The sequence below is a fragment of the Chitinophaga pinensis genome, from assembly GCF_007896845.1.
Classification (GTDB): domain Bacteria; phylum Bacteroidota; class Bacteroidia; order Chitinophagales; family Chitinophagaceae; genus Chitinophaga; species Chitinophaga pinensis_C.
In genome coordinates this window covers 1-55,498 of the sequence record NZ_VOHS01000024.1, presented here as the reverse complement: position 1 = coordinate 55,498, position 55,498 = coordinate 1, and the positions used below count along the sequence as shown (strand labels likewise).

General features: G+C 45.7%; 67 protein-coding genes and 2 pseudogenes (1 of these 69 cut by a window edge). 37 read left to right on the top strand and 32 right to left on the bottom strand.

What is annotated here, in order from left to right; genetic code table 11:
* The 4 genes from FEF09_RS20300 to FEF09_RS20285 all read left to right on the top strand — a co-directional run.
* Nucleotides 1-8: the end of an alpha-ketoglutarate-dependent dioxygenase AlkB gene (locus tag FEF09_RS20300; RefSeq protein ID WP_146306797.1), read on the top strand. It extends 505 nt beyond the left edge of the window; only the last 8 of its 513 coding nucleotides appear in the window; its start codon lies beyond the left edge, outside the window; its stop codon occupies nt 6-8.
* 27 nt (nt 9-35) lie between these two features.
* On the top strand, nt 36-689 hold the full coding sequence (locus FEF09_RS20295) for a GDSL-type esterase/lipase family protein (RefSeq protein ID WP_146306796.1): 654 nt from the start codon (nt 36-38) through the stop codon (nt 687-689).
* 1,245 nt (nt 690-1,934) lie between these two features.
* On the top strand, nt 1,935-2,366 hold the full coding sequence (locus FEF09_RS20290; RefSeq protein WP_146306795.1) for a hypothetical protein: 432 nt from the start codon (nt 1,935-1,937) through the stop codon (nt 2,364-2,366).
* A 109-nt stretch (nt 2,367-2,475) separates the two neighbouring features.
* Nucleotides 2,476-3,744 carry a PQQ-dependent sugar dehydrogenase gene (locus tag FEF09_RS20285; protein WP_146306794.1) on the top strand — a complete coding sequence of 423 codons (1,269 nt, stop codon included), beginning with the start codon at nt 2,476-2,478 and terminating at the stop codon, nt 3,742-3,744.
* A gap of 290 nt (nt 3,745-4,034) precedes the next feature.
* On the opposite strand, the gene FEF09_RS20280 is transcribed toward FEF09_RS20285, so the two are convergent.
* Both FEF09_RS20280 and FEF09_RS20275 read right to left on the bottom strand, forming a co-directional pair.
* Nucleotides 4,035-4,328, bottom strand: a complete 294-nt coding sequence (locus tag FEF09_RS20280; protein WP_146306793.1) for a chaperone modulator CbpM — start codon at nt 4,326-4,328, stop codon at nt 4,035-4,037.
* Nucleotides 4,329-4,338: 10 nt separating this feature from the next.
* Nucleotides 4,339-5,250 (bottom strand): DnaJ C-terminal domain-containing protein, encoded by a 912-nt coding sequence (locus FEF09_RS20275; RefSeq protein ID WP_146306792.1) that lies wholly within the window; start codon nt 5,248-5,250, stop codon nt 4,339-4,341.
* Between the two features lie 90 nt (nt 5,251-5,340).
* Here FEF09_RS20275 and FEF09_RS20270 point away from each other — a divergent pair, with 90 nt between their 5' ends.
* The 5 genes and pseudogenes from FEF09_RS20270 to FEF09_RS20255 all read left to right on the top strand — a co-directional run bounded on the left by FEF09_RS20270 (nt 5,341) and on the right by FEF09_RS20255 (nt 9,834).
* A complete protein-coding gene (locus FEF09_RS20270; protein WP_146306791.1) occupies nt 5,341-5,811 on the top strand; it encodes a hypothetical protein in 471 nt (156 codons plus the stop codon).
* 5 nt (nt 5,812-5,816) lie between these two features.
* Nucleotides 5,817-7,661, top strand: a complete 1,845-nt coding sequence (locus FEF09_RS20265; RefSeq protein WP_146306790.1) for an ATP-binding protein — start codon at nt 5,817-5,819, stop codon at nt 7,659-7,661.
* A pseudogene (locus tag FEF09_RS33345) lies at nt 7,627-7,920 on the top strand (response regulator); the annotation flags it as partial. The gene FEF09_RS20265 and the pseudogene FEF09_RS33345, both read left to right, overlap by 35 nt.
* 197 nt (nt 7,921-8,117) lie before the next feature.
* Complete coding sequence (locus tag FEF09_RS33340; RefSeq protein WP_315898174.1) at nt 8,118-8,369, top strand: LytTR family DNA-binding domain-containing protein; 252 nt, start codon at nt 8,118-8,120, stop codon at nt 8,367-8,369.
* A gap of 313 nt (nt 8,370-8,682) precedes the next feature.
* Nucleotides 8,683-9,834, top strand: a complete 1,152-nt coding sequence (locus FEF09_RS20255) for a putative sensor domain DACNV-containing protein (RefSeq protein WP_186774428.1) — start codon at nt 8,683-8,685, stop codon at nt 9,832-9,834.
* Between the two features lie 447 nt (nt 9,835-10,281).
* Here the strand turns inward: FEF09_RS20255 and FEF09_RS20250 are convergent, their stop codons facing one another.
* The gene (locus tag FEF09_RS20250) at nt 10,282-11,040 is read right to left on the bottom strand and encodes a 4'-phosphopantetheinyl transferase family protein (RefSeq protein WP_146306788.1); all 759 of its coding nucleotides are present in this window, start codon (nt 11,038-11,040) and stop codon (nt 10,282-10,284) included.
* A gap of 428 nt (nt 11,041-11,468) precedes the next feature.
* Here FEF09_RS20250 and FEF09_RS20245 point away from each other — a divergent pair, with 428 nt between their 5' ends.
* On the top strand, nt 11,469-11,810 hold the full coding sequence (locus tag FEF09_RS20245) for a response regulator (RefSeq protein WP_186774427.1): 342 nt from the start codon (nt 11,469-11,471) through the stop codon (nt 11,808-11,810).
* Nucleotides 11,811-11,874: 64 nt separating this feature from the next.
* Here the strand turns inward: FEF09_RS20245 and FEF09_RS20240 are convergent, their stop codons facing one another.
* A complete protein-coding gene (locus FEF09_RS20240; RefSeq protein ID WP_146306786.1) occupies nt 11,875-13,263 on the bottom strand; it encodes an MFS transporter in 1,389 nt (462 codons plus the stop codon).
* A 391-nt stretch (nt 13,264-13,654) separates the two neighbouring features.
* On the opposite strand from FEF09_RS20240, the gene FEF09_RS20235 reads away from it, so the two are divergent.
* The gene (locus FEF09_RS20235) at nt 13,655-14,191 is read left to right on the top strand and encodes a hypothetical protein (protein WP_146306785.1); all 537 of its coding nucleotides are present in this window, start codon (nt 13,655-13,657) and stop codon (nt 14,189-14,191) included.
* Between the two features lie 67 nt (nt 14,192-14,258).
* Here the strand turns inward: FEF09_RS20235 and FEF09_RS20230 are convergent, their stop codons facing one another.
* The 5 genes from FEF09_RS20230 to FEF09_RS20215 all read right to left on the bottom strand — a co-directional run bounded on the left by FEF09_RS20230 (nt 14,259) and on the right by FEF09_RS20215 (nt 17,975).
* Nucleotides 14,259-14,483, bottom strand: a complete 225-nt coding sequence (locus FEF09_RS20230; RefSeq protein WP_146306784.1) for a hypothetical protein — start codon at nt 14,481-14,483, stop codon at nt 14,259-14,261.
* 47 nt (nt 14,484-14,530) lie between these two features.
* A complete protein-coding gene (locus FEF09_RS20225) occupies nt 14,531-15,037 on the bottom strand; it encodes a CinA family protein (RefSeq protein ID WP_146306783.1) in 507 nt (168 codons plus the stop codon).
* Nucleotides 15,034-16,575 (bottom strand): FAD-dependent oxidoreductase, encoded by a 1,542-nt coding sequence (locus FEF09_RS20220; protein WP_146306782.1) that lies wholly within the window; start codon nt 16,573-16,575, stop codon nt 15,034-15,036. Before FEF09_RS20220 ends, FEF09_RS20225 begins: the two co-directional genes overlap by 4 nt.
* Before the next feature lie 243 nt (nt 16,576-16,818).
* A complete protein-coding gene (locus FEF09_RS33335; protein WP_261387628.1) occupies nt 16,819-17,148 on the bottom strand; it encodes a hypothetical protein in 330 nt (109 codons plus the stop codon).
* Nucleotides 17,149-17,153: 5 nt separating this feature from the next.
* Nucleotides 17,154-17,975: an alcohol dehydrogenase catalytic domain-containing protein gene (locus FEF09_RS20215; RefSeq protein ID WP_261387627.1), complete on the bottom strand. Its 822-nt coding sequence runs from the start codon at nt 17,973-17,975 to the stop codon at nt 17,154-17,156.
* Between the two features lie 449 nt (nt 17,976-18,424).
* On the opposite strand from FEF09_RS20215, the gene FEF09_RS20210 reads away from it, so the two are divergent.
* Genes FEF09_RS20210 through FEF09_RS20185 form a run of 7 tightly spaced genes read left to right on the top strand, consistent with a single transcriptional unit; the run spans nt 18,425 to nt 23,924 of the window.
* Nucleotides 18,425-19,468 carry a glycosyltransferase gene (locus FEF09_RS20210; protein WP_146306781.1) on the top strand — a complete coding sequence of 348 codons (1,044 nt, stop codon included), beginning with the start codon at nt 18,425-18,427 and terminating at the stop codon, nt 19,466-19,468.
* A gap of 17 nt (nt 19,469-19,485) precedes the next feature.
* Complete coding sequence (locus FEF09_RS33330; protein ID WP_261387626.1) at nt 19,486-20,223, top strand: glycosyltransferase; 738 nt, start codon at nt 19,486-19,488, stop codon at nt 20,221-20,223.
* Between the two features lie 32 nt (nt 20,224-20,255).
* Nucleotides 20,256-20,753 (top strand): glycosyltransferase, encoded by a 498-nt coding sequence (locus FEF09_RS33325; protein ID WP_261387625.1) that lies wholly within the window; start codon nt 20,256-20,258, stop codon nt 20,751-20,753.
* Nucleotides 20,750-21,346 carry a D-glycero-alpha-D-manno-heptose-1,7-bisphosphate 7-phosphatase gene (locus FEF09_RS20200; RefSeq protein WP_146306780.1) on the top strand — a complete coding sequence of 199 codons (597 nt, stop codon included), beginning with the start codon at nt 20,750-20,752 and terminating at the stop codon, nt 21,344-21,346. Before FEF09_RS33325 ends, FEF09_RS20200 begins: the two co-directional genes overlap by 4 nt.
* Nucleotides 21,322-22,806: a PfkB family carbohydrate kinase gene (locus tag FEF09_RS20195; RefSeq protein WP_186774426.1), complete on the top strand. Its 1,485-nt coding sequence runs from the start codon at nt 21,322-21,324 to the stop codon at nt 22,804-22,806. The genes FEF09_RS20200 and FEF09_RS20195 overlap by 25 nt, the downstream gene beginning before the upstream one ends.
* Complete coding sequence (locus tag FEF09_RS20190) at nt 22,807-23,595, top strand: glycosyltransferase family 9 protein (RefSeq protein WP_146306778.1); 789 nt, start codon at nt 22,807-22,809, stop codon at nt 23,593-23,595.
* Complete coding sequence (locus FEF09_RS20185) at nt 23,592-23,924, top strand: glycosyltransferase family 9 protein (RefSeq protein ID WP_186774425.1); 333 nt, start codon at nt 23,592-23,594, stop codon at nt 23,922-23,924. Before FEF09_RS20190 ends, FEF09_RS20185 begins: the two co-directional genes overlap by 4 nt.
* Here FEF09_RS20185 and FEF09_RS20180 read toward each other — a convergent pair.
* The 4 genes from FEF09_RS20180 to FEF09_RS20165 form a co-directional block, all read right to left on the bottom strand.
* Nucleotides 23,889-24,869: a glycosyltransferase family 9 protein gene (locus FEF09_RS20180; protein ID WP_146306776.1), complete on the bottom strand. Its 981-nt coding sequence runs from the start codon at nt 24,867-24,869 to the stop codon at nt 23,889-23,891. The two genes, FEF09_RS20185 and FEF09_RS20180, sit on opposite strands and share 36 nt — an antisense overlap.
* 2 nt (nt 24,870-24,871) lie before the next feature.
* Nucleotides 24,872-25,843: a glycosyltransferase family 2 protein gene (locus FEF09_RS20175; RefSeq protein ID WP_146306775.1), complete on the bottom strand. Its 972-nt coding sequence runs from the start codon at nt 25,841-25,843 to the stop codon at nt 24,872-24,874.
* A 10-nt stretch (nt 25,844-25,853) separates the two neighbouring features.
* Nucleotides 25,854-27,572 carry a carbamoyltransferase gene (locus FEF09_RS20170; protein WP_146306774.1) on the bottom strand — a complete coding sequence of 573 codons (1,719 nt, stop codon included), beginning with the start codon at nt 27,570-27,572 and terminating at the stop codon, nt 25,854-25,856.
* A gap of 105 nt (nt 27,573-27,677) precedes the next feature.
* A complete protein-coding gene (locus FEF09_RS20165; protein WP_146306773.1) occupies nt 27,678-27,953 on the bottom strand; it encodes a hypothetical protein in 276 nt (91 codons plus the stop codon).
* 247 nt (nt 27,954-28,200) lie between these two features.
* Here FEF09_RS20165 and FEF09_RS33320 point away from each other — a divergent pair, with 247 nt between their 5' ends.
* Both FEF09_RS33320 and FEF09_RS20160 read left to right on the top strand, forming a co-directional pair.
* Nucleotides 28,201-28,380, top strand: a complete 180-nt coding sequence (locus FEF09_RS33320) for a manganese catalase family protein (RefSeq protein WP_261387624.1) — start codon at nt 28,201-28,203, stop codon at nt 28,378-28,380.
* Nucleotides 28,380-29,132 (top strand): manganese catalase family protein, encoded by a 753-nt coding sequence (locus tag FEF09_RS20160; RefSeq protein WP_261387623.1) that lies wholly within the window; start codon nt 28,380-28,382, stop codon nt 29,130-29,132. The genes FEF09_RS33320 and FEF09_RS20160 overlap by 1 nt, the downstream gene beginning before the upstream one ends.
* Nucleotides 29,133-29,200: 68 nt before the next feature.
* Here the strand turns inward: FEF09_RS20160 and FEF09_RS20155 are convergent.
* Nucleotides 29,201-30,070: pseudogene (locus FEF09_RS20155) on the bottom strand (bestrophin family protein).
* Nucleotides 30,071-30,250: 180 nt separating this feature from the next.
* Between FEF09_RS20155 and FEF09_RS20150 the strand changes: the two are divergent.
* The 11 genes from FEF09_RS20150 to FEF09_RS20100 all read left to right on the top strand — a co-directional run bounded on the left by FEF09_RS20150 (nt 30,251) and on the right by FEF09_RS20100 (nt 38,146).
* A complete protein-coding gene (locus tag FEF09_RS20150) occupies nt 30,251-31,375 on the top strand; it encodes an NAD(P)/FAD-dependent oxidoreductase (RefSeq protein WP_146306772.1) in 1,125 nt (374 codons plus the stop codon).
* A gap of 6 nt (nt 31,376-31,381) precedes the next feature.
* On the top strand, nt 31,382-32,095 hold the full coding sequence (locus FEF09_RS20145; protein WP_146306771.1) for a methyltransferase domain-containing protein: 714 nt from the start codon (nt 31,382-31,384) through the stop codon (nt 32,093-32,095).
* A 163-nt stretch (nt 32,096-32,258) separates the two neighbouring features.
* Nucleotides 32,259-33,143 (top strand): type III polyketide synthase, encoded by an 885-nt coding sequence (locus tag FEF09_RS20140; protein ID WP_261387622.1) that lies wholly within the window; start codon nt 32,259-32,261, stop codon nt 33,141-33,143.
* On the top strand, nt 33,137-33,934 hold the full coding sequence (locus tag FEF09_RS20135) for an SDR family oxidoreductase (protein ID WP_146306770.1): 798 nt from the start codon (nt 33,137-33,139) through the stop codon (nt 33,932-33,934). The genes FEF09_RS20140 and FEF09_RS20135 overlap by 7 nt, the downstream gene beginning before the upstream one ends.
* 3 nt (nt 33,935-33,937) lie before the next feature.
* Entirely contained in the window at nt 33,938-34,384 is a 447-nt protein-coding gene (locus FEF09_RS20130; RefSeq protein WP_146306769.1) for a 3-hydroxyacyl-ACP dehydratase FabZ family protein, read from the top strand.
* On the top strand, nt 34,377-35,648 hold the full coding sequence (locus FEF09_RS20125) for a beta-ketoacyl-[acyl-carrier-protein] synthase family protein (protein ID WP_146306768.1): 1,272 nt from the start codon (nt 34,377-34,379) through the stop codon (nt 35,646-35,648). Before FEF09_RS20130 ends, FEF09_RS20125 begins: the two co-directional genes overlap by 8 nt.
* Nucleotides 35,645-35,908, top strand: coding sequence for an acyl carrier protein (locus tag FEF09_RS20120; RefSeq protein ID WP_222597046.1), 264 nt, complete (start codon nt 35,645-35,647; stop codon nt 35,906-35,908). Before FEF09_RS20125 ends, FEF09_RS20120 begins: the two co-directional genes overlap by 4 nt.
* Nucleotides 35,905-36,444, top strand: coding sequence for a 4'-phosphopantetheinyl transferase superfamily protein (locus tag FEF09_RS20115; protein WP_146306767.1), 540 nt, complete (start codon nt 35,905-35,907; stop codon nt 36,442-36,444). The genes FEF09_RS20120 and FEF09_RS20115 overlap by 4 nt, the downstream gene beginning before the upstream one ends.
* Before the next feature lie 41 nt (nt 36,445-36,485).
* A complete protein-coding gene (locus FEF09_RS20110; RefSeq protein ID WP_146306766.1) occupies nt 36,486-36,737 on the top strand; it encodes a hypothetical protein in 252 nt (83 codons plus the stop codon).
* Nucleotides 36,738-36,779: 42 nt separating this feature from the next.
* Nucleotides 36,780-37,760: a TIGR03885 family FMN-dependent LLM class oxidoreductase gene (locus tag FEF09_RS20105; protein ID WP_146306765.1), complete on the top strand. Its 981-nt coding sequence runs from the start codon at nt 36,780-36,782 to the stop codon at nt 37,758-37,760.
* The gene (locus FEF09_RS20100) at nt 37,757-38,146 is read left to right on the top strand and encodes a DUF6766 family protein (RefSeq protein WP_222597045.1); all 390 of its coding nucleotides are present in this window, start codon (nt 37,757-37,759) and stop codon (nt 38,144-38,146) included. The genes FEF09_RS20105 and FEF09_RS20100 overlap by 4 nt, the downstream gene beginning before the upstream one ends.
* Before the next feature lies 1 nt (nt 38,147).
* On the opposite strand, the gene FEF09_RS20095 is transcribed toward FEF09_RS20100, so the two are convergent.
* On the bottom strand, nt 38,148-38,540 hold the full coding sequence (locus FEF09_RS20095) for an SPW repeat protein (protein ID WP_146306764.1): 393 nt from the start codon (nt 38,538-38,540) through the stop codon (nt 38,148-38,150).
* Nucleotides 38,541-38,550: 10 nt separating this feature from the next.
* Nucleotides 38,551-39,159 carry a DUF4142 domain-containing protein gene (locus tag FEF09_RS20090; RefSeq protein ID WP_186774424.1) on the bottom strand — a complete coding sequence of 203 codons (609 nt, stop codon included), beginning with the start codon at nt 39,157-39,159 and terminating at the stop codon, nt 38,551-38,553.
* Between the two features lie 107 nt (nt 39,160-39,266).
* On the opposite strand from FEF09_RS20090, the gene FEF09_RS20085 reads away from it, so the two are divergent.
* On the top strand, nt 39,267-39,506 hold the full coding sequence (locus FEF09_RS20085) for a hypothetical protein (protein ID WP_146306762.1): 240 nt from the start codon (nt 39,267-39,269) through the stop codon (nt 39,504-39,506).
* Between the two features lie 97 nt (nt 39,507-39,603).
* Here FEF09_RS20085 and FEF09_RS20080 read toward each other — a convergent pair whose 3' ends face one another.
* From FEF09_RS20080 to FEF09_RS20050, 7 genes are all read right to left on the bottom strand, one after another.
* Nucleotides 39,604-40,284 (bottom strand): DUF421 domain-containing protein, encoded by a 681-nt coding sequence (locus FEF09_RS20080; protein WP_146306761.1) that lies wholly within the window; start codon nt 40,282-40,284, stop codon nt 39,604-39,606.
* A 3-nt stretch (nt 40,285-40,287) separates the two neighbouring features.
* Nucleotides 40,288-40,983 carry a YetF domain-containing protein gene (locus FEF09_RS20075; RefSeq protein ID WP_146306760.1) on the bottom strand — a complete coding sequence of 232 codons (696 nt, stop codon included), beginning with the start codon at nt 40,981-40,983 and terminating at the stop codon, nt 40,288-40,290.
* Between the two features lie 83 nt (nt 40,984-41,066).
* Complete coding sequence (locus FEF09_RS20070) at nt 41,067-41,354, bottom strand: hypothetical protein (RefSeq protein WP_146306759.1); 288 nt, start codon at nt 41,352-41,354, stop codon at nt 41,067-41,069.
* Nucleotides 41,355-41,451: 97 nt separating this feature from the next.
* Entirely contained in the window at nt 41,452-41,811 is a 360-nt protein-coding gene (locus tag FEF09_RS20065) for a four-helix bundle copper-binding protein (RefSeq protein ID WP_146306758.1), read from the bottom strand.
* Nucleotides 41,812-41,893: 82 nt separating this feature from the next.
* Nucleotides 41,894-42,565 carry an HAD-IA family hydrolase gene (locus FEF09_RS20060; RefSeq protein WP_146306757.1) on the bottom strand — a complete coding sequence of 224 codons (672 nt, stop codon included), beginning with the start codon at nt 42,563-42,565 and terminating at the stop codon, nt 41,894-41,896.
* Nucleotides 42,566-42,567: 2 nt separating this feature from the next.
* On the bottom strand, nt 42,568-43,740 hold the full coding sequence (locus FEF09_RS20055; RefSeq protein ID WP_146306756.1) for an MFS transporter: 1,173 nt from the start codon (nt 43,738-43,740) through the stop codon (nt 42,568-42,570).
* 129 nt (nt 43,741-43,869) lie between these two features.
* The gene (locus FEF09_RS20050; protein WP_146306755.1) at nt 43,870-46,317 is read right to left on the bottom strand and encodes an MG2 domain-containing protein; all 2,448 of its coding nucleotides are present in this window, start codon (nt 46,315-46,317) and stop codon (nt 43,870-43,872) included.
* A 118-nt stretch (nt 46,318-46,435) separates the two neighbouring features.
* Between FEF09_RS20050 and FEF09_RS20045 the strand changes: the two genes are divergently transcribed.
* Nucleotides 46,436-47,020 carry a Crp/Fnr family transcriptional regulator gene (locus FEF09_RS20045; protein WP_146306754.1) on the top strand — a complete coding sequence of 195 codons (585 nt, stop codon included), beginning with the start codon at nt 46,436-46,438 and terminating at the stop codon, nt 47,018-47,020.
* Between the two features lie 205 nt (nt 47,021-47,225).
* Here FEF09_RS20045 and FEF09_RS20040 read toward each other — a convergent pair whose 3' ends face one another.
* From FEF09_RS20040 to FEF09_RS20010, 7 genes are all read right to left on the bottom strand, one after another.
* Nucleotides 47,226-47,843 (bottom strand): alpha/beta hydrolase, encoded by a 618-nt coding sequence (locus tag FEF09_RS20040; RefSeq protein ID WP_146306753.1) that lies wholly within the window; start codon nt 47,841-47,843, stop codon nt 47,226-47,228.
* Between the two features lie 17 nt (nt 47,844-47,860).
* Nucleotides 47,861-48,163 carry a GNAT family N-acetyltransferase gene (locus tag FEF09_RS20035; RefSeq protein ID WP_146306752.1) on the bottom strand — a complete coding sequence of 101 codons (303 nt, stop codon included), beginning with the start codon at nt 48,161-48,163 and terminating at the stop codon, nt 47,861-47,863.
* A 10-nt stretch (nt 48,164-48,173) separates the two neighbouring features.
* Nucleotides 48,174-49,106 (bottom strand): ring-cleaving dioxygenase, encoded by a 933-nt coding sequence (locus FEF09_RS20030; protein ID WP_146306751.1) that lies wholly within the window; start codon nt 49,104-49,106, stop codon nt 48,174-48,176.
* Between the two features lie 18 nt (nt 49,107-49,124).
* Nucleotides 49,125-49,985 (bottom strand): pirin family protein, encoded by an 861-nt coding sequence (locus tag FEF09_RS20025; RefSeq protein WP_146306750.1) that lies wholly within the window; start codon nt 49,983-49,985, stop codon nt 49,125-49,127.
* A 23-nt stretch (nt 49,986-50,008) separates the two neighbouring features.
* The gene (locus FEF09_RS20020) at nt 50,009-50,320 is read right to left on the bottom strand and encodes a hypothetical protein (protein ID WP_146306749.1); all 312 of its coding nucleotides are present in this window, start codon (nt 50,318-50,320) and stop codon (nt 50,009-50,011) included.
* Between the two features lie 11 nt (nt 50,321-50,331).
* Entirely contained in the window at nt 50,332-50,907 is a 576-nt protein-coding gene (locus tag FEF09_RS20015; protein WP_146306748.1) for a nitroreductase family protein, read from the bottom strand.
* An 82-nt stretch (nt 50,908-50,989) separates the two neighbouring features.
* A complete protein-coding gene (locus FEF09_RS20010; RefSeq protein ID WP_146306747.1) occupies nt 50,990-51,709 on the bottom strand; it encodes a pirin family protein in 720 nt (239 codons plus the stop codon).
* 330 nt (nt 51,710-52,039) lie between these two features.
* Here FEF09_RS20010 and FEF09_RS20005 point away from each other — a divergent pair, with 330 nt between their 5' ends.
* The 4 genes from FEF09_RS20005 to FEF09_RS19995 all read left to right on the top strand — a co-directional run bounded on the left by FEF09_RS20005 (nt 52,040) and on the right by FEF09_RS19995 (nt 53,710).
* Nucleotides 52,040-52,432, top strand: coding sequence for a hypothetical protein (locus tag FEF09_RS20005; RefSeq protein WP_146306746.1), 393 nt, complete (start codon nt 52,040-52,042; stop codon nt 52,430-52,432).
* A 157-nt stretch (nt 52,433-52,589) separates the two neighbouring features.
* Entirely contained in the window at nt 52,590-52,796 is a 207-nt protein-coding gene (locus FEF09_RS20000) for a hypothetical protein (RefSeq protein ID WP_146306745.1), read from the top strand.
* A gap of 18 nt (nt 52,797-52,814) precedes the next feature.
* A complete protein-coding gene (locus tag FEF09_RS31665; protein WP_222597044.1) occupies nt 52,815-53,168 on the top strand; it encodes an SDR family NAD(P)-dependent oxidoreductase in 354 nt (117 codons plus the stop codon).
* Nucleotides 53,114-53,710: an SDR family NAD(P)-dependent oxidoreductase gene (locus tag FEF09_RS19995; protein WP_222597043.1), complete on the top strand. Its 597-nt coding sequence runs from the start codon at nt 53,114-53,116 to the stop codon at nt 53,708-53,710. Before FEF09_RS31665 ends, FEF09_RS19995 begins: the two co-directional genes overlap by 55 nt.
* Nucleotides 53,711-53,733: 23 nt before the next feature.
* Here FEF09_RS19995 and FEF09_RS19990 read toward each other — a convergent pair whose 3' ends face one another.
* Nucleotides 53,734-54,384 carry a class I SAM-dependent methyltransferase gene (locus FEF09_RS19990; protein WP_146306744.1) on the bottom strand — a complete coding sequence of 217 codons (651 nt, stop codon included), beginning with the start codon at nt 54,382-54,384 and terminating at the stop codon, nt 53,734-53,736.
* Nucleotides 54,385-54,488: 104 nt separating this feature from the next.
* Nucleotides 54,489-55,498 (bottom strand): MFS transporter (locus tag FEF09_RS19985; RefSeq protein ID WP_186774423.1); only part of this gene is annotated, 1,010 nt, incomplete at its 5' end.

Sequence of the window (55,498 nt, the reverse complement as noted above, 5' to 3'; positions counted from 1 at the left end):
TTAAATAATTATTACCTTTCAATATAACCATGTTTATGAAGAAATTAATCGGCCTTTTAGCACTGTCACTGACTGTTTGTACCACACTACATGCACAGAAATATCAGGAAGACGTCAATACTATTCTGAAGTACGATAAAATGTACGCTCCTCCGGCAGATCCCATTCTTTTTATTGGTAGTTCCTCCATCCGTAAATGGGATGATCTGGAAAGGACTTTTGCCGGATATGTTGCCATGAACAGGGGAGTGGGTGGCGCTGTTACCAACGATATTATCTATTACGCCAATGATATTATATTTCCTTATCATCCACGTGAGATCGTAATATATGTAGGAGAGAATGATCTTGTAGAAAAAGGTATTACTGCTGACAGTGTCTTTAACAGATTTAAAAATCTTTATACTACAATCAGGACTAAACTGCCGGAAGTACCTATCGTTTATATTTCTATAAAGCCAAGTCCCAGCAGAGAGCAGTTCCTGCCTATCGCGAAGGCAGCAAATGCATTGATAAAAGACTACATTTCCAAACAATCCCATATCAGCTATGTGAATGTATTTTCACTGATGCTGGATAAAGAGGGAAAGCCGCGTAAAGAGCTGTTTGTAGGAGATATGTTGCATATGAATCCACAGGGGTATGCGATATGGCGGAAGGCGGTGGAGCCGTATCTGAAGAAGAAATAATTGCTTTGGAGCGGTAATGGATGCTTGCTTCGTATGAAGTTTGGGCTTAGACAGTTGACTGTAGGTTGACGATTGGTTGCGCTTATACTATTGTCGGCGTTTGGAGGCCTGGCTGCGCTTATACGGTTGGCTGCGCTTAGATGGCTGGCTGCGCTTAGACGGTTGGCTACGGGTTGAGATGGGACGCCGGGCTGACGCCCTTTTTCGAGGCGTGCTATGGGGCGGTGGTGGGTCGTGTTGGGCGTTGGGATGGTTGATGAAACCCCTATCAAGCGGGGCAGGCTCTCAAAGGGCTAAGGCCCTTTGTCTCCATCTCAACCGCTCCGCTGATAGTGGCTGTCATCGAAAGAATAGCGCCTAGATATTATTGATCTGTAACGATCGGTTGTTTATATGGTATCAATATCAATATCCGTATCCGTGTCATTATCGGTTATCGTCAGTTATCGTCAGTTATCATCGGTTGTCGTCAGTTATCATCGGTTGTCGTCAGTTATCATCAGTTATCATCGGTTGTCATCAGTTATCATCAGTTATTGTTTATGAGTATCCGTTATTGCCTGTAATTGTAATCATCCATTATCAATCACCCATCATCGCCTGTAATTGTAATCATAATCATCCGTTATCATCTGTTATCATCTGTAATTATTGGTTACCATCCACCATCCACCATCCACCATTCATCATCGATTATCGTTCATCATCATCCATTGATACATGTTAATCTTGTTACAGAATCATAAAAAATCTGTACACAATCTACAAAAGTCATTAGCCGCAGAAACTTTATTAAATATTAGACAATCCGGTCACAGCGAAGGTTTCAGATGGAGACCCTGGCCTTAGGTCTTTGAAGTAAGCCCGGCCGCCTCACAAAGTTCAATCAACCATCCCAACGCCCGACCCAACAACCCAACGCCCAATATAGAACCTTCAAAGACCGTCAGCCAGTGGTCCCATCTGAAACCGCAGCATCAGACCAGTAACCAAATACGAATCCCCAATATGAAATGTCATTTATTGCCTTGATCAGCCACTAGTCCCATCTGAAACCGCAGCATCAGACCCGGAACCAAATAAAAATCCCACAAGAACCATTTTATGTAAAATGTCATTTATTGCCTTGATGAAAGTAACTACCTTCCCATTATCAAACAGATCCATCGAATCCCTGTAATATAAAGTGTCCCGATAAAAATGACGGATCTGTAAAGTTGTTATCCCTTACCTAAATATAAAACCATGAAAAGAATCCTGCAAAACACGTTTTTGGCGGTCGGCATTATTACGATCATCCCCTTTGTTGTTACTTTAGGATCCACAGCGTCAATAGGAGCTGCTATCTGGATTTCGTTATTTTTTATTTTTTGCGCAGCATTCCCCACTTATCTGGCAGTTTTAATTTACTACTTTGTAAAAAGAAAAATAGAGAACAAAGTCTACGCAATGATATGTGGAGCATTATTGCCGCTCTCTATCTATCACTTATGCATGTTATTATTAATAGTCATCGGCTTTGACAAACCCTGGTCTACCTTTGTACAAACAGTGGCACATGAATATACCGATGAGTATGGACTGCCGAATATATTGGCCATTTTGCTGACGATTGCTATTCCTATAGCAGACTTATTAATTGATAAGATAGCGCGCGACTTAAAGGACTACAAATAATATTACGCAGCTAAGCAATCGGACTATTATCAGGCGGAAGCACCTGATCATTTAATGCTTAATTGCCGGAGGCACACCTTTTGCATCCTCTACGCATAAAGCTCTGCTTATGCGAATAATCTTCCTGTTGCTCTTTGCTACCTCCGCCTTTGCGCAACATAAAGGCCCCGAATTGCCGCCACCACATGCGACAAAGTCTTACATGAAATATAGTAATGTAAAAGGATGGGAGAATAATGAAAAGCCACTGGCACCGGAGGGGTTTATGGTCAATCTGTATGCAGAAGGATTGCAGAACCCAAGATGGCTATATGAATTACCCAATGGAGATCTGCTGGTAGCTGAATCCAATTCTCATTATAAGTTCTTCAAGAAGATAGGTGCGGCTATAGTGGGTGCTACAAGGTCTAATAGTATGAAGAAAAGTGCGGACAGGATCACCTTGTTGAGAGATGCAGATCATGATGGTATACCCGAAACAAAGACTGTTTTTCTGAAAGATCTGCATCAGCCTTTTGGTATGTTGCTGGTGGGAGATCAGTTTTATGTCGCTAATACGGATGGACTGCTGCGTTTTCCATATACGAAGGATGCTACCAGTATTACGACGGCGGGAGAGAAGGTCGCGACTTTTCCCGCAGGGAAGGTCAATCAGCACTGGACACGTAACATTATTGCCAATAAAGATAAAACGAAATTTTATGTAGCCGTGGGCTGTGGCACCGATCATGGAGAGAAGGGAATGGACAAGGAAGCATTACGGGCGAATATCCTTGAAATGAATCCGGATGGCAGTGGTATGCGGGTGTATGCATCCGGATTGAGAAATCCCGTTGGGATGGATTGGGCGCCCGGCACCAATACGCTTTGGGTGGCTGTTAATGAAAGAGATAAGCTGGGGAATGACCTTGTACCTGATTACCTCACAGGTGTAAAAGAAGGGGCTTTTTATGGATGGCCATATAGTTATTTTGGCCAGCATCCTGATCCCCGTGTGCCCAATGCGCCGGCCGGACTGATTGAAAGTGCAGTTGTGCCCGATTTTCCGTTAAATGCGCATACCGCCTCCTTAGGCCTCGCCTTTTATACCGGTAATGATTTCCCGGAAAAATATAAAAATGGGGCGTTTGTTACACAGCATGGTTCGTGGAACCGCAAACCGGTATCAGGGTATAAAGTACTCTTTATACCGTTTAAGCATGGAAAACCTGCCGGACCACAGGAAGATTTTTTGACGGGTTTTGTAAAAGACAGTGTAAAAGGAGTGGTAAGAGGCAGACCGGTAGGGATTACGGTTTCTCAGACAGGGGCGATGTTTATTACGGATGATCGTACAAATAGAATCTGGCGTATCAGCTATGCTGCTCCTAAGCCTTAACAGTCATATTATTTTATAACAGGGAAGGGCGCTTCGATATTGAAGCGCCCTTCCCTGTTATAAAAAGATGTATTATCCGGTACAATCAGCTACGGTTCTCTCCACTGCATTTCAATGCTTTACTAATTACAATGCCCCAGTGCCAGATAAATAATAATAAATACGACAATGGACCCCAGACAGCCCCCTCCTAATTTCTTTGCGCCCCAAAAGGCGATAATAGCTCTGAAGAATTTGTTCATACCTGATAGTTGTTTCAAAGTATAAAACAATAATCAGGCCTGTACGGTTTACTGTCCTTCGTACAATTGCAGGCGTTGCCGCAAACTATTTATCTCCAGCTGCATGTGCCGCACCCTGTCCAGCAGATGCCTGATCACATCAATACCGGCTGTATTTACTCCCATCTCGCTATACCAGCGCGTATATAGCTCCAGGTCCTGTAATTGTTCTTCTGAAACAAAACTGTTGCCTTCTACAATTGTGATGGCGATCAGTCCTTCATCAGCCAGTGAGTCGATGAAATTGGATTCAATCTCATGAACGCTGCAATATTGCTGGATGGCTATCAATGCTGCTTGCATAACGGGAATTTTAGTGTGATGATTGGGCCAGTTTTCTGAATAATTCTTTCTGTTCTTCCGTCAGGTTGGTCGGCAATAAAACGGAATACGTGATGATCAGATCTCCGAAAGCGCCATCCTGTTTGTAGACAGGAAAGCCTTTGCCTTTCAGCCTTACTTTGGTACCATTCTGCGTTTCCGGTTTTACTTTCAGTCTGACCTTCCCGCTCAGGGTATCTACCGTCAGGTCTCCGCCTAACATGGCAGTGTAAAGGTCTGTTTCGACATTCACATACAGGTCATTATCGACCCTTTTGAACGCCGGATCTTCCGCAATGACAAATGTAATATACAGGTCTCCGTTCGGCCCTCCGTTGCCACCTGGGGCACCGTGTCCTTTCAGTTTGATGACCTGTCCGTTGGCAATACCGGCAGGGACGGTGATCCTTACCTGTTTACCGTTTACGTTCAGGGTATGCTGATGAGTGGTATAAGCCTCCCGCAGGCCCACATGCAGTTCTGCATTGTAGTCCTGACCACGGAATTTGCGCTGTCTGCCACCGCCTCCACCACCACGGTTACCAAAAAGTGATTCAAAGAAGTCGGAGAACTGTCCCTCAGAGAAATTCCCTTCAAACCCTTGTCCGCCAAAACCTTCGAAGCCCTGACCCGCATAGGGGTTACCACCCTGTTGTCTGGATTGTTCAAATTGATCGGCGTGCTGCCAGTGTTCTCCGTAAGCATCATATTTCTTACGCTTTTCCGGATCACTCAGTACTTCATTCGCCTCATTTATCTGCTGAAATTTAATATTTGCCTCCTTATCATTGGGATTCATGTCAGGGTGATGTTTCCTGGCAAGTTTCCTGTATGCTTTTTTAATGTCGTCTGCGGAAGCTTTTTTATCTACTCCAAGTATCTGGTAATAATCTATAAAAGCCATATGTATCGTGTATATACAGGTGCAGCACAAAATCTTTGCCATCTCTCATTATAATTATTTATTTATATTTGGTACTTAAACCCTTATCCCTTGGACACACAACGCTCTTCAGCCGGCAAAGCACCCGGTATCATTGAAATTACGCCACCTTCGGCCGCCACTATTAAAACCCAGAGCATCAGATTAATCGCTACTGGTATTATGGGACAATTTGCAACTATGTCACCGCTGGTGTCATTACGTAAGTCGGCTGACTTTTACGACTGCTATGATGTCAGGATGCACATCTATCTTCCTGACCAGTCCAGAAATCTGCAACTGGATGAAAACATCTCTCAGGCAGGTACAATCGATATCGAAAATGGTCCTATCGAAGTGAGAGAAATCAACGTTATTTACGACAATCCGGAGATCAAACCTGAGATCTATGCGTACTCTCTGTGGGATATCAGCTTCCGCTACTGCGTAGAAGGACGTGAGCTGCCGGCTATCCGTGTACGTTATGTGATTGATGATCCTGAAACCACGCACGGTACCGTTACCAGTGTTGAGAAGACCTGATTTGCATGTTTAAACACCTGTATTGTCAACTTGTCATTTTATTGTTCTGCTGCGCTGGCCTGCTGAATAATGCTGCCGCGCAGAAAATTAATTTGCCGCCTGCCATCCGTCAGTTGATTACACAACAATGTAGTACGTGTAGTCGGCTGCCGGCAGGGCAGGATAGCGTCGTGTCCCGTTATTTCCATCAGTGTCATGCTGCGGTGGACAGCGGGAATCTGGATGATGGTTTTAAGTATGCGGCTACTATAGGGGCTATTACCGATAGTACTGCCATCAGTCCCCGTTTGCTGACCGTGCGCTTTCTTAAAGCCAAGATCTTGTATTTTAAGGATTTCTATAAAGAAGCCCTTTCGGAATACCTGAAGCTGGCGGCTGTTCCTTCACTGGACAGTAATATACAGGCCAACATTTATCCTAATATTGCCGAAATCTATCTGGAGCAGGGCCAGTTCAATAAATCCCTTGAATACCTTAACCTCGTTAAAAAATATTACTTCCACTTCTACGAGCCACCGGTGGCCAGAAAGATCCTGAACAATACAGGCGTTTGTCTGCTGCATCTGGAACGTCTCGATGAAGCGGGAGATGCTTTTGAAAGAAGTATTGCGATAGCGGCGTCTTTAAAGGATACCACTGCACTTGTAAACTCCTATCTGAACATTGCATTGCTGTACGATCAGCAGTTCCGATATCCACAGGAATGGAGTTACCTGCAAAGGGCGCTGGCTCTGGTAAAGAATGCCAGTGACCTGAAGATCCGCAGTAAAGTATACCTGAATCTGGCCATTGTGGAAGAGCGCAGGGGTAATCTCAAAGAAGCGCTGTTATACAGAAAAGAATACGAACAGCTGGAAACGCAGATCGCCAATAGAGATAAGATCTGGGAGTTGGCAGAACAGGAGAAGAAAATCGCTATCCAGCAACAGGAATATAAACTGCAGTTACTGCGTCAGGAGAATAAGTTACGCGCCGCAGAATCCAAAAGAAGAATGTGGCAACGCAATACATTTTTTATCTTGTCCCTGTTTTTCCTGTCCTGTGCAGGTCTGATCTACTTTGCTTACAGACATACCAACAGACAGCGACGTATTATTGCCGAGCAGAAAGATAAACTGGAACTCCTGAACGAAACGAAAGACCAGCTCTTTTCAATTGTGGCACATGACCTGCGTTCGCCGGTACATCACCTGAAGATCAACCTTTCTTATCTGAAGGATACGCTGGCTCGTAATAAGATCAGGGAAGCAACCGCCCTGTCAGAAAATATTGAAAAGATCTCAGATAATACCTATGCTTTGCTGAATAACCTGTTATATTGGTCCTTAGGACAAACAGGGCAGTTAAGTTTGCAGGCAGAGCAGCACGACGCGCACATGATCATTGCACAGGTGGCATACGATTTTAACGCAGGCGCTGCTTTAAAAAGGATCACGATCAGTAATGAGGTGCCCAAAGGCATGTTCTTTTATGTGGACATGAACACCGCCAAGATCATTTTCCGTAATCTGATAGATAACGCGATCAAATACACGCATGCGAACGGATCAATCACCATTAGTGGTCGCATTGTTAACAATACCTGCGAGGTAACCGTACAGGATACGGGTATCGGTATGGATGAAAAGATCATTCAGGCCATTTATAAGCGGGATACAAAACGTATACAACAGGATACGGCAGGCAGTAAAAGTACGGGCCTGGGTCTGTGGCTGGTAAAAGCCATGACCGAAAAGAATGGAGGTGCCCTGCGCATCACCGGAAGCGTTGGCGCCGGTACGAGTATCGTAGTTTGCCTGCCGGTAAACGAACATTATGATTCATTTGAAAGTGCTGATTCTGGAAGATAGCCCTGACGAAGCAGATTACCTGGAGAACTTTTTACGTAAACAGGGATGCTCGGACATCCGGATCACGACAAACCTCAAAGACGCAGTTACTGCCTATGATGCAGAACTGCCGGACATTTGCCTGATTGACATTTACCTGGCCAACAAACCAGACGGGATTCTATTTGCCGAAACTATCAATGAGCACAGGGAACAAAGACGCCCTTTTATCTTTTTGACCAGTGCAGGTGATAGTACGACCTTCCGTCTTGCCAAATTCACGTCTCCGTACAATTATCTGCTGAAACCTTACAATCCGCTGGAACTGGAATATGCCATCGAACTGGCCCTTTCCAAATTCAAACAGGAAGCGGCTGCACCGCCTGCTCAGGCAGTAGCGCCGGTCTCAGATACACTGTTTATCAAAAAGGGAACCTGCTCCAAAGGATTGCCTTTGACGATATCAAGTACATTGAGGTGGACGGGAAATACAGTAAGGTGGTTTGTCCTGCCGAGAAATTCGTTATCCAGCAGTCTCTCAAGGACCTGCAGGCGCAACTGCCTCCCGTACAGTTCTGCCGGGTACATCGCAATTATATCGTCAATGTCAAAGAGGTGACCAAGATCAATACCTATAATAACGAGATATTCTTCAGGGACGGGGAGTCCCTGTTCTTCAGCCGGCGGTATATTGATGAATTCCTGCAGGCTTTTAAGATCTTCAAATAAAAGAAAAAGGAATGCCTGGGGTTGGGGCATTCCTTCTCATGACCATATCCATATCCTATACTTAAAGAGGAATTCGAATATCCTGATTATATCCCTGCTCCGGGAGAAAAAAGGCATAAGATGCATACATCAGGCATAAGCGGTATTTTTTAGGGCATAAAATGAATAGCTTTGCGCTCGTTTTATAAAAGGATGGGTATACCCCGATCCCCTGTAATTCATAACACCGTTATGGAAGTTCCGTATTACTGCGTGGCTACCGACGGAATAAAAGGTTAATTTTGAATCGACATTTGGCGCTAATTGATAAGGTATGGATTTGACTCTTGACTCGACTTACCAGGCTGCCACGAAGGTAGCCGACCAGATAGAAAACCATTTTTCCAAACATCTGGCTATTGCTGCTGTGAGTGGTGAGGAAGACCTTGCTACGGTTCCTCATGCGAAATTTATTGAGAAAATGCTGGACGTGGCCTTTTGGGCCAGTTTACGCCGGGAGGAAGGAATTCCTACCCGTATTTCCCTTGCTTTCCTCAATCCTTGTCAGGCGGGAAAACCCCTGAAATTTGCCCAGAAACTGCCTTTTGATGTCAGAGTGCTCACTAAACTGGCCCCGGGGGTCGAAAGAGCAGGTGTACATGTAGGGATCTGGTATGAAGGCGATAACCTGTATATATGGGGCACCACCCTTAAACTGCCTAACTTCTGTTTTGTACTCGATGTATCCGAACCGGGATTGCTGGTGGTAAAACACCGCCGCAGCGTCGGACTGGGTAAATTCGCCAACGTTGCCGTACTGAAAGGAGATCAGGTGAAGATTGTGGACGAATCCTGCGGGTTGCTGCCGGATAGTCCTGAGATCGTGACCTCCCTGCTGGGCCTGACCTCTTCCGCGGTCTGGAATGACCCGGTGAACGTCCTGATCCAGATTGCCGTTTCTATGCGGGCACACAAAAGAGGAGGCATCCTCCTCGTAGTACCTGCCGGTAGTACGAAATGGAAAGAATCAATCGTACATCCGCTTACTTACCCGCTTTCTCCTGCTTTCTCCGGAGTCTCTGACCTCGTTCGTCAGGACGGCGGAAAGGTAACAGAGATCTACTGGCAGAATGCATTGCGTCGTGAGGTGGACAATGTTACCGGGCTGACCGCCGTAGATGGTGCATCTGTCATTAACGACCGGCATGAACTTATTACTTTCGGAGCCAAGATCACCCGTGCTCCATGGTCCAAACATGGCGTTGACAAAGTAGTGATGATCGAACCTGTCATCGGTGGCACACCCGAATTGATGCACCCTTCTGCTATTGGTGGCACCCGTCACCTTTCCGCTGCACAGTTCGTTAGTGACCAGCCTGAAGCGATCGCACTGGTTGCTTCTCAGGATGGTTATTTTACCGTTTTCTCCTGGTCTGAACAGGTGCAATTGGTACAGGCTCATCGTATTGATACCTTGCTGCTGTAATTAAGCAGTCACTTTTTTAAAATAACGAAGCCAGTCTATGAACGCAAAAGCGATCGTTGACTGGCTTTGTCGTGTCCGGAAAAGGGAGGTAATTTATAGATAACCCGTATATAAGCCGTAGATAAGCCGTATATAAGCCATTCTTATAGATACGGGTTATCTACGGCTTATCTACGGCTTATCTATGGGAAGCCTATGAATAATGTTCCTGACACAGTAAAATCCAGATCGAAGCAGGTATAATCCTGATATAGGTTTACAGCCAGGGGCAAGTCCTGATATAGGTTTACAGTTTTAGAAGATGTAAAACAATGACTGTTGATCCGGTAACTGATCAGATTGCTTTAATTGTGCAGGGAGGTCTTTACATACTGCGTATGAAGATGGAATTTACTGCAATCATATTAGCTATAAGCGGTGCTTTAAAGTATGTGGCTATGTGCGGTATTAACGTATGTTTGTTATCGTTGCAGCAGTGGCATGACGGAAGGCCTGCCAGAACTCGTCCAATGTAACGGTTGTTTTACGCGGAATCACAAGCGAGCAGACATAAGGTCCTGATAAGCAGGAGATTGCCTTGTATTGAATGAGGTGTTTAAATTGACTGGTATAGAGGTCCGGACCCTCTTTTACGAGTGATTGTATTTCAAGGACTTTCATATCCATGGTCAGTCCGGTGCGGAGTATTTTAGATAGTCCTTCCTTCATTGTCCATATCATCGTACAGGAAGCATCTTCTGATAAGGAGATGGCTTTGGTAAGGGAGTGTTCATCAGTGGTTAATTGCCCCTTAATAACCTCTACATTCGCTTTATTCGTCTTTTCTATATCGAGGCCTAAAGGATGTACTTCCGGATAAGCAAGGGCAATACCAAGGTTATCGCAATGCGTAATACAAACCTGCAGATTGCGGGTAATGCTATATTGCACCACGGGAAACTGAAAGATACCTGAGGTAATAGCGATCTTTTCCAGATCCTCATAAACTGCCAAAGCACCTATTGCTTTTTTGGCGGAAAGACGACCTAACAGATAACTCTGTTTTCTTCTGTCAAAAGTAAGATGATCGTAATACGATCTCTCTTCGGAATGCAATAAGTTGAGTTTGGAAATTAATTCCTGCAGGTCTGCCTGCAGCACACAAAATCCTGCCTGATGGACACTTTCTTCCCGGTTTAACGCTATTTTTCCTCTTTGGATCAACATCTTATATCTATCTGATTTTCAGTTTATAATAACTGATGTCTGCATTTCAGTATCAATATCACCAATGTATTGCTGACATATGCTGAAGTGCTACATCAATGATACGACATTTTACAGGAATCATGCCGCGGTTATACGCGCAACCTGATATGAAATAAGACGCAATATACTACTGCATCAATGTCACGCTAAGTCTGCATATACCACGTCATTCGAGTATCTTATTTGGTGTTTCGGCAAAATAGCGGTAGATTGAATATAGATAATCAGTTGATACAGACCATTAATCGTTCGACTTTTTTTTACAGGTTCTCTCTGATGTAAACACATCCATTTCCTTTCATTCAACAAGGACTGTTTATCCCCGAAGTATACGAGAATGAATGGGTGCATCCCTATTTTATTTTACCTCTTTAAATTTAATTGTAATGAAGTCTATCTTATTAATTGATGACGATGCAGATGAAATTAGTATCCTGAATGAAGCCGTGGAAATGACAGGCACTGATAGTGTCTGCGATTGGGCGCAAGGTGTCGACGTTGCTTACAGATTATTAAAGGGAAACCAACCCGACCTGATCCTGCTGGATTACAATATGCCGGGGCGTAATGGTTTGTTATGTCTTGAAGAACTGAAAGGGAATCAGCAGCTGCGCCATATTCCCATCGTGATGTACTCTACTTATATTGATTACGGTTTGCGACAGGAAGCGATGAAAAAGGCGCTTTTCGTTGTATCCAGAAGACAACGTCTGTATATGATCTGGTAAGGGAATTACAGAAGCTGCTGATACAGGTCTGATACCTTTCGGGATCTCAGACCTGCACAGATTTTTACTTCTTATTTCTTCTGGATAGTACTGCTGGTACACTGATCAACCGTGCTTTGAAAGATAGCAGCATTTCTTCCAGTACAATTCCTTTTCTTTCTTCTCCTGATTCCGCTACTTTTTTAAGCAGGCGGGTAGATAATGCTGCCAGCACTGCACTCATGATAAAGAAGAAATTCCATTGACTCTTCCATATGGCTGCCCATACCTGTTGATGATGTGCGAAAAAATCGGCCAGTATACCACCCAACAAGGGAGCAGCAGCCGAACATAATGCGATCATCATATTTTTAGCAGACAGATATACCATCGCGTGACCGGAAGGTGCCAGCTTAATCCCAAGATTATTCAACGAAAGATTAATACCTGAGTTAGCTATTCCCGTCAATATGTTGATCAGCGTCAATAATGCAATCGTAAAATGAACAGAAGCAGAGACTGCTGTAAATGCCCATGCCAGCATAGCTGCGACATACAAAGAAGCACAGATCAGGATCACTGTTTTGTTGCTGTATTTGTCTGAATAACGTCCCCAGATTCGTACGAACATAATACCACTTAACTGACCCACGATGGCCATCACTGTCACCATGAATACAGAAAGCCCCATTGTCTTCAACATATAAACTGTGAGAAAAGGAGTTGCCAGATTTACTGCAAAGATCCAGCTGCCATTGAAGAACAACAGGCGTTTGAAATTTTGGTCTTTCAGTGGTAATACATATTGCTGAATAAGATTATCAGGCTGTACTGTTGCCAGTGGTTCCGGCGTGCGGATCAGTAGCCACAAACTGGATAAACCAGCCACACTGCCTGCAAGAAACAAGGCGGTTAATGCCGCAGTTTCATACTCAGGAAAGCGCGTTTTTACAAAGTCGATCAATAGGGATACTGTCAGACTCAGCGTTACATTCAATATTTGCGTCAGCCGTGTTCGCTGTGCATAAAAACTCCCCAGTTTTTCTCCCGGTAAGAGGTCTTTCATCCACGAATTCCATGTAGCTCCGGCCAGAGAGCCAAACAAGTAGTGAAAGAAAAGCAGCGAGATTAATGTATGTATCGTTGTCCCTGTTGTGAATACAAATGGCATCAGGCCAATCACGATCAGCGGGAACCTGGCAAAGGCGGTACAGGCAACCGTAATCACACGCCGGTTGTTATAACGTTGCGCCAGCCATATGGCAAATAGCTGAAAGATATTGGTAAACGTTGGTAATGCTGCCAGCAATCCTATCTGAAAATTGGAAGCGCCGAGTTTTAAGGCGAGTGCAGTAAGGAATGTACCTCCGGTCAGTACGACCATTGTTTCTACTGCCAATCCATCTTTGGTGACCAGATTCATGCCTGTGTTCACCTGTTCTTCTGTTAACTGTGTAGTGGGTGTAAGTTTCATTGATACTCCTTCCCGTCATTGCTGACGAGCCAAAATGTTGCGGTGTTTTTCTAAAATCTGGTTCGGGATAAAATAGTCGTCTTTTGTCGCTAAAACCTTTGCTGTAGGCAGATCCGGGTTGTCGTTTTTTCTAAGACGACGCAAAATTAATTATCACAGTTGATATTTTACATCTGCGCTCATACCCAAAAAGTAGTAGGTTCCTCTATTCATGGGATAATCGTATTTCCGGCATGGCAAATTATTTGTAATACTATTTGTATAAATGATCGTTATGCTGGTACCATTAATAGCACTTGCTGTCGTAATTGTAGGCGTCGTAATATACCTGGTACTTCAGGCTGGTAAGAAGACCAGAGATCAGGGAAACAGAAACTAAAAAAAAATTTATATGGAAAAAGCATTCTCACGCGTAAAAAGCAGCGACGAATATCAGGACCTGCAGGATAGTCCGCAGGATGAAAAGAAAATGCAAGGGGAGGACATAGAAATGGAATTGCCTGATGTGTCTGATATCCCCGGACAAGAGCATATTCATGTACCTCCATTGGGAGAATTGGCAGACACAACGATTTCTTCTGATGATGAGGAAGGTAAGGGGATTCTGGATGATGAAGAAGAGGATGAGCTCGATAATGATGTGGATGTAACGGAAGAAGAGCGCCGCGACCTCGACACCAGTGCTAATGTAACGCCGGGTGAAGAAGATGCAGAAAACCTGAGAAGGGCGGCGCTGGATGATATGGATGAAGACGGTGAGCCATTGAATGAAGGTAGCTTTGGAGAGGAAACATCGGGTAAGGATCTGGATATTCCTGGCGCAGAATTGGATGATACTAATGAGGACATTGGTGCCGAAGATGAGGAGAATAATGCCTATAGCAGGGGAGGTGTGAACAATGATAATATGACAGAAGGTACACCCTGAGAGAAATCTCAATAATTAGTGAATAAAATGTGGTCATCCCGTTTATACGGGATGGCCTTTTTAATGGTTATTTACGCTTCTTTTCCTGATAAGACTTATCCCACTCAATCATGGCTTCCTCTGCAGATTTGCCGCTGCCAAATATCCCGGTGTCTTTATCTGTACCGAGTATACAATGATACATTTCGCCGTCCCTGTAAATAGAAGGACGAAAGTTCTTTACAGATTCAGGAATACCTTCACCGGTATAATCTGTATGTACGATTTCTTTATCAATAGATGTCTGCTTCATAATACATGTTTATGAATAATGCGACAAAGATTATTCCATGCCATGATTCAGATGTGGATCTGTTTGCAGGCCTCATGAAATTTTTGCAATACGGTATTAGTGAAATGTGTTCTTACACTCATTACGCTGCCGGGAGGAGCTGTGATGCGTCCGCATTTAATGCAGTTTTGAAGGTGATAGATCGCATAATGGGCAAACAGCTCATAGATATTCTCTTCAGGCACAGGAGAAGCATAACCGGTGATGGAGATACCCCAGTCAGCAGAGAACAATTGCAACACTGCTGCCGCCATCTGATCTGCTACTTTTTGAGATACGCAATTTGTATTACCGGCATGCACCGGATCAATCTTCAGGTGCCGCGCTTTTTGCCCTATATTATAGACAGTAATACCGCCTTGTAATATCTGCGTAGCGCCATCCGCAAGAGAGAAGGCCACCTGCAGCTGACCGGCTGTTACGCTCTCTGCCACTGCCAGTGTCTCCTCTCTTTGCTGAAGAATAGCGGATATATTATTGATGATGTCTATATCGTAACCTCCTGAATCGATCATACTACTTTTGCATTTTCTGAAGATAAAACAAGGGCTTCCAGATCTGCATCCGCAGGACCGGTGATGACTTTGCCATCGTAATTATATCGTGCACCATGACAGGGGCAATCCCATGATCTTTCTGTCTGGTTCCATTTTACATCGCAACCCATATGCGTGCAGGTAGGATTGAGCGCATAGAATTTGCCGGCGTCGTCTCTATATAAAGCCACTTTTTTATCATGATAGCTGACCAGCCTTCCTTCACCTGGCGCCAGATCGCCCAGCTGTTTGAGTTCATCTGCAGAAAACAGTTTACCGAACATTTCTTTGACGACTTCTGTATTGTGCGTAACGAAATTAGTAAAGCCTGCTACTGGTTTGATCCTGTTAGGGTCGAACAGCTTTTCTAATGTCGCATTTTCTTTCAGGATAATGCATTTCAGTAATTGTGCCGCCACCGTACCGAATGTCATACCATTACCACCATATCCTGACGCGACATATACATGGTCTTCATGCCCCGGCAGATAACCGATGTAGGGCAGACCGTCTGCAGGTTCAAAATATTGTGAGGACCATTTATAAGCAACTTCTTTCACTTTAAAATGTTTCCTGACATGGGCCTCCAGTGCGCGGAAACATTTCTCAGTATTTTCTTCAGTTCCTGTTTTGTGGTCCTCTCCGCCAACGATCAGATAAGGTTGCCCTTTCACCACCTGTGTGCGATAATAGTGATAGGGATCGTACATGTCATAACTAAGGTCTTCCGGATAATTATCGTCTTCCAGTGTAACTGCCATTGCGTAACTTCTGTAAGGTGAACAGCGCAGGTGTAATAAATTGATACCGGGTGGAATGTGTGTCGCATATACAACATCTACCGCGTTGAACACACCGGCAGTAGTAGCGACCTTCATTGTATCATCTTCCGTTACATTGATGACACGGCATTGCTGCAATATTGTACCGCCCGCGGCTTCAAATGCCTTTGCAAGGCCGTGTATATATTCCAGAGGATTAAATTTTGCCTGTCCCATAGCGCGTAGGGCTTTGGTGAAAGGAACATTCACCGGAATAGCCGGTTTATAGTCAATTTGCAGTCCCGCATCGGCAGAGGTCTGTCTTATCTTTTCCAGCTCTTTTTCCTGATCAGCATCCTGTGCAAAAAGATAAGCATCGGCTTCGCTGAATCCGCAATCTATGTTGAACCTGTTCACATTATTCCTTATCAGATTGAGGGCCTCTGCAGTAGCGTGGGCAACATGTCTTGCATTGTCCTCCCCAAAATTCTTTGCAATTACATAGTATGGAGTATCCAGCAGAGTGTTCAGGTGGGCTGTAGTACCCCCTGTGGTGCCGAACCCCAGATCATTTGCTTCAGCAATGAGGCATTGTTTTCCTGCTTCCTGTAATAGCAGGCCTGTTGTCAGGCCGGTAATACCGCCACCTACGATTACCACGTCGTATACGGTTTTCCTTTCGGCTCTGCTGGTCGTAATGTAAGGAGCTACATTACCCTGCCATAAACTGGTTTGTGCGCCGTCTCTTTGTATCATGTCTTTTGGAGTTTTGTTCAACAGGAAAAGATCAATTAATATGCCCGACGGGTAATGACAGCATGGTATAGAACTTGTTTACCGACAGGAACAGACATTATGGACGGGAAATTTCAGACGGCTATGCGAGGACGGATGTGCTACTGCACTAACTACATTACCGGAATATAAGAGGAAAAGTGATGCTGATGCAGCTTGTATTATACAAAGGCGTCGCGCCAATGGCGGACGCCTTTGCTCTGATTACGGGTTTAATACAACCTTCACACAACCATCTTCTTTCTTTTTGAAAATATCATAAGCATTACTTGCAGCCGATAGTGGCAGTTTATGTGTGATAATATCATTCAGCGTCACGCGTCCTGAAGATACCAGTTCCATCAGATGATCAATGTACTTTTGCACAGGCGCCTGGCCAGTTTTAATCGTGATCCCCTTATCAAAAATGCGATGCACAGGGAAGTTATCGTATGGACTGCCATAGACACCCACTACGGTTACTGTGCCACCCCGCCGTACTGCCTTGAAACAGTTCTCAAGCACTTTAGGAGTGCCTTTTTCAACATTGATCACTGCTTTTACTTTTCAAGGAAGCTTCTGTCTGCTTCCATCCCTACCGCATCCACACACACATCGGCACCCCGTCCTTGTGTGAGATCGTATATCGCCTGAATAGGATCTGATTCAGAAGAGTTAATGATTTCAACGCCATTGGTATTTTTGGCCATGTCCAGTCTGTACTGTACGGGGTCAATCGCAATCACACGACCGGCTCCCTGTATCCAGGCGGCTTTCTGTGCCATCAATCCAACGGGACCTGCACCAAAAATAGCGACGGTTTCGCCTCCTTTTAACTGCGCCCAGTCAATGGCTGACCAACCAGTAGGGAAGATGTCTGTAAGGAAAAGTGCCTGTTCGTCTGTGAGATTGTCCGGAACTACCCGCGGACCAAAATTCGCAAACGGCACACGTGCATATTCTGCCTGTCCACCGGCATACGCACCGTAAAGGTCTGTATAACCAAACAGTCCGCCACCTTTGCCGGAGGTCATGTCACCTTGTGGACCATAATGCTCTTTGTTACTATTCTCGCAATGGACAGGTAACTGATGATCACAGAAATAGCAATGACCACAGGCGATGGGGAATGGAACAACCACACGATCACCTCTTTTCAGTTTGCTGACACCTGAGCCGGCATCTTCTATAATTCCCATGAATTCATGTCCCATCACCTGGTCTTTCAGCTGAGGAAAGAACCCGTCATAAATATGCAGGTCCGAGCCACAGATGGCAGTTGAGGTCACTTTCACAATGATGTCTTCCGGGTGTTCAATACGTGGATCTTCCACAGTGTCTACACTTATGTCTCCGATTTTGTGGAACACAGCTGCCTTCATAAGATAAATTTTTATGTGATGAGATAATAATGGGAGAGGGAGTAGATAGGACAGTTAAGTGTGTTGTAAAATCATGCCATGGCTATGTGTATGGAGTTTGTATACAGCTTGATGCTTTGATGTGAATAGCATACATCAAGTGTAGAACTCTTGGGGCAATCTGCAATTATAGCTGTAACACCACCATGCAGCAGAAATATTATTAAGCAGCGGCAGCGTCCGCCGGGGAAGCGCTTCAATGCAGTGCTTTACAACGACTAAGAATTGTCGAAAGTAAAATCTTATAAATCAATTATTTCAGAATCGTCACATTTGGTTTGTTTATTGATCTTCCTTTATCCGAGCCCATTTTAGATATGTAAGAACAATTGTCTGGTGAATAAGAGACACATCGGGAAGGTCGAAAGCACATTTTTGTTACCAACTGTCAATCCTATTTAAATATATATATGGCGACTACACAGCAGAGACCCAGGCTGAAGATTTTTACTTGGCACATTCACGGAAGTTATCTGTATTACCTGTCACAGGGCAATTTCGATATCTATATTCCTGTCAACGAGCAGCGCACACCTGGGTACTACGGAAGGGGGAAAACATTTCCATTCGGGGACAACGTTCATGAGATTCCGGTTAAAATGGTGAAGGACTTCGATTTCGATGTCATCCTGTATCAATCTACTAAAGATTATCTGGTAGATCAGTATGATATCCTGTCTCCTTCACAACGCAGGTTGCCCAGAGTGTATCTGGAGCATAACACACCTGCTAAAAATCCTGTAACAACAAGGCACGTCGTAAATGACCGTCGTATCTGTCTTGTGCATGTAACCCATTACAACCGGCTTATGTGGGATAATAACCGTACGCCGGCCACGGTCATTGAGCATGGCGTTAATACACCGGATGTACCTTATACAGGAGAACTGGCTAAAGGTCTCGTGACAATCAATCACCTCCCTCAGCGCGGAAGGGGACTTGGCTGGGATATCTTCCAGCAGGTAAGAAACATACTGCCGGTTGATCTGGTAGGTATGGGTAATGGAGAGGATGGTCTCGGAGAGATCTTGCATCCGCAATTACCATTATTCAGGAGCAGATACCGTTTCTATTTTCATCCTGTAAGACATACCAGTCTTGCACTGGCAGTCTGTGAAGCGATGATGCAGGGTTTACCTGTTGTCGGACTGGCGACTACTGAGCTGGTCACTGTGATAGAAAATGGGAAAAACGGTTTTATTCATACTGATATCAATTACCTCATCAAAAAAATGAAGTTGTTGCTGAATGAACCTGAACTAGCCGCGCAAATGGGGGCAGAAGCCAAAGCGACCGCCATGAAGCGTTTTAATATCGACCGCTTTATTGCGGACTGGGAAAGGTTATTTCATAACGTGTGTAATGGGAATATGAATGAGTTGATCTACACTGACCAGCTTTTCGGTAAACAGACAGCGGATGCTGACCGGAATACCATTGCCAGCGACATCTGATAAAATCATCAAAACTTATGGGACGGAGAATTGCATTTATCAGCGAGCATGCCTCGCCACTGGCTGCTTTGGGCGGTGCTGATGCGGGAGGACAGAATGTGTACGTGGGAGAGGTAGCCAGGCAACTGGCCCATAAAGGATATCAGATCGATATCTTTACACGGCGGGACGATCAGGAGCTACCCAGAGTCGCCAATTTTAGTGACACGATACGGGTTGTACATATAGACGCTGGTCCTGCCAAAGATATTCCCAAAGAAACACTTCTGCAGTATATGCCCGCTTTTACCAGTGATATGTTGCAGTTTATGCAGGAAGAACAGCTGTCTTATGAACTGGTACACGCGAATTTCTTTATGTCAGCGCTTGTGGCGATGGACATTAAGGCAGCACTCGATATACCATTTGTTGTAACGTTTCACGCATTAGGGCATATTCGCCGTATTCATCAGGGTAATAATGATACTTTTCCTGAAGAACGTATCGCTATCGAAGAGCGGGCGGTAAGAGAGGCAAGCCTGATTATCGCCGAGTGCCCGCAGGACAGGGATGACCTGATTAACTATTATCAGGCAGCTGTAGACAAGATTACGATCATACCCTGTGGTGTGAATACGGAGGAATTCTACCCGATGAATAAATCAGTTGCGCGCTCCCTGCTGAAACTTTCTCAGGAAGAACGTATCCTGTTGCAGCTGGGCCGGATGGTACCCAGGAAAGGGGTAGATAACGTGATTGCTGCTTTATCAAACTAAAATTCAGAGACCTCAAAGTAAAATTGCTCATAGTGGGAGGGGATGCTGATACCGTGAATGAACTACATAGATTGCGGTCGCTGGCGGAAGAACTGAACATCAGTGAGCAGGTTGTTTTCGTCGGACAGAAAGAACGGGAAGAATTGAAATACTATTACGCAGCTGCTGACCTGTTTATTACTACACCCTGGTATGAGCCATTTGGTATTACGCCATTGGAGGCCATGGCCTGTGGTACACCGGTCGTAGGGAGTAATGTTGGGGGCATCAAATTCAGCGTACTGGAAGGAAAAACAGGCGCACTTGTACCACCAAAAGATCCGGAGGCATTGGCTGCTAAGGTCAACTCACTGTTACGTTCTCCTGTCAGACTGCGCGAAATGAGTGCAAATGCTATCCGCAGGATCAACAAGTTATTTACCTGGGAATTAGTTGCGCAGGACATGCAGACTGTGTACGAGAAGATCATCGGAAGAAACAGTCTGGTGTATCAGCAGAATTCCGGCAAAGGAGAAAGGCTGAGTTTATGAAGAAGGCAATATTCATAGATAAAGATGGAACATTGATCAGGAATGTTCCTTACAATGTAGATCCTCAGAAAATAACGCTTGAATATGGCGCTATTGAGGGGCTGCAGCTGTTACAGCGCAAGGGATATTCCCTGATCGTGATTTCCAATCAGGCAGGTATTGCGCATGGCTATTTCAAAGAAGCAGACATGCAACCTGTGATCTCCACTATAAGACAATTACTGGGGGATGCTGACATCCGGCTTGACGGATTTTATTATTGTCCGCATCATCCCGCCGGGAAGATAGCCGGGTATACAACAAGTTGTAGTTGTCGTAAACCGGCGCCCGGTATGATATTAAAAGCAGCCAAAGAATCAGGGATTGCTCTCCGGGAGTCATGGATGATAGGAGATATTCTGCATGACGTGGAAGCTGGTAACCGTGCCGGCTGCCGTTCTGTGCTCATCAACAATGGGAATGAGACGGTATGGGATATGAATCAGCATTCAAAACCGACATTGATCGCAAAAGACCTGCTGGAAGCAGCGCAGTTTATTGCCAATCATTCATTAACAAACGAGAAGGTATGGAACTCATATATCAGACATTGATCAGGTCTTTTGTACAACCGGCTATCCTTGTAATGGGAGACCTGATGATAGACACGTATCTCAGAGGAGCCAGCACCCGCCTTTCTCCGGAAGCGCCGGTGCCGGTAGTGGATATCAGTTCTCATACATCTGTATTGGGGGGTGGTGCGAATGCGGCGGTTAATCTGCGCAATCTGGGTGCAAAAGTTACTTTCGTGAGTCTGACCGGGGATGATTATGCTGCCGGACTGGCTGCAGAATTACTGGAAAGGGAGGGTGTAAACAATGAAGTGATCCGTTGTGATACCAGGAGGACGATTACTAAAACAAGGGTGATCGCCGGACAGCAATTACTGACCCGTTATGATGAAGGAACGGAAATACAACCAGATGAAGAGTGCGAAAGGCAACTGATAGCGATGCTTGAACAACAATTGCCATTACATGATGCAATATTAATCGCTGATTATAATAAAGGGTTGATCACTGACGGGATAATTGATGCACTGGAAAAGATCAATCAGAAACATAAGAAGTTTATTGCAGTGGATGCAAAGCAGCTATCCCGCTACAAACAATTACGGCCCGATCTGGTAAAGCCCAATTATAAGGAGGCGGCTGCATTACTTCGATTGCCGGAATTGAGCAACAATAAAGCCAGACAGATGGAAGAAATGGGAGCAGGTATCTTTGAAGCGACCGGTGCCGGTATCACCGCACTTACACTTGATGAAGAAGGTGCATTGATTTTCCTGAAGGACCAGCTCCTGTGTCATACTGCTGCCCGACCCGTTAATAACCCAAATGTATCCGGCGCAGGCGATACTTATATCAGTGCATTCATGCTGGCCTGTCTGTCAGATTCGACGCCTGCCACTGCTGCCGAAATAGCTGGTGCAGCAGCAGCTGTCGCTATTGGTAAAAGTAATACTGCGCACTGCAAACAGTCAGAACTGATAGCGTATTTTTCCATGAAGGATAAATATGTGAGAGATCATGCGGAACTGGAAGCTTTGTGTAATATGTATAAGGCACAGGGCAAAAAGATAGTGTTTACTAATGGTTGTTTTGATATTCTGCACAGCGGACATGTCAGCTATCTCGAAAGAGCTGCTTCACTGGGAGACGTATTGATTGTAGGCGTCAATACAGATGAAAGTATCAAACGACTGAAAGGGTCCGAACGTCCTATCAATAATCTGGGTGATCGCATACAGGTACTGGCGGGATTGGGCGCCATTACCCATCTCATTTCTTTTGGCAGTGAAGCGAATGATACACCGGAACCACTCATCCGTATTATTCAGCCAGCAGTATTTGCCAAAGGTGGAGACTATAGCAGAGAATCGCTGCCGGAAGCAGCAGCGGTGGAAGAATATGGCGGAGAAATAATATTATTGCCGCTTGTACCGGACCGTTCAACTACCCTGATCATTAAACGAATCTATACAACGCCTGTTTTAAAAGTAGCGGAAGCATAAATGAAAAACGAATGGCATTCCTGCCGCCGTATATTATGTATACGGCCGGATAATATAGGAGATCTGTTGATGAGCACTCCGGCTATAAAAGCCCTGAAGGAAACGTTCCATTGTCATGTCACAGTACTTGTATCTACCATGGGTGCGGCCGTCGTTCCCGAAATTCCCGAAATAGACGATGCAATCATCTGCGATGTACCCTGGGTGCAGACCAATAATATTCCCCTTCCTTCACAGTTTCATGAATTGGTGCAACGGCTGAAAGAACGTCACTTCGACGCAGCAGTTATTTTTACCGTATATAGCCAGAATCCGATGCCGTCCATTCTGTTGGCTTATCTGGCGGAGATTCCGCTAAGGCTGGCTTATTGCCGGGAGAATCCATATCATTTGCTGACGCATTGGATACCGGATGAAGAACCTTATCGTTTTATCCGTCATCAGGTGTTACGTGATCTTGAGTTAGTGGCCAGTGTAGGTGGTATTATAAGAGACAGACAGCTTAGCATACGCGTGCAGGAAAAGTTATGGCCACTGGTATGGAATAAATTACAGGCACTTGGCATAGATCCTGAGCAACCCTGGCTGATTCTCCATCCGGAGGTATCTGAACAGAAAAGGAAATACGCAGTGACGGATTGGATCAGTGCAGGCAGGAAGATCCTCGCAAAAAGGGATTGTCAAATAGTGATTACGGGGAAAAGTAATGAAGCTGAAGCAGCCGCTATTGCTGCAGGGATAGGCGGAAACTGTTTCCCGGCTGCGGGGTGTTTAATCTGCAGGAGTTGATAGTACTTATTGCCCATGCACCTTTACTGGTATCTGTTAATACCGGTACAGTGCATATCGCTGCTGCCGTTCAGACGCCGGTGCTGGTGGTGTACGCACTGACTAATCCACAACATATACCATGGGCCGTCACCAACGAAGTATTATATTTTGATGTGCCTGAAAATATGCAGAGTAAAAATGAGGTGGTAAAACATGTATATCAGTCTTTCTCCCGTCAGGAACTGCCGCTTGCCACACCGGCAAGGATTGCTGATACGGTAGCAGCAATGCTGACAAGGCGGAGCGCCTCGTCAGGTAGCCTCGAGGAGCCGCATGCCTTGCCGTAATACGATTTCATAATCGGGTTCACTTGTCCAGTCTATTGTATAATGTAGTTGTTTGTTCAATGGCGCCCATCTACCGGGTTCTCCATCCATACTGATGACGACACTCGGTGTTTCAAATGCAGCCGCCATATGAGAAACGCCTGTGCAGTTGGATAATAATGCTCTGGCGTTTTTAATCAATACACCCAGACTACCTAATGTTGTCAATCCTGCTGTATTGATAGATTTATGTTTCATTAATCCCGCTACTTCTTCCGTGAGTGGTCTTTCATCCTTCGTACCTGTCAGTATGATCTTCCATCCTTTCTCTGCAAATTCATCGGCCATCGCAGCAAACATGTGTGGCGGCCACTGCCGCCAGCTGCCTCTCGAACCGGGATGCACACAAAGGTATTCCTGTGCTTCCAACGGGAGACAGAGTTGATTGAATTCGTCCATGTCCTTTGCGGTGATGGGAAACTCCAGCTGTGTACCCTGACGGGGAATATCAAGGTATTCCATCAGCAACAGGTGTCTTTCTACTTCTGATACGCTTTCCGGATACTCAAGGAAAAGGCCGGCATCCGGACAACCGTCTTCGCGGCGCCAGTACCCGGCCGTATATCGTCCACCTAACAATGCAACCATTGGATTTACGACGGACCCGTTTCCCTGCATCTGTAATACAAGATCAAATTCCCGCTCCTGCATTGCTGTGAGGAACGGAGGGATCTGTGCAGGTATGATCGGCTGTTCCGGTAAGCCGGGATAACCGGGAAAGTGTATGAATTCATCAATGTAATGATGGAAGCGTTCCACAAATGATGCTGCCCATGGCAATCCCAGCAGACTGATATGTGCTTCAGGAAATGCAGTGCGCAGGGCACGGAATGCCGGCACACTACATAACATATCTCCCAGTTGTAAAGCACGGAAGATGGCAATCTTTTTAACAGATGTTTGCATATTTACAGATAAAGTACTTTATAACGCCATGACCCGTACAAGCTCCAATAAATAGCTGCAAAGGGTATGGCTGCTGATGTAACGATCATTTCCAATACATGCGACGTGCTATGAGATGTATGGCGTAGCCGTCTGCCTGCAAATAATCCAGTCAGCAATAACCATGCACCAAACGAAACGGTGGCTGTTGTGTAATCGCCTGTTATCAGGAACACAGCGCCCAGTATAAAGAAAAGGAGCATCATGTAATAATTCCATGCAGGCCGCTTTTGTATACGTTTGCGGTATTCCAGCGGGAATTTTTTATACAGTAATGCGTTGAAAATATTTTTCTTCTGCTCTTTGATACTCACTCCCCAGCCAGCTTTACGGACAGGGTGTACCACAATCGCCTTTTGCAGGTGATAAATGGGAATATGGTGTTGCAGCAAACGGAATTCCAGATCACTATCTTCCCGCCATGCTGCTTCAAATGATTCATCAAAGCCACCGACAGTTTCAAGCGCTTCTCTGGTACAGGCACAATTAGCTGTTACGAAGTCGGCCTTTTCCAATTGTGCAGTATTCAGTTCATAGTCGGTAGGACGTCCTTTTATCGGCACGACAACAGGACCTGTATAGACGATAGCCGGTTCCCCTTTCCATGCGTTCCAGATACTTTGTATCCAGAAAGGATCTGGTTGTGTATCATCGTCTGTAAATGCGATTAAGGGAGCTTCACTCGCTTTCCAGCCGGCATTCCTTGCAGTGGCCGGTCCTTTTTTTTGTGGTAGTGCGATATACCGTACATCGACGAGTCCTGCATATTTCCAGCTGCAGGCTACCTGTCGGGTATATTTATCGGGTCCGTCACTGACGACGATCACTTCAATTGCGCTGAGATCAAATTCCTGCGCTTCCAGCGCCTGCAGACAACGGGAGAGTAATTCAGGGCGTTGATAAGAGGGAATTACAACGCTTACTTTTTTTTCCATAGCGACAGTTTTATTTCTGAACAAGAAAAGAACCTATTACTAAAGCGTCAAAAGGGGAGGACCAGAAGCATTCTATGGCATCCCGCGGTGTACATACGATGGGTTTACCTAACGTATTAAATGAGGTGTTGATCAATACAGGTACGCCTGTTTTTTGGTAAAAGGCTTGTAAAAGATCGTAGTAACGCGGGTGTTGATCCCGGTTAATGGTTTGTATACGGGCAGTGCCGTCTACGTGTGTCACTGCCGGAATTTTATCTTTTTTATCCTCTTTTACATTGTATACAAACAGCATGAAAGGAGAGAAGTGTGCATCCTCAAACCATTCAGCGGCGACATCTTCAAGGACAACCGGCGCTACCGGCCGGAAGTCTTCACGGTCTTTCACCTCGTTCAGTCTGGCCTGCATATTGGCCGAAATGGGAGATGCAAGAATAGAACGACTGCCTAATGCGCGTGGCCCAAACTCCATACGTCCCTGATACCAGCCGATGATTTTGTACTGTGCTAACAGTGCTGCAGTTTCTTCTGCTACATTCTCCAGTTTTTTGTAAGGTGTTTTCGTCCAGTCGAGGAAAGCTTTTATCTCATCATCTCCATATTCCGGGCCCCAGTAAGCATGATCCATGCGAAAGGTTTTTTGCTGGCTGCCACGTTCTTTTGCATCTGTCCATAAAGCAGCGCCCAGTGCAGTGCCGGCATCACCTGAAGCGGGTTGTACCCAGATGTTTTTAAAAATACCTGCGTCTCTGATCTTTGCATTCAATACACAATTTAAGGCAACTCCGCCTGCAAAACAAAGATTATCAGCCTGCGTTTCTTTATACAACCAATCAGTGAGTTGCAGTACGGATTCCTGCAGAACAGCCTGTAATGAATGCGCGATATTAAAGTGATGTGCAGTGAACTCATCACCTTTTTTTCTGGCAGGACCCAGTAATTCAACCATGCGCTCGTCTTCGATCGCATATTGTCCGTTGTCAAGCATGTTGATCATTGAACGGAATGCGTTGACAAAAACAGGTTTGCCATAAGAGGCCAGTGCCATTACTTTATATTCATCAGAAGAATGGAGGAAGCCAAGATGTGTAGTTACCTTCTCATACAATAATCCGAGTGAGTGCGGCATATTCACCTGACTGATACGTTGCAGGTCATTTCCTTTTCCCATGCTGAATGTAGTGGTTGCTTTTTCACCACGACCGTCTATCGTTAATACAGCTGCCTCATGATAAGGCGAAGGCAGAAATGCACTGGCTGCATGACATAAGTGATGCTCCACGAAATGCCATTGATCGTTATTAAATTGTGCACCACGGAAGCGTTGTTGTAAATGATGCGGATAACCATCTGTCAGCTGTCCGGGTGCGTTGATAATAGCGGAAAGAAATAAGGGATCCCATGGAGATACCCATTTCTCCGGTACGAACTGCGATGGTTGTCTTAATGGAATATCGATCAGACTTTTTGCTGCATCCTCTTCCGGCAGTAAAATAAAAGGATCGAAAGAATAAGAGATATGATCAATATCGCTGAGATGAATATTGGCAGTTTTTAAACAATAATCTATTGCATGATAAGGAAGCTCATAAGCTGAAAAAGGTATTGGTCTTTTTCCATGTTTTACATGTGTGAAGCGTTCATCTTCTGCGGCTGCAATCAGTTGCCCATCTTTTACCAGACATGCTGCAGAGTCATGAAAGGCTGCATTGATTCCCAGAGTGTACATATTAAAAGAGTTTTGTCTTTTCGGTGGGTGTGGTCATTAAGAAGGGCAATGAATGGTGGATGTGCATTCATTGCCCCTGTCTGTCATACGTAGCTACGCTACGGGTTAACTATTTTTGGGAGGTTCCCATTGCACCTTATCGGCGTCATCTGTTGATAAATCATTGTCTTCAAGATCCTCTTCATCGAGTTCTGGCGTATCATCCAGTTCGTCGTCTTCATCTCCTTCGAGGTCTACATCACGATCTACATCATTAACATCATCTGCTTTCAGGCCACCCTGATTGATGTCATTGGCGTCATCTTGCTGATCTTCTGCGAGGTTTGCATTTAATGGATCTTTATTATCATCAGGTAGCTGAATGTTTTCTACTGATTGCATAAGAATATTTTTAGTGGAATGAAATAATTAAGCGCTGTACAATATATATCGGCTCAAAGATTACGCCACTACATTATACAGGTGAAGAATAGCTATCTCCCCCATAAAGGGGAAAGCTTGTCTACACACCTATGTAATATGAGAAACACCTTCAGGAGAAACACTTACAGGGAAATCTGCCATGGCACGCTTATGGTCCTTTCATTAGTACATCTGCACTATTGCTTTACCATAAAAGAACAACACTATGTTTCATCATGTAAAAGATCTACAGTTTAATGTGCGTGTATCTGCACCTGATCCACGCTTTGCTGCATTGTTACTGGAACAGTTTGGTGGTGCTAACGGAGAATTGAAAGCTGCGATGCAATACTTTGTACAGGCATTTGGTGCAAAAAACCTTATCCTGACAAATATGACATGCTGATGGATATTGCTACGGAAGAGTTTAGTCATCTGGAGATTGTAGGGGCGACTATTCAGCTATTGTTACAGGGAGTCAACGGGGAGTTGAAAAATGCGGCTGATAACTCTGAAATCATGCAGACGATGCAAGGCACTGCGAGGAAAGAAGAATACATTCATCAGGCAATGATGCATCCGGAGTTTCTGGTACATAGCGGCGGTGGCCCGATGCTTACGAATTGTCAGGGTGTACCATGGACCGGAGCTTACATTAATGCGAACAATGATCTTACTGTTGATCTGCGTTCCGATATGGCAGCGGAATCAAGAGCAAAGATCACTTATGAATACCTGATGAAGTTTACGGATGATCCTTATGTAAAGGAGACGCTCACTTTCCTGATGACTAGAGAGATTGCCCACTTCCAGATGTTTGAAGCAGCGCTCGATACTATACAGCCTAATTTTCCACCGGCTGTATTACAGGGAGATCCGCGATATAGCAACAAGTACTTCAATATGTCAGATACCAGTAAAGTACGTGGCCCGTGGAATGAGGGGCTCAGCACTCAGCTGGGGGAAGAGTGGCAGTATATTGACAATCCGGTGAGCTACGTGCGTGAAACGAAAGGTATGATGGGTATTCAGCCGGAAGGTACTAATCGTACAGTAAAAGACGTGAATGATATGGACCAGCAGCTGAGTGAACTCAGAAGTACAGAAGTCAATGCAACTGCTCAATCTGGAGAAGCACAGTGGAGCAGCTACAAATAAAAGGTTATGGTTTATAGATAAGGTGGAGTGGGGTCGGCGTAAGCTGGCCCCTCTTTTTTTATGAAGGATCAGCTGATATAATAATCTGTCGGCGCTGCATCGGGTACAACCGGTTTGCCGGTCATTTCCAGTAATGTATTCTCAATCATCCTGCTCATGGCATCCAGCGCAAGATCATTCGGCGCCATCCCGAAGGGTTCTTCCAGCTCATCTGCAATAGCTTCGAGCGCAACGAATGTGTAAGCGATAAATGTTACGATAATGGGTGTCATCCAACCGAGGCTGTCTACAAAACCAAAAGGCAGTAACAGACAGTATATATACCGTCCGGTGTAAAAGTACGCTGTAAGTATACGGAATAGGAGTGCCGGCCAGTCGCTCGCAGCCACCGACAATGTCGGAGAGCTTATTGAAGTTTTCGTCAAAAGCCGCCTGCTGGATGGAATCTATCTTTCCGGATTGCTTTGCAGCCTGTACCCATTCACCCATTTCTTTCATCAGCATAATGGGTTTGTAATGAGCACTTTTGATGCTTGTTGCCAGGGAGGGACTTAACAATCTGTCCATATCAAGTCCACCTTCCGTACGGCGTAACTGGTGTTTTAAACTATAGGTAAAGGCTATCAGGTATTGAATAAAGTCCTTTGGTTCGGGTGCATCTTTCGGATAACTGCTCAGGGTCAGTGCCTGTCTGGCGAGGGAGCGGGTATCGTTCAGTAAAGCGCCCCATAGTTTTCTGCCTTCCCAGAAGCGGTCATAACTGGCATTATTCCTGAAGCCAAGGAAAAGTGCCAGAGCTATACCGAAGAGTGTGAAAGGGGCTGGATTCAGCTGTATTTTCATATGAAAGAACGAACCCCGCAGATATACTACCAAAAAGATAGTCCGAGTAACAGCAGGAGGCGGGGGAATACCCGGGGCAGCACAGAACCTTTCATTACGAACAACATCTTGAACCAGTTCTCTTTCTTTCTGATGATCATGGGACGGATTTGCGCACAAAATTATGCATTCGGACTTATTCCGGGTTCGTCATTTCAGGAATTTGACGTACACTTGTTGCAACATATAGTTTGTCATTTGATGTTTGGAAGCTTAAAATCAATTAGTTAAGTTCAATGCCGGTAAATGATATCATCATTGTAGGAGGCGGGCTGGCCGGATTAACCAGTGCCCTGCACCTGTTACGTGCAGGGTTGCGCGTTACTGTCATTGAGAAAAGCTCCTTTCCGAAACATAAGGTCTGCGGAGAGTATATCTCTAATGAAGTGCTGCCTTACCTTCAATGGCTGGGGGCTGATCCGGGCGTCTTGCAGCCTGCACGTATTGAAAGGGTTTGTATATCAACCGTTTCAGGAAAGCGCGTGGAATCCACCCTGCCACTGGGAGGTTTTGGCGTAAGCCGTTATGCGTTGGATCATTTCCTGATGCAGCAGGTGCTGGCAGCTGGTGGGGTCATATTGGAAGATACCGTCAGCGATATCCGCTTTGAGCACGATGCTTTTCAGGTCGATACAGCAGCAGGCAGTGTGTTGAGTGCCCGCTTTGTGATCGGGGCTTATGGTAAGCGATCCGGTCTGGATCAGCAGCTGGAAAGGGACTTTTCTGATCAGAAATCTCCCTGGCTGGCAGTAAAGAGCCATTATGAAGGTAGTTTCCCTGACGGACTGGTAGCACTGCACAACTTCATGGGAGGCTATTGCGGTGTCTCCAAAGTGGAGAATAATATCATCAATATCTGTTATCTGGTTAGCTACGATACGTTTAAAAAGTATAAAAACATCGATGCTCACCGGGAGGAAGTCATGTATCGGAACCCGCATTTAAAAGCCGTTTTTGAGGGTTGTAAACCACTTTTTGAGCGGCCGCTGAGTATCAGTCAGGTCTCATTTGCAGAGAAACGTAAGGTAGACCGGCATATTCTCATGACCGGCGATACCGCCGGCCTGATTCACCCGCTTTGCGGAAATGGTATGGCAATGGCCATTCATAGTGCCAAGATCGCTTCGGAACAATTATTGTCTTTTTTCTCCGGGAATGTCTCTTCAAGGGAAGAACTGGAAAGAAGGTATAACAACACATGGCATGTGGCGTTCGGCAAGAGAATGGCAGCCGGCAGATTACTGTCAGCCATATTCAGGAAACAGCAATTCGGGGCTGCAGCAATGAGGGGATTAACGCTATTTCCCGGCTTATTACCGGTAATTATCCGGCAAACACACGGAAAACCTTTAAACAACTAGTTACACATGTTTGTCAATACAGAGCAGCGAACTATTGCTCCGGAACTAATGGATGATTTCCAGATGGAAGGAGAGACGTTGCGGAAAACCCTCGATCAGATCGCTTACATCAATAGAATATTGGGAGGTAACAGGATCACGCTGGACGGCGTTTGTACATTGATGGAACATGTACCTAAAGGTAAAATGATCACAATTGCCGATATTGGCTGTGGTAATGGCGATATGCTCCGGTCAGTGGCAAAGCTGGCCCGTAAGTGTAAATGGCGGGTCAGGTTATTGGGTATTGATGCCAACCGGTTTACAGTAGATTATGCCGGTGAACTATCCGCAGAATACCCGGAAATCACTTACTATTGCATGGATATTATGCAGGACGGGTTCAGGCACATACACTATGATATCGCTTTATGTACGCTTACACTTCATCATTTTGAAGAAAGGCAGATCATAAAATTGATGTCTCTCTTCAGAAGGAATGCGGTATTAGGGATTGTGATCAATGATCTGCAAAGAAGTGCTGTAGCTTACCGGCTATTTCAGGTATTCAGCTGGATCGCCGGACTGGGGAGGATGGCAAAGAGTGATGGTCTCATCTCCATACTCAGGGGTTTTAAAAGAAAAGAAATTGAACAACTATCACAAAAACTGAACTTCAACCAATATACACTCAAATGGAAATGGGCTTTCCGTTATCAGTGGATAATTACTAATGTATGAGCGTTAAAATAACAGCAGTATCGAAAGCCTTACCTCCATATACCAGAAGCACGGAAGAAATCATGCCTTTTTTGGATATCTGGTTATCTGGTCAGGAAGACCGTTTCGCAAGAAAAGTAAAAAAATCTTTGAGAATGCAGCTGTTGACAGACGCTACTCTATCATGAGCCCAGAAGAAGTATTTACCAGCACTTCTTTCGAAGAGAAAAACGATATCTATATCAGAGAAGTGGTGAAGCTTGGTCGTCAGTGTCTGGAAGGGGCACTGGCTAAAGCCGGGCTGGCGCCACAAGATCTGGACTATATCATTACCGTGAGTTGCACGGGTATCATGATCCCTTCTCTGGATGCTTACCTGATCAATCTCCTGCAACTGCGTCAGGATATTGTACGTTTACCCGTTACTGAAATGGGATGCGCTGCAGGTATCTCCGGCATGATTTACGCAAAGAAATTTCTGCAGGCCAATCCCGGTAAAAGAGCCGCTGTGATAGCCGTAGAATCCCCCACCGCTACTTTTCAGCTGGAAGATTACTCCATGCCCAATATCGTGAGTGCCGCTATCTTCGGTGATGGTGCTGCCTGTGTGATCCTGTCTTCGCATGAAGAAGATGAGGGACCACAGATACTGGGTGAAGACATGTATCACTTCTATGAAGCTGAACATATGATGGGTTTCCGGCTTACGAATACCGGTCTGCAGATGGTACTTGATGTAGAAGTCCCTGACACGATTGCCGCACACTTTCCCGCTATCGTACACCCTTTTCTTGATAAACACGGTTGCCGGATAGAAGACGTGGAACACCTGATTTTCCATCCCGGCGGAAAAAAGATCATCCAGACGGTAGAACAGCTTTTTGGTGACATGGGAAAGAATATAGACGATACTAAAGAGGTATTACGTTTATATGGTAATATGTCCAGTGCTACTGTATTATACGTACTCGAGCGCTTTATGGACAGAGGTGTACCGGCGGGTGATAAAGGCCTGATGCTGAGTTTCGGACCCGGGTTTTCCGCACAGCGAATATTGTTACAATGGTAAAAGAATTTCTTGCACACCAATATTGGGCGCTTATTCTTGGCGGCAGCAACGGGCTCGGACTGGCAACTGCCCGTAAGCTCGCGCAGCATGGTATGCATATCTGTATTGTACACCGGGATCCGCGTGTGGAGATGGATCGGATCAATCAGGATTTTGATGCCATAAGAGCAAATGGTGTGGAACTACTGAGCTTTAATGCAGATGCACTGCAAACGGAGAAAAGAAACGATATTTTACTGGCGCTGAAAGCTGCCATAGGCACGGAAGGACGTATCAGAACACTGGTGCATAGTATTGCCAAAGGGAACCTGAAAGCCATGCATCACAGCGAGAATGCGATACTTAGTGCAGATGATTTTCGTATCACACTGGACAGTATGGCGATCAGTCTGTATGACTGGGCACAGGCATTGGTACAGCAGGGCCTATTTGCGGCCGACGCCCGTATACTTTCTTTCACCAGTGAGGGTAGCAGTCGCGCATGGGCACATTATGGCGCCGTAGCTGCGGCCAAGGCTGCCCTCGAAGCAATTACCCGTAACATGGCGCTGGAATTTGCCCCACTCGGCATACGGGCCAACTGCATTCAGGCTGGTGTAACTGACACCCGTTCATTACAGGCCATTCCCGGTAGTGAAGCACTGATCGCATATACAAAACAACGGAACCCTTTTCACCGGCTGACCAGCCCCGAAGATGTTGCCAATGCTGTTTATCTGCTATGTAAGGATGAAGCAGCATGGATCAACGGTGCGGTAATACCGGTGAATGGCGGAGAACATATCAGCTGATATATGACTGTACAAGCAATCCTTGACAAGCTCCCCTTTACGACGCCTTTTCTCTTTGTCGATGGTCTGGACCATATCGATAGTGACAAAGTAAAAGGACATTTTACTTTCCGGGAAGAGCTGGATTTTTATAAAGGACATTTTAAAGGTTATCCTGTTACACCGGGTGTGATCCTGACAGAAGTAACGGCACAGATCGGATTGGTTTGTCTGGGTATTTATCTGATGGGGGAGGAGGAGCTGGGAGCGCATATGAGCTTTGGCCTCACATCCACAGAAATGGAATTTATGCGCCCCGTTTTTCCGGGAGAAAAAGTGACGGTGGAAGGCGAGAAGGTATACTTTCGTTTTGGTAAACTGAAATGTCGGGTGACCATGAAAAACGAAGCACAGGAAGAGGTATGCAGTGGCGTTATTGCCGGAATGATCATTACCAAAGCACATGAATAAAAGAGTAGTTGTGACCGGTCTGGGTGTAGCAGCGCCCAATGGCGTTGGGATTCCCGCTTTTACGGAAGCGATCAAAACGGGTACTTCCGGTATCCGTCATGATGCAGAACTGGCGGCATTACAGTTCTCCTGCCAGATTGCAGGGAAACCCGAAGTGCCGGAAAGCCTGCAGCTACAATATCTTGATCCGCTGGAACTGAGAAGCTTCAACAGCAATGGTATCCTTTACGGATTGATAGCAGGTATGGATGCGTGGAAGGACGCACAGCTGCCCACAGGTCCGGAGCTGGCGCCCGACTGGGACAGTGGTACCATCTTCGGCGCAGGTTCTGCCGGCGTAGACAAGCTGCGGGAGGCCATCTATAAAGTGGATGCGCTGAATGTACGCCGTCTGGGCAGTACAGTAGTACCGCAGACAATGGCCAGTGGTATCAGTGCGTGGTTGGGTGGGAAACTGGCGCTGGCCAATCAGGTTACAACCAATTCATCTGCCTGTACAACAGGAGCGGAGAGCGTACTGATGGCATATGACCGTATCCGCAATGGTTATGCGAAACGTATGCTGGCAGGTAGTACGAGCGATGCCGGACCGTATATATGGGGTGGTTTTGACGGACTGAAAGTATGCACATTTAAACATAATGATAATCCTGCTGCCGGTTCCAGACCTATGAGTGCTTCTGCCAGTGGTTTTGTGCCCGGCAGTGGTGCCGGTGCATTGCTGCTGGAGTCTTTGGAGAGTGCGTTGGAAAGAGGAGCTACCATCTATGCGGAGGTATTAGGCGGCCATGTCAATTCAGGTGCGCAAAGAGGGGACGGTTCGATGACAGCCCCCAATAGTATTGCAGTACAACGTTGTATCAGGGAAGCGGTGAAAGCCGCCGGTATCGATGCCGCAGATATTGATGCTATTAACGGACATCTGACTGCAACGGGTAAGGATGCACTGGAAGTGGAGAACTGGAGTATTGCACTTGACAGAAGAGGGAAAGACTTCCCATACCTGAACGCACTGAAAGGGATGATAGGACATTGCCTCAGCGGCTCGGGCAGTATAGAACTGGTGGCGGCCGTATTACAATTACACGAAGGATTTTTATTCCCTAATATCAACTGCGAAGACCTGCATCCGGAGATTGCAGCGATTGCAGACCCCGAAAAAATACCCCGGCAATTGATCTATAAAGAATTAAATTTGATCGCGAAGGCCAGTTTTGGTTTTGGAGATGTGAATGCCTGCGTGATTTTAAAGAAGTACAAATGAAAACGATGGATAAAGAAACGCTGATCGCACAATTAAAAGAGATCGTCAAACCGTATGCGAAAGACCAGGACGCTTTACAAAACATCAACGAACACACGGATTTTGTAAAGGACCTCAAAATTAACTCTGCCAATCTGGTAGATGTGATACTCGATGTAGAAGAACAATTCAACATAGTGATAGACAATGAAGCGATGGAACATATGTTGAATGTGAAATCGGCGATGGAGATCATTGAAGCCAAACTTGGCGGACAATGATCGGCAACGACATTGTAGATCTCCGTCTTGCCTGTCAGGAAAGCAACTGGCAGAGAAAAGGATATCTGGGCAAGATCTTTACAGCTGCGGAGCAGGAAATGATCTGTCAGGCCAGCGAGCCATCAGATATGGTATGGTTGCTCTGGAGCTGTAAAGAGGCGGCTTATAAGATTGTTAACCGGGTGACCAATGTCAGAATCTATAACCCCGTAAAGTTTGACTGTACCTTATTACAACAGAATGGGCATGCTGTTACAGGCAGGATATTGCACGAATCAAAAAGCTATGCCTTTATCAGTAACAGACAAGATAGCTGTATACACACCGTAGCTGTTGCGCATGAGATCTTTTTTGACAGATTGGATATCTATACAGGCAGTAGCTGGCCGATACATTTGTTTGATGAATGCGCGCTGATGAAAAATCAGGATGGCGTACCCTATATGATGAACTGTTACAACAACTCTCCTGTACCTGTTTCTATTAGTCATCATGGTGAGTATTATGGTCTGGTCAGAAGGAAGACACAATTGTAAAAGGTGCAATTTTTGAAGCTGGTCATGTAAAGACATGACATATGAAGCTGAATGATGATCTGATCAAAAAACTTGAAAAGCAGTACACGCCTTCTACCATGATAGACATGGAATTCAGGGGAAATGATCTCTCCTTTAAAACAGATGAAGAAGGCAATCCCATTTTACTTTTTATTGGCAAAAGAACTGGTGACGGAAATGTCAGAGGCGAGCGTTATGCCCGTACACTGAAGTATGACCGTGAGGGTAATCGTATCAAAGACCATTGGGAGCTGAAGGGTAAAGCTACGTGAAGTATATGGTGAGTTTGGTATGGAGATGGTAAGGTGTTTTGTATGACACAGATCACCTATCATGCATCTCACGAACAACATCCCCCTTCAGCATTACTGCGATATGCAATAGCAGCTGAGCAGGCAGGATTTCAGGCCGTTCACTCTTCCGATCATTTCCATCCATGGAGTGAGCGGCAGGGGCAGAGCGGCTTTTCTTTTTCATGGATCGCGGCAGCCATGCAGGCGACTACCTTACCCTTCAGTATGGTATGTGCCCCCGGACAACGGTATCATCCGGCAATAGTTGCACAAGCCATTGCGACACTTGCAGAAATGTTTCCGGGTAGGTATTCCGTTGAACTTGGTAGCGGTGAGGCTCTAAATGAATGCATTACGGGCGATATATGGCCACATAAAGAGGAGAGGAATGCCCGCTTGCTGGAATGCGCACAGCTGATAAGACGGCTGTTACAGGGAGAGATGGTAACGCATAATGGGCTGGTCCGGGTGAAAGAGGCGAAGCTCTATACATTGCCTGCTGTTATTCCGCCACTGATGGCAACAGCACTATCAGAGAAGACGGCTGCATGGGCTGGCACATGGGCAGATGGCCTTATCACGATAGATGCAGGTGGAGAACAGCTGATGAAGGTTGTGCAGGCGTTCCGTAATAACGGTGGCGCAGGCAAACCGGTATATCTGCAAATGGCATTCTCTTATGCAAAGACAGAAAAAGAAGCAATGGATGCAGCGTATGACCAGTGGCGTACAAATTTCTTTGCACCGGAAGTCTTAAATGATCTTAGCAGACCTACTCAGTTTGACAACATAGCAGATTATCTCAGACCGCAGGATGTGGCAGAGAAAATGCTTATCACATCCAATATTGAAAAGTGTATCAGTGAAATTCAGCGTTATACAGATCTCGGTTTCGAACGTATCATTTTACATAACGTTCACCGGGATCAGGAACGCTTTATCCGTGATTTCGGTGATAAAGTTTTACCCCATATCCGTCTAACCAAAAAAGAAAAATTATGACTACAGGCACAAAAAAGTATTCAATCTGGAAGAGAAAAGGTTATTTGTGGTTTACACTGGCTTTTTTCCTCGTATCCGTTGTTTTGCACTGGTATTTTGGCTGGAAAGTATTTGTTGATGAACAACTTTCGCATGGACAACCAGTTGAGTCAGGCAAATACATTACAGAGATGATGAGAGACACGATGGAGAACTGGCAGTCGGAGTTCCTGCAGCTGATATGGCAGGTGGCAGGGCTGGCTTTCCTTTGGTATTGCGGTTCATCCCAGTCTAAAGAAGGGGACGACCGGCGGGAGGAGAAGATCGACTTCATTATCCGCCGGCTGGAACCGGAAAGGGCAGAACAACTACTGGCAGACTGGAAAGAAAAATACCCGGAACAATAATCTATTTAGAGTGATGTGCTGTTCTGACAGACATTTCTTTTCCCAGCTGAAAAGGTATCCGGTCAGTAAGTAATCCGATTACTAACTGAAAGCCTCCAATGATCAGGTGTGGCAGAAAGATCCGGTCAGCAAAGCCAAGCAACCATGGAGATGTCATCAGCAGCAGACCTGCGATGACATCTATTGTAAGATGTGTCCTCATACTGATCATGCGCAGGAAACCTCCTTCGTAATTGGTGATAACAGAGACCATCAGGATGGCAATGCCGTAAATAACGGATGTCCAGTGAGCAGCAGAGCCATCATGGAAGGCGAACACCCAGGGCGTGGCAACCAGCAGAATCCCGGATGTATAATCAAGCAGTGCGTGTGTTTTGGTGCTGATGAAAGGCATACAGTATAGTTTATTGATAAGATTCTACATCGTCGAATTGATCGGGCGCATAGGTTTTACGTACATCTTCCAGTATGTGTCTGGCTTCTTCCAGATGTGCCGTAACAATGGGCAATGTTTGCTGCGCATAATGCTGCAGGGCAGTGTCTTTCATATTGTGTGCAGCTGCATCGAGCTTTTCCATTGTTGCCTGATGTGCTTTGACCATTGCTTTGATATAAGCCCTGTCGAACGCCTTGTCTTTTTGCTTTGCCATATCCATCACATCTTTATGATCCTGTTCTGACAATCCATTGGGTAAAGTTACACCAGCACTGTAACAGGCCTTTTGGAGTTCTTCATTGGATTGGGTATGTGCAGTGATCATCTTTTGTGCAAACGCTTTTAAGCGGCTGTAATTCGCATTCTTCAGAGCCAGTTTACCTAATTCGATTTCTTTCAGATTGGCATTAGCGGCATTTGTAGCAAAATTGACGGATGCATTACTGACATCCTCCATGCTTTCAGCCATCGCTTTAGTACTGTCCTTGCTGGCTTGCTGCTGACTTCTGGTATTATTCCCGCCACAAGCACAAAGCAGTACGGCGGTGAAGAGTCCGACGGTTGTTAATATCTTCATGTCTTTTAATTTACTGATGTGGTTCAAAAAGGGTACCATCACCATGCTGGCACAGTTTTATCAACTGATAGTCATGAATATGATTCTATCACTTAAAAACAAAGCATATGAGTTCAGTACTTAACCAGGGCCATGAAGAAGGGAAGGTAGCAAAGGCGATTGAACAACAGACAGCGAAGCTGCCATCGGATACTTTTCTGTGGGCAGCAATAGGCGCTATGGGCGTATCACTGGCATTACAGTGCCTGAAACAGAAGCATGTCAGTCTGTTCGTCGGACAATGGGCTGCGCCGTTTCTTTTATTAGGTATTTATAATAAGATCGTGAAGACAGAAGGACATGACTAACAGTAGAACAGTAGTGTGAAAGTCCGGATGCTGTGGGAGCTCCGGACTTTTTTTTACGAGAGATATTTACATAGAAGTGTTTCATTGTGTACACATATCATCTGACGGCTTTGGTTGTTTCGTGTGCACCGCAGTTAGGACATGTATGCTGCATCGGCGCAGCTGTAACACCACAGTAACTACATAACAGATGATGTTTCTCAGTGCTTAGTTCTTCCTGAAAAGCCTTATCGAAGGAGGGCAATACAGATAAACCGGGCTGTTCCTTCACCCGGCGTATAATGGTGAATGCTCCGCTGGCTTCCATAAAAACACGTTTGATCTGGCCCAGATGCAGGACCTGACGAACTCTTAGTTGCGCGAACAATTGTTCCCTGCTGATACGTGCTTCTTTCATTTCTTTTATCTGCAGGCATCCGTCTTCAAGAAGTACACTGATTTTGCCTTGTGAGGTACGTTCGAAACGTTCGCTATTTGTACTTAACCACGCGACAGTACGCTGTACTATTACTACGACAGCGCCAATAACAAGCCCCGGTAAGATACCGCGATCAGGCGTAAAGAGCGGTATCCCTATAGCGGCGGCGAGCGTGGATACTGCTGCCAGCTCATTTCGTGTAAGTCTGGTAGCCATCCGTTTGCCCATGAGGCGCAAGGCGCCCATCAGGATGAGGTAAACGAATATGCCTCTTATTATAATCTCAATAAAGAATTCCGGAGGTGTATCTCCTGCTATGATACGACCGATGTCTTCTAATTTAATCTGCGACTTTTCCATATACTATTTTGCTAAAACGGCTTTCTCCCAATCTTTGTCTCCGCAGACCGGACATGATTTATCTGACTGTATCCGTATTGTGTTCCCACAATGTCTGCAGGCGAGCAATGCGTCGTCAGCTGGCCTTTGTATATCTGTTCCAAGGCGGTCATCCATTTTTGGAAGAATACTATATCCGGGTTTTACAGGATCCGCTTTATATATGCTGAAGTTCCCGTTTGCTTCCTGATATACACGTTTGATCTGCCCAAGGTGATAAATTTCCTCACTGCGTAATATGGCAAAAAGTTGTTCTCTTGATATGTTCAATTTTCTCAGCTCTTCCAGTTCAAGTATGCCGTCTTTTATCAATATACTGACGGCACCCTGCGTGATATCTTCTACTTTTCTGCTTTTGAAGACAAACCAGGTGAATCCCCGCTGGAATGCCAGCACAAAGAACAGCATAACGACGCCATGAAGGATGCCTCGTTCAGGCATCTGCATCGGAACAGATATAATCGCACCAAGGGTAAGCATTACGGCCATTTCGGTGATGCTGAGTTGTCCGCTCATACGTTTGCCCAGTAGCCTGATGACAAACAACAATACCGCATAGATAATAATGGCTCTTATGAGTACTTCTATAAGAAATTCAGGCGGCGCGTTACCAAAGAGCAGCCGTTGCCAGTCATTGAAATGTATAGATTGCGGGTCCATTTTTGTGAATTAATGATACAAAAAGTGGCTCCCGCGACCATTGGCGGGAGCCCTTCTTCGACGATACACAGTAGACATTGCGATCATTGTTTCTCGTGCCTGCTTATAAACTTGTTGAAATAACTTTGTTCACCGTCCGCTTTTTCGTCCTGGTATAAGAATGCCAGATTATTTTCATCAAATTTGTCAAAGAATTCATCCCAGGATATTTCTTCCAGTTTGTCTGACCCATTCTCCGGAAAGTCTATTCGTAATATACCCGGATCGTTTTTATCACCAGTACCTTGCACCTGTGCGGGTTTGCCGTTTCTTGATTCCACCCATTCCTTAATAGTCTGATGGTCTGTTGTCACATTGGATGATTGTGTCATAACAAATTATTTAACTGAGGTAAGTACAATACTCATCACTGCCCAAAACTGTAGTGTTGCGGGGCTGTTATTGATCGGGGCTATATGTTTGTTGTTATTAGTTGTCTGTTACCATATGACTGATGACATCTTCGCAGATCTGTGCACAGCGCCGGCAGCTATCAGCACAGGCTCCGGCATTCGCTTGTGCCCATTGCATATGTGCCTCGCACACCTGTGCACAGGAATAACATACATCAATACAAAGTCTGCATTGCTTTTCGCTGAATTGTCCTCCGATGCTCATCACTGCCACAGTAGCCCGGGCAATAGCAGCGCATTCAAGCAGGTGAATGATGCAATCTTTTAATTTGTCGGCATTTTCACTTTTCAGGAATGCAGCTATTGCGTAGTCGCATTCTAACGAGGAAGCCAGACAGGCCTCCGCGCATTTTTGTATTCCTCTCTTGTCATACACTTACATTAACAACGATAATAGTCCCTTGATTCTATATCAATGAATATGCCTGTATGACGGACTGATGGTGAAAAATTATGCGTCAGGGGAGCTGTACAGCGGCATTATTGAGGTGAAGGATATTGAGTAGTTCTTTCATTTCATAAAAAACGGTGGCTCCTTCTTTTCTTAGTTCGTTACCATTGAATGGTTTTGCATAACCATATACTTTGAATCCGCCTCTTTGTGCTGCAATCACACCAGCCTTACTGTCTTCAATCACTACACACTCCGCAGGAGAAAAGCCCATTTGTTTTGCTGCATGCAGGAATATACCCGGATCAGGTTTCCAGCTGTTGATCTCATAACCACTGAAGATCCTGTTACCTTCTTCAAAATAGGGCATCAGACCGGTAATCGTAAGGTTCAGTTTCATTTTTTCTACGGGGCCGCTGGAGGCTACGCAGAAAGGTATAGTCAGGCTGTCAAGTATATCTTTAATGCCATTTACAGGACGCATTTCCGTTTTAAAGACCTCATATGAACGCTTACGGAAAGCCTGTTCGAAATCGTCTGGGAAGGGGCTATTTGCCTTCTGCTGTAACATTTTGATCCCTTCTCTTAACCGGATACCACTGAATTCTTCCACCGCTTCCTGCAGATCCATGGTCACGCCATATTCGGATGCCATATCTAAAAGTACTCTTACACCAATCACTTCACTATCTACTAATACGCCGTCACAGTCAAATATGATACATCCGGGCTTTGTCATGTTTACGATTTTAGATTATCTGTTAATGTGGTTGTTTGTGTTGTTGCTTTAATCTGTAATATCAGGACGGTAATCAATGCGCCAAAGAGCGCCATGACGGCAAATGCCCATCTGATACCTAAACCTTCTGCCAGAAAACCGACTACAGGCGGTACCACGAGGAATCCCATATACCCTACGGTGGATACGGCAGCAATGGCAGAACCACTGCTCATCTTTGCGGTCATAGTGGCCATACGCAGTACCAGTGGCACCACACAGGATACACCGAAACCGATCATCATGAAACCGATACTGGCGGAAATAGTATGCGGTAAAACAGCTGACACCATAAATCCGCAGAGGACCAGTATGCCGCTGTACCTGATCATGGTTGGTATGCCCAGGCGGTTGACAAGCCTGTCTCCGGTAAAACGTCCGGTACTCATGGCAATCATGTAAATGACGTAGCCGGCGGCGATCAGTTTCTCCGGCGGATGTACGGCCTCCTGAAAGAAGATATTACTCCAGTCGTACATTGTCCCCTCACATGCCATGACGGCAAATGATATCAGCCCGTACTTCATCAGGTGTTTGTCGGGCCAGATAAAACGTTTGGTATCGGCCTGTTTTTTAGGAGGTTCGTGCGGACTATCCGGGAATGCGAGAAAACCCATGATGGTCATCAGCACCGCTACTACCAGAAAATGCCATGTCGGGGTGATTTTCACATCCACCATTATAGCACCTGCAGCAGCAGCAGCAAAACCTGCCAGACTCCATACTCCATGAAAAGTAGTGATTATTGATCGATTATACAATGCCTGCACAGCAACAGATTGTGCATTTACAGAAATATTCATCAGATTCCGGGAAGAACCGAAGCAGAAAAGTACCAGACCCAGCTGCCATGGTTGGTTAACAACCCCGATCATCGCCAGCATCAGATTAAAGACCAGTACGCCGATCATCATAATGTTCCGGCTGCTGTGCCGCTGTAAAAGATAGCCGGTGACCGGTAACGTCATCACCAGTCCGATCGGCAGGGCGAACAGGTAAAAGCCCAGTTCGGCCTTATTTAATGATAATTGGCGTTGAATATCAGGTATTCTGGAGGCCCAGCTGGAGAAACTGAAGCCGGAGATGAAGAAAAATGCAGCGGTCGCGAGCCGGGCCGACCTTGGAGTGGTTGTCATGCGGCAAAATTAATCATTAGGGATCAGGGATAATAAATAAAAGGGCGCTTCAGCACTGAAGCGCCCTTTTTATTCATTTAAAGGAAATTCGATATCAGAGCGGGCATGTAGCCCCTGATTCTTAATTAATTAAAACACCTGTTCCACGCGTCCCACACGTCCATCCGCAGTAATACCTTCCACTACAATGCGGAAGCGTTTGGAGAAGTCATTGTTATAGAACTGGATCGTCCTCGCATAAGTGATGGAATCTACAGAAATGTAAGGGTTCCAGTACAGGGTCAGACGTTTATCAGGCAGTTCATGTACTTCTTTCTTCACGGCGTAATCAGGAGAATAGAACTCTTTCACCAGACTATAACCTGCTTTCTTCATACGCTCAAAACCACGGATGGTCTGATCGCCCTGATTATCACCGCCTTTCTTGGTGTATACGGCAATCGCACCACCGGCGCCACCACCGAAGCCACCCATAAATGGCGGACGGAATACTTTCACCAGTGCAATGTCATTTACGTTCACGTTTGCCAGCATACTCACGTCTGACGGCATTTCGTTCAGGTATAATGATGGTTTTGCACCACGCCATGAGAGGGCAGGGTTGTTAAGATCGCCTGTGATATTCAGACCGGCAACTCTGGATTGCAGGTACTGGAATATATTCAGCTGGAACGGCGTTTCTTTGGTGAGGTCGAAGGTATAACCATCACCTGAAGAGAACATACCGGAGGTATAACGCTGCTCGATAGTCTGCTGTGGTGTGATCTTTTTATCACGGATGTTCACCTCTTTCAGGTAAACGGTCTTATTGGTGATGGATCTGTTGACCTTATTGCTTTCATTGGCAGTGATCAGGAAACGGCTCATGGCAGCGTTATCCAGTCCCAATGGTACGCGGGCAGGGTAAGGTGTACTTACCGGCTGATTGATATCAAAGAAGTGTTTGTCGAAAGTGACCTGTACATCTTTCTTACGCTGTTTGTCATTCCCCTGGAAGAACACCAGCACTGTATCCATGAACTGGATATTAGGAATTTCAAACTCGCCTTTATCATTTACCTCGGCTGAAGAGAAGGAGGTACTACTGTCCAGTGGGTTTTTGAAGATAAAGTCCACTTTACCACCTGCAGCCGGATAACGGCCGGTATTGGTCACCGCTGTACCCTTTATGGACATACCCTGTTCATAAGGGTACTTCAGCTGTGGCATATCGTTATTGAGGATCTTTTTCCAGCTGAATCTGCTCCAGCCATTGGTCAGCATGACCAGATCGATCGCGTCGATCGTTGCTTTGGCGGTATCTCTGAAGTACCAGCCCGGATTATAGACGTAGCCTTTCAGGTCGGACGTCAGGAGGAATGTAGACAGGATATTGTGTTCATCCGGATCTTTCAGTACCTGATCAGCATCTGTGATAGAGATAGACATGGTGCTCTGCATGCTGTCTGGTGCAAAGAGTTCGATAGAGCTCTTTCCTCTCGGCGTATTGCTGATCTCTGCGTTCATGAAGCTGAGGTCGATCTGGTCAGCTTTTCGCACGAAGGACAGTCGCTCGGAAACCGGCAGTCCTTTATCGCTGAAAAGGGTTACGTGTACGATACCTGTTGGCAGCCCCTGTGTAGGAATAAAACCGCTGATACGGCCTTCTCCGACGTCCAGTAATGCCTTATACACCAATTGGTTCTGTACCTGTGCAATCACCATCATCTTGCTATAAGCGGTATCATCCGGGTTCGCCAGAGTGGCCTGATAGAAGATACGATTACCCCGGTTGTACAGCTTCAGGGCTACACCCTCGGTACTTGCGGCAGGCAGGTCAAATGTTTTCTGCGGACCGGTACCTACTTTTACAACAGCACGGTATTGCTCACCGGCAACAGGTGTCAGATCAAAAGTACCCATACCATCATGAATCGTTTTGATCTCTGCTACCGTTTCCTTTTTGCTGTTTTGTACCGTACCGGCTACGGCTACAGGGAAACCATTCTGGTCGATCGCCTTGAAGGCTACCAGACCGGCATTGTTAGCCATCATGCTACCGCCCTCGGGGAAGAACTGTACGGCAAAGTCACTTTTGGTGGTATCCTTTGCCGGCAGAGGAACCTTTTTAGACGGATCCAGTATTTCGATATTCTTGTAGAAAAGGAAGGACTGGTCATAGTTCAGCATCCAGGCGGTGTATGCCCTGATCTGATACTGACCTGACTTCAGGGTTTCGGGCAGTTCAAAGTCACCTGCAGCGGCAGCACCCTGAGCGGGAAGCCTTTTTTTAGTGACTACATTACCATCTTTATCCAGCAACTCCACATACAGAATGGAGGCGGTCAGGGATGGTTGGCTTTGCAGCATGATGTATGCCTTGAACCACATCGTTTCGCCGGAGGCATAGATGTCTTTGTCGAAATGCAGGTATACTTTTTCCTGTGGGTAACGTTTTCCAAACAGTGCCAGTGCATTTGTAACCTTATCCTGCCAGTCGTCAGCCGGCAACAGGGAGAATGCTGTAAGCACGCCTGCCGAACAGATAGGGATGATCCATTTCAGTCGGGTGTACTTTCTTAGTGATGAAAATTCCATGCGGGACGATTTATTAATAACTATCTAATTTACTGTCAAAAACTAAGCGCTTTGCTTATTATTGCGGATGAAAGTAAGCATTTAAGCAACATTTAAGAAAACCGCCCATCAATTTACTATGTTCGGCCCAATTGACCAATTCGTAGCCAGGTTCATTCAGCTCACGCCGGAGGAGCAGGAATTCTTCCATTCCCTGCTGGAATACAGGAAAGTGAAAAAGAAAAGTTTTCTCCTGAAAGAGGGAGAAGTCTGTGATTATGAGGCATATATCCTGAAAGGCTGTGTACGTACCTTTTACGTTGACCAGCAGGGCGCCGAGACCAATCTGACCTTCGCGATAGAAGACTGGTGGGTCGCTGACCTGGCCAGTTTTTCCGAGCAACAGCCCTCAAGACAAAATATCGAGACACTGGAAGACTGTGAACTGCTGACGATCAGCTATGAGAACAAAAACCTCCTGTATGTCAGGATCCCTAAGTTTGAAAGACTGTTCAGGATATTATTACAACGTACGGCCAGTGTGATGCAGCAGCGTATTTATGCCTCTATCTCCCAGACGGCGGAGGAACGGTATCTTGCCTTTATGGAACGGTATCCGGCTATTGTACAACGCATTCCGCAGCATCATATTGCGCGGTATATAGGCGTTTCGCCGGAGTTTTTGAGTAAGGTCAGGAGTACAATGTACAGGAAGGGAAATTAGGAAACAGGCATTATAGGCGTAAGCTATAAAACACAAAGGGTGTCTGCCATATGGCAGACACCCTTTGTGTTTATGGTAAGAATCAGGATGCAGGGAAGTAGTTTATTCAACAACACATTACACTCAACTTATTTCACTTGCACAACGATCTCCGCTGCATTTAAAGTCCTGATTCCTGATTCCTGACAGGGAATGCGTTTCTCTCTTATTTAAAGACCAGCTTATTCGCCAGATTGATCTCTTCCTGACTGATCGTATGTCCCATATTGTTGTAAATATTGACCGTAATATCAGCCCCCATGTCTTTCAGCACTTTTTCTGTGGCTTTTACGCGATCTACCGGCACATGCGGATCGGGGTTGCTGGTACCAATGAATACCGGGCTTCCGCCGAAGTTGCCGCTGTAGTTTTCCGGATAGAGCTGATCTCCGATCAGTCCACCGGTAAAGGCGACCGTGCCACCATATTTAGCCGCATTGCGGGTGATGAATTCCAGAGTAAGACAGGCCCCCTGAGAGAATCCGAGGAAATAGATATTTTCTGCTGCGATACCGTCTGCCACTACCTCGTCTACCACTTCTTTCAGTACACTCAGTGCAGAAGACAGCCATGGCTCATTCTGTGCTGGTGGCATCAGGAACGAGTAAGGATACCATGTATGGCCGGTAGCCTGAGGGGCTAACAGTGCATAGTCCTTTACGTTCAGGTAGTTGGCCAGTGTGAGGATGTCTTCCGCACTACCGCCACGACCATGTACCATGATCAGCGCTTTCTTTGCTTCTGTCGTCTTTTTCCCTGCTGTTATTATATTGCTGGTATGCATAAGTTCAATTGTATGGATTATTCTCCTTCCTGTTTCAGCCAGATGTCCGCAAACTCTTCCGGATGTTTCTTAAACTGTGCGTGTACGTAGGCACACAGTGGTCTGACTTTCAGTTTATGTTCGCGGGCGTAGTCCACCATGCCGTTCATCAGGATTCTGGCGAGGCCTTTTCCTTCGACCTGAGGCATAATCTCTGTATGGTAGGCGGTGAGTACTTCGCCGTCTATTCCGATCACCATTTCGCCGGCCTGTTCACCTTCGTGCATCAGGTAGAAGGCACCGTGATTTTTGGCATTGAGCCTGATTACTACTTCATCCATTTTATTCAGATTAAAGAGCTGGTAATACTTTTTCGATGTCTGCGCGGATAGATTCGTACTGTACCGGCAGTTTCAGGTGCTGACCCAGTTGATCCAGAGGTTCGTCTACTGTGAAGCCGGGATTATTGGTCGCCAGTTCAAACAGTACACCTCCCGGTTCTCTGAAGTACAGGGAATAGAAGTAGTCGCGGTTGATCTTCTGGGTGATATTGAGTCCTTTTTTCAGGACTTTATCCCGGAACTGCATCAGGACTTCGTCATTTGCTACGCGGAAAGCTACGTGGTGGTTGGTACCGCCACCGCCTTTACCAGCGGATTCTTTTGGAGATTCGATCAGGTCAACGATCGCAGCTTCCTGTACAGCGTCTGTTATGAAACGGTGACGGTTACCTTCCTGTGCGAGGAATTTATAACCCAGTACGTCTGTCAGGATATTAGCGGTAGGACCGATACTTCTGAGGTTCAGTACGATGCTGTGGAAACCTTTTGTAGCGTGTGCGGCTTTTACTTCCGCTGTTTCCCAGCCAGTACGGTTGTCTGCATTTTCAGGAACGATCAGGTTCAGTTTCAGCCCATCCGGATCTTCGAATGGGAGGTACAGTTCACCAAACCTTTCCGCTACAGGACCATGTACCACATTCTTTGCTGCAAAACGGTCTGCCCAGAAATCGAGGCTGCCGGCAGGAACGGAATATCCGATCTCAGTAGCCATACCGGTACCGGTATTACCGCGACCGATGCCTTCCCATGGGAAGAAAGTAAGGATGGTACCAGGGGTACCCTGTTCGTCACCAAAGTAGAAGTGATATGTACCGGGATCGTCGAAGTTAACGGTCTTCTTTACAAAACGAACCCCTAATGTGTCTGTATAAAACTGAAGGTTTCTTTTAGCATTATCAGCAATCGCTGTAATGTGGTGCAGGCCTAATATTCTATCTTCCATAAAAAAATGTTTTAAAAGTTAATACTCCAATGTGCCAAAGCGTCCGTTCTTATAATCTTCTATTGCCTGATCTACCTCTTCTTTCGTGTTCATCACGAAATTGTCTTTAGCAGCCACTGGTTCGTCAATTACTTCCGCAGAGAGGAACAGGATCTGACTGTCCTCATTGGCAGCTACGGAGAATGTGCTGCCTTCCCTGTTGAATACGATCAGATGATGTTCTGCAACAGGGGTGATATCGTCGATGGTCACACGTCCGTGTGCGACGTAGAGGAGGGTCCAGTAATTTTCTGTTACATTAAACTCAATTTCTTTCCCACCGGCGATTTCACCTACTGCTGAAATAACAGGTGTAAAAGAGATATTCACCGGCCCTGTTTTGCCTTCGAATTCACCGCTTACAAGTCTGAGGTTGACACCGTCCTGTTCAAAGATCCTGGGCATGTCCGCTTTCCGTACAAACTGGTAACGGGGATCATCCCATTTATGCGCAGCGGGTACATTGACCCATAACTGCAATATTTCGATTGTACCGCCATCTTTATGCATCTGCTCTGAAGGGCCTTCACTGTGAAGGATGGCCTTACCTGCAAACATCCATTGCGCATCACCGGCATTCAGCAGCTGGTCATTACCGGTTGTATCCTTATGGTGTGCCTGACCCTGTAACTGGAAGGTTACCGGTGCAAAGCCACGGTGAGGATGAGGATGGATCCTTTCATCAGATCCCGGAGGGATGATGTCTGGTCCGCCGTGATGCAACACAATAAACGGGTTGGCAAAACGGAAATCCTGATGAGGTAATGGTTGTAATACCGCTTGTGTAGGGGTGATGTTTTTTGCTCTTCCTGCAAGGATGTGTGCAATGTTCTTTTTCATAGCAGCTATTTTATTCCGGAGTGTTATCTGTGCTCCAGGGCGTATAATATTTCGTTCTTTAATAACCCGCTGCCGCCACCAAAGTGTCTTTTCACGATGATATCGGGATTGCGTTGTGTGAAGTGGGCGGTCAGTGTCGCTTCTTCTTCCGGTGTGACACCTGCGCACAACAGGACGATATCAAATGATTCCTGATCAAAAGCGGCCAGTGCAGCTTCGTTTGTTGTGACGGTCAGTCCTTTCCAGTTTTCCGGTGTGTTCAGCAGGCGTTGCATCACTGTCATGATCTCCGCATTTCTTCCTATTGCAAGGATGTGCAGTTGTTGCGTATCCATATCAGTTGATTTTAGTCCAGATGAGCAGCGATTGTAGCAATCGGGTTACGGCTTCTGGCGGTTAATTCCCTTGTTTTGTAAGGTTCTTCCAGTTTCTCGGCACTGTCGATGTATCCTAATGCCACGATGGATACCGCTTCTTCATTTGCTCCTAAACCCGCTGTTTCGGCAATGTGCTGTTTATTGAATCCTGCCATGACGTGTGCGTATACTTCCATGTTCAGTGCCTGTAACAGCATGAAGGAGGTGGCCATACCTACGTCGTGCATGAAGTAATGATTTTTCTGCTGGGTATCAGGTGTCTCACGGATACCGATGGTCGCTACCAGTGCGGCTGCATTTTTAGCCCAGGGTTGGTTACCCGGCGCCAGTGTAGCCAGCAACTTGTCAAAACCGGCAGTACCACGTAAAGCATATATAAACCTCCATGGCTGGGTATTGTTCGCACTTGGCGCCCATGAACCGGCTTCGAGGATGGTCTCAAGTGTTGCCGCACTTAAATCTTTTGCAGAAAAGGAACGTGGGCTCCATCTGTTTTTAATCAGATCAATTACATCGTGTTGGGTGGTGGCAATCTTAATAGACATGTTCTTTAGTTTATATTTAATGTTTACGTTAAGCAAAGGTATATGTAACAAATCATGCTTTTCGGGCAATGAGTTGTCGATTTCAACTGAATAAAGGTATATCTATAACAAGCAGCTCGGCATTTTCTTCCAATGCGGTGATATTGAGCTGGCCGGGATCAGTAATACCATATCCGTCTCTCGTGTTCAGTTCCTGTCCGTCGATAGAAAAGGAACCACTGATGACGAAAAGATAAACCCCGTTACCCGTTTTTTTCACGTTATAGGTGGTAGAGATGCCTTTATCAAAGCGGCCCATATGGAACCATGCATCCTGATAGAGCCATGTACCTTCTCCGTTTTTGTCAGGAGAGATCAGCTGCTGCAGGGTGTTTTTCCTGTCGGCGATATTGATCTTTGTCTGATCATAGCGGGGCGTTACGTTCAGTTGATTGGGAAACAGCCAGATCTGCAGGAAACGGGCTGTTTTATCAGCATAGGCATTGTATTCACTATGAAATACACCGGTGCCGGTGCTCATTACCTGAATTTCTCCCGCTTCAGTGATCACGGTATTGCCCAGATTATCTTTATGTTCCAGCGCGCCTTCCAGCGGAATGCTGATAATTTCCATATTATCATGAGGATGGGAATCAAAGCCCCTTCCTCCGGCTACCACGTCATCATTCAATACTCTCAGCGCACCAAACTGCATCCTTTCAGGATTATAGTAGTTAGCAAAACTGAAGGTATGGTGGCTGTCTAACCAACCGTGGTCTGCGTGTCCGCGGGTGTCTGCCTTATGTAATATCGTATTTGCCATGATTGTTTGTTTGTTTATATGTTGCAACAAATATACGCCGGTATCTCTCAGCAATCCATTAATGTAGCTTAAGAAATCGCCGGGAGGAAGGAGCTGGTGGTGAGGAGGACCTGCTGCCGGGGTGTAAAAGGCTGATTACAAATACATTTCCGGCTGACTATCATCATAGGCCTTGTCCTATGGTCAGATTAATTTTATCATGCAGCCGGTCATAAAAACAGGTTAATTAAGCAGGATTTCAGGAACCAATAAGCATTTCATTTGTTTAACTCAAGGAAGGATCAGGCCTGGCCGACTGGATATACATTTAACTTCCTAAAACACAACACGATGGAAATCTACATCAGCGAAGAAGACATTCTTCTCAATATCCAGAATAAATTTCGCGAGGTATATCCCTATCTGAAACTCGAATGTTATCTCTGTCCGCATGAAGCGGAAAGGGCAAGCGCCAATAGTCAGAAAGTAGCTGCTGATACGCCTATTGAAGATATCCGGCTGGTGCATAGCTTTGGCTGGGTTGATATCAGTGAACAGCGGACTGTGGAAGCCGTAGAAAGAGACTTCTATCATGATATGGGACTCGCTATTCAGGTGTTCCGCCGTAATAAAGCCGGCTGGCTGCAAACAACAAGAACAGATGACCTGACACTTGCCGAACAGAATGAATTAGGCAGGGAAAGTGTCACCGCAGAAACCGCAGAGACAGAAATAGAAGCCTAGTCTGCTTAAAATCCCCCAGGCAGCAACAAATTCCACAGTGGTGTTTCAGCATGTATACAAATATGCTGGCTGACCACGCTTTACTTCCTCACTATGGCATGCGTGGCGTGCTCTTTGTTCCTGATATAGTATTCTTTCACCTTTAAAACGGAATATTATGGGACAGCAAAATCAAGAGCAGGATAATAAGAAAACGCAGGTGCGTAAAGAAGACCTTACAGGTAAGGCGGAACAGTCTGAAGCAGCAATAGAGCAGACTGAACGTGAAAGTCATAATAAAGGGGCAAAGGATGTAACGCCTGAAGCGCACAAAGAACATCCGGAATTAAAAGAGGCGCCTGAAAGTCTGAAAAATTCCCATTAATACACTAAATATAATTGTATGCCAGTAGTGAACGTGAATAATCGCAACCAATATGCGCTGATTACCGGTGCCACAAGTGGATTCGGCTACGAATTAGCAAAATTGTTTGCGGGAGATGGATATAGTCTGATACTCGTAGCCCGTTCGGAAGATCGCTTGCAGGAGGTAGCTACAGAACTTAAACAACAATATTCGGTAGAAGTAACACCTATTTCCGCAGACCTGTTCAGACCAGAAGCAGCAAAGGAAATATATGATGAAGTACAGGCGAGAGGGATTGTTGTGAATTACCTTGTCAACGATGCCGGACAGGGAGAGTGGGGAAGTTCATCGATATTGATCTGCAACGCAGTCTTGATATTATTCAGTTGAATATTTCTTCGCTGGTAGCATTAACGAAGTATTTTGCTACTGACATGGCAGCGCGCGGAGAAGGGCATATCCTGCAACTGGGTTCCGAGGCAGGTAAAGCGCCTATGCCGCTGTTATCAGTATATGCAGCAACAAAGGCATTTGTAATTTCCTTCAGCGCTGCTATCAGTAATGAACTGGAAGAATCCGGGGTTCACGTAACTGTATTACTGCCCGGAGCAGCAGATACTGACTTTTTCCATAAAGCAAATATGGAACATACGAAGACTTACAGGGAAGAGTCGTTGCAAACACCGGAAGAAGTGGCAAAAGATGGTTACGAAGCTTTGATGAGTGGTGAGAGCCGTGTGATATCCGGGGGCAAAACAAAAATGCATGTTTATATGGCAAACCTGATGAGTGATGATGCAAATGCTGTAAACATGCGTAAATTAATGGAGCCGTCTACGAAAGAAGATGGCAGAGAACATGCAGATCATGGACCATCCCGAAAGGAAAGAGAGGCGATCGGACATGCGTCGGGAGATCTGGAAGAGAGATAGGCATCATGCCTATCTCTCTTATTTTATGCCTGTTGCTTCCGTTTACGGTAAACAGCTGACCAGATAAATTTCCTGAAATAATATATTTCATATTCCGGGATATATCCTGCAGCTGCAAACAGCGGTCTCATATTCGCCAATGCACTGGCTTCTACTGCACATAATATCCGGAAGAAAAGATACATGGAATTCAGGAGCAGCTGTTGCCAGTATGGCGCCTGTTGCTGATAATGAAAGTCAGTAAACAGCCACCTTCCATCCGGCAATAACAAAGTGTCGAGATGCCTGAATAGTTGTGGTACTCTTTCCATTTTAAAATTATCAAAGAGAAAGGGTGTAATAATGATATCAAAGCCGGAAATACCAGTCTGCGAAAGGTTAAAATCCTCAATGGCCAGATGAATAAAATGCACTTCATTGGGTTGATAGTGCCGCTCTTTTGCTCTGGCAATCATATTCGCAGAAATCTCTACATAGTATATACGTTGCCCGGGCGCACACTGTGCTGCTATCCGCTCTAATATCCATCCTGTACCTCCACCGGCAATGAGTATTGTACTGTTGGGAGGTATGTATGACAACAATGCTGTCTGTGCATCTTTCTGCGAACTGCCGAATACAATTCCACTCAGAAAATCATAGTACCGCGCAATATTGTCATAGTTATTTTTCATGTGTCTGTAAATTAACAGAAAAGGGTCAGGGCACCAAAAAGCAACCCTAACCCCATATACACAAAACGAGACAAGTTATATCTAGTGATCTGCCAGCACCACTTTTACCTGCTGTCCTTTTTCTTAGGTGTCGCCAGCAATAGTAGCGGCAGCGCCATGAGGAATACAATACCTACCAGCAGATAGGCATCATTGAAGCTGAGAACAGATGTTTGCTTGATGATATTGGCATCCATCAGCCGGAGCGCTTTCGCATGTGCTTCTACTGCGCCTGCACCTTTGGATATGAAGAACTGCGTATAGTCAGCCAGCCGTTTTACCGCAACAGGATTATCAGGTGTGATATTGGAAACGAGATCTGAGCGGTGTACCGCATTACGATTGGCCAGATAAGTGTTGACCATGGCCAGTCCGAACGAACCACCCAGCTGACGCATCATATTGTTAAGCGCAGCACCTTGTGCAAAGTCTGCCGGTGCCAGTGCGGACACGGCCAGTACAGATAATGGCACCGTAATCATGGCCAGTCCGACGCCTCTTAGTATCAATGTGTTGGTAAGGCTGGACGCACTGACATCGAGGTTATACCCCGACATCTGCCAGCTGAAAAGGATGAACATAGACATACCCAGCGTAATCATTACTATCGGAGAAATACCCCGTTGTAACAGGCGTGCAGAGATGATCAGTCCTCCGATGGCCAGGATAGCTCCCGGTAATAGTAATAAGCCTGTTTGTGTAGGTGTGAAATTGAGCAGGCGTTGCGCAAATACCGGCGTCAGAAAAACTGAACTGAAAAGCCCTACACCTGATACAAATGTCATCACAGCTGCGAGACTCAGATTCCTGCTTTTTAGTACCCGCAGATTGACGACGGGATTAGGTGTGGTCAGTTCCCACCACACAAACAATAAAAGGCCAAAGAATGCTGTTATACTCAGGAAAATGATATCCTGCTTCGAACAGTCGTCCGTCTCTCCCCGTTCCAGCACCGTTTGCAGCGAACCGATACCTATGGCCAGCAAAATGATACCTGCCCAGTCGATATTAGTTGTTTTTACCTTGATCTCCGGTTCTTTCAGCAAAGCATAACAAATACTTGCCGCCACGATGC

Coding starts and splice junctions, on each gene's coding strand:
- FEF09_RS20295 (WP_146306796.1), top strand. CDS start 36: ATGAAGAAATTAATCGGCCTTTTAGCACTGTCACTGACTGTTTGTACC.
- FEF09_RS20290 (WP_146306795.1), top strand. CDS start 1,935: ATGAAAAGAATCCTGCAAAACACGTTTTTGGCGGTCGGCATTATTACG.
- FEF09_RS20285 (WP_146306794.1), top strand. CDS start 2,476: ATGCGAATAATCTTCCTGTTGCTCTTTGCTACCTCCGCCTTTGCGCAA.
- FEF09_RS20280 (WP_146306793.1), bottom strand. CDS start 4,328: ATGCAAGCAGCATTGATAGCCATCCAGCAATATTGCAGCGTTCATGAG.
- FEF09_RS20275 (WP_146306792.1), bottom strand. CDS start 5,250: ATGGCTTTTATAGATTATTACCAGATACTTGGAGTAGATAAAAAAGCT.
- FEF09_RS20265 (WP_146306790.1), top strand. CDS start 5,817: ATGTTTAAACACCTGTATTGTCAACTTGTCATTTTATTGTTCTGCTGC.
- FEF09_RS20255 (WP_186774428.1), top strand. CDS start 8,683: ATGGATTTGACTCTTGACTCGACTTACCAGGCTGCCACGAAGGTAGCC.
- FEF09_RS20250 (WP_146306788.1), bottom strand. CDS start 11,040: ATGTTGATCCAAAGAGGAAAAATAGCGTTAAACCGGGAAGAAAGTGTC.
- FEF09_RS20245 (WP_186774427.1), top strand. CDS start 11,469: ATGAAGTCTATCTTATTAATTGATGACGATGCAGATGAAATTAGTATC.
- FEF09_RS20240 (WP_146306786.1), bottom strand. CDS start 13,263: ATGAAACTTACACCCACTACACAGTTAACAGAAGAACAGGTGAACACA.
- FEF09_RS20235 (WP_146306785.1), top strand. CDS start 13,655: ATGGAAAAAGCATTCTCACGCGTAAAAAGCAGCGACGAATATCAGGAC.
- FEF09_RS20230 (WP_146306784.1), bottom strand. CDS start 14,483: ATGAAGCAGACATCTATTGATAAAGAAATCGTACATACAGATTATACC.
- FEF09_RS20225 (WP_146306783.1), bottom strand. CDS start 15,037: ATGATCGATTCAGGAGGTTACGATATAGACATCATCAATAATATATCC.
- FEF09_RS20220 (WP_146306782.1), bottom strand. CDS start 16,575: ATGATACAAAGAGACGGCGCACAAACCAGTTTATGGCAGGGTAATGTA.
- FEF09_RS20215 (WP_261387627.1), bottom strand. CDS start 17,975: ATGAAGGCAGCTGTGTTCCACAAAATCGGAGACATAAGTGTAGACACT.
- FEF09_RS20210 (WP_146306781.1), top strand. CDS start 18,425: ATGGCGACTACACAGCAGAGACCCAGGCTGAAGATTTTTACTTGGCAC.
- FEF09_RS33330 (WP_261387626.1), top strand. CDS start 19,486: ATGGGACGGAGAATTGCATTTATCAGCGAGCATGCCTCGCCACTGGCT.
- FEF09_RS20200 (WP_146306780.1), top strand. CDS start 20,750: ATGAAGAAGGCAATATTCATAGATAAAGATGGAACATTGATCAGGAAT.
- FEF09_RS20195 (WP_186774426.1), top strand. CDS start 21,322: ATGGAACTCATATATCAGACATTGATCAGGTCTTTTGTACAACCGGCT.
- FEF09_RS20190 (WP_146306778.1), top strand. CDS start 22,807: ATGAAAAACGAATGGCATTCCTGCCGCCGTATATTATGTATACGGCCG.
- FEF09_RS20180 (WP_146306776.1), bottom strand. CDS start 24,869: ATGCAAACATCTGTTAAAAAGATTGCCATCTTCCGTGCTTTACAACTG.
- FEF09_RS20175 (WP_146306775.1), bottom strand. CDS start 25,843: ATGGAAAAAAAAGTAAGCGTTGTAATTCCCTCTTATCAACGCCCTGAA.
- FEF09_RS20170 (WP_146306774.1), bottom strand. CDS start 27,572: ATGTACACTCTGGGAATCAATGCAGCCTTTCATGACTCTGCAGCATGT.
- FEF09_RS20165 (WP_146306773.1), bottom strand. CDS start 27,953: ATGCAATCAGTAGAAAACATTCAGCTACCTGATGATAATAAAGATCCA.
- FEF09_RS33320 (WP_261387624.1), top strand. CDS start 28,201: ATGTTTCATCATGTAAAAGATCTACAGTTTAATGTGCGTGTATCTGCA.
- FEF09_RS20160 (WP_261387623.1), top strand. CDS start 28,380: ATGGATATTGCTACGGAAGAGTTTAGTCATCTGGAGATTGTAGGGGCG.
- FEF09_RS20150 (WP_146306772.1), top strand. CDS start 30,251: ATGCCGGTAAATGATATCATCATTGTAGGAGGCGGGCTGGCCGGATTA.
- FEF09_RS20145 (WP_146306771.1), top strand. CDS start 31,382: ATGTTTGTCAATACAGAGCAGCGAACTATTGCTCCGGAACTAATGGAT.
- FEF09_RS20140 (WP_261387622.1), top strand. CDS start 32,259: ATGAGCCCAGAAGAAGTATTTACCAGCACTTCTTTCGAAGAGAAAAAC.
- FEF09_RS20135 (WP_146306770.1), top strand. CDS start 33,137: ATGGTAAAAGAATTTCTTGCACACCAATATTGGGCGCTTATTCTTGGC.
- FEF09_RS20130 (WP_146306769.1), top strand. CDS start 33,938: ATGACTGTACAAGCAATCCTTGACAAGCTCCCCTTTACGACGCCTTTT.
- FEF09_RS20125 (WP_146306768.1), top strand. CDS start 34,377: ATGAATAAAAGAGTAGTTGTGACCGGTCTGGGTGTAGCAGCGCCCAAT.
- FEF09_RS20120 (WP_222597046.1), top strand. CDS start 35,645: ATGAAAACGATGGATAAAGAAACGCTGATCGCACAATTAAAAGAGATC.
- FEF09_RS20115 (WP_146306767.1), top strand. CDS start 35,905: ATGATCGGCAACGACATTGTAGATCTCCGTCTTGCCTGTCAGGAAAGC.
- FEF09_RS20110 (WP_146306766.1), top strand. CDS start 36,486: ATGAAGCTGAATGATGATCTGATCAAAAAACTTGAAAAGCAGTACACG.
- FEF09_RS20105 (WP_146306765.1), top strand. CDS start 36,780: ATGACACAGATCACCTATCATGCATCTCACGAACAACATCCCCCTTCA.
- FEF09_RS20100 (WP_222597045.1), top strand. CDS start 37,757: ATGACTACAGGCACAAAAAAGTATTCAATCTGGAAGAGAAAAGGTTAT.
- FEF09_RS20095 (WP_146306764.1), bottom strand. CDS start 38,540: ATGCCTTTCATCAGCACCAAAACACACGCACTGCTTGATTATACATCC.
- FEF09_RS20090 (WP_186774424.1), bottom strand. CDS start 39,159: ATGAAGATATTAACAACCGTCGGACTCTTCACCGCCGTACTGCTTTGT.
- FEF09_RS20085 (WP_146306762.1), top strand. CDS start 39,267: ATGAGTTCAGTACTTAACCAGGGCCATGAAGAAGGGAAGGTAGCAAAG.
- FEF09_RS20080 (WP_146306761.1), bottom strand. CDS start 40,284: ATGGAAAAGTCGCAGATTAAATTAGAAGACATCGGTCGTATCATAGCA.
- FEF09_RS20075 (WP_146306760.1), bottom strand. CDS start 40,983: ATGGACCCGCAATCTATACATTTCAATGACTGGCAACGGCTGCTCTTT.
- FEF09_RS20070 (WP_146306759.1), bottom strand. CDS start 41,354: ATGACACAATCATCCAATGTGACAACAGACCATCAGACTATTAAGGAA.
- FEF09_RS20060 (WP_146306757.1), bottom strand. CDS start 42,565: ATGACAAAGCCCGGATGTATCATATTTGACTGTGACGGCGTATTAGTA.
- FEF09_RS20055 (WP_146306756.1), bottom strand. CDS start 43,740: ATGACAACCACTCCAAGGTCGGCCCGGCTCGCGACCGCTGCATTTTTC.
- FEF09_RS20050 (WP_146306755.1), bottom strand. CDS start 46,317: ATGGAATTTTCATCACTAAGAAAGTACACCCGACTGAAATGGATCATC.
- FEF09_RS20045 (WP_146306754.1), top strand. CDS start 46,436: ATGTTCGGCCCAATTGACCAATTCGTAGCCAGGTTCATTCAGCTCACG.
- FEF09_RS20040 (WP_146306753.1), bottom strand. CDS start 47,843: ATGCATACCAGCAATATAATAACAGCAGGGAAAAAGACGACAGAAGCA.
- FEF09_RS20035 (WP_146306752.1), bottom strand. CDS start 48,163: ATGGATGAAGTAGTAATCAGGCTCAATGCCAAAAATCACGGTGCCTTC.
- FEF09_RS20030 (WP_146306751.1), bottom strand. CDS start 49,106: ATGGAAGATAGAATATTAGGCCTGCACCACATTACAGCGATTGCTGAT.
- FEF09_RS20025 (WP_146306750.1), bottom strand. CDS start 49,985: ATGAAAAAGAACATTGCACACATCCTTGCAGGAAGAGCAAAAAACATC.
- FEF09_RS20020 (WP_146306749.1), bottom strand. CDS start 50,320: ATGGATACGCAACAACTGCACATCCTTGCAATAGGAAGAAATGCGGAG.
- FEF09_RS20015 (WP_146306748.1), bottom strand. CDS start 50,907: ATGTCTATTAAGATTGCCACCACCCAACACGATGTAATTGATCTGATT.
- FEF09_RS20010 (WP_146306747.1), bottom strand. CDS start 51,709: ATGGCAAATACGATATTACATAAGGCAGACACCCGCGGACACGCAGAC.
- FEF09_RS20005 (WP_146306746.1), top strand. CDS start 52,040: ATGGAAATCTACATCAGCGAAGAAGACATTCTTCTCAATATCCAGAAT.
- FEF09_RS20000 (WP_146306745.1), top strand. CDS start 52,590: ATGGGACAGCAAAATCAAGAGCAGGATAATAAGAAAACGCAGGTGCGT.
- FEF09_RS31665 (WP_222597044.1), top strand. CDS start 52,815: ATGCCAGTAGTGAACGTGAATAATCGCAACCAATATGCGCTGATTACC.
- FEF09_RS19990 (WP_146306744.1), bottom strand. CDS start 54,384: ATGAAAAATAACTATGACAATATTGCGCGGTACTATGATTTTCTGAGT.